At 44.0% G+C, this 48,549-nt stretch carries 43 protein-coding genes and 2 pseudogenes; 19 read left to right on the forward strand and 26 right to left on the reverse strand.

Annotated elements, in window-relative coordinates:
* Positions 1-76 precede the first annotated feature (76 nt).
* A pseudogene (locus tag QUB10_RS23110) lies at positions 77-181 on the reverse strand (Uma2 family endonuclease); the annotation flags it as partial.
* A gap of 442 nt (positions 182-623) precedes the next feature.
* Between QUB10_RS23110 and QUB10_RS23115 the strand changes: the two are divergent.
* Both QUB10_RS23115 and QUB10_RS23120 read left to right on the forward strand, forming a co-directional pair.
* Positions 624-848, forward strand: coding sequence for a hypothetical protein (locus QUB10_RS23115; RefSeq protein ID WP_333205606.1), 225 nt, complete (start codon positions 624-626; stop codon positions 846-848).
* Positions 848-1,129, forward strand: coding sequence for a type II toxin-antitoxin system mRNA interferase toxin, RelE/StbE family (locus QUB10_RS23120; RefSeq protein WP_333205607.1), 282 nt, complete (start codon positions 848-850; stop codon positions 1,127-1,129). The genes QUB10_RS23115 and QUB10_RS23120 overlap by 1 nt, the downstream gene beginning before the upstream one ends.
* 37 nt (positions 1,130-1,166) lie before the next feature.
* Here QUB10_RS23120 and QUB10_RS23125 read toward each other — a convergent pair whose 3' ends face one another.
* Positions 1,167-2,036 (reverse strand): Uma2 family endonuclease, encoded by an 870-nt coding sequence (locus QUB10_RS23125; RefSeq protein ID WP_333205608.1) that lies wholly within the window; start codon positions 2,034-2,036, stop codon positions 1,167-1,169.
* A 257-nt stretch (positions 2,037-2,293) separates the two neighbouring features.
* Positions 2,294-3,205 carry a tetratricopeptide repeat protein gene (locus QUB10_RS23130; RefSeq protein WP_333205609.1) on the reverse strand — a complete coding sequence of 304 codons (912 nt, stop codon included), beginning with the start codon at positions 3,203-3,205 and terminating at the stop codon, positions 2,294-2,296.
* Positions 3,206-3,786: 581 nt separating this feature from the next.
* Between QUB10_RS23130 and QUB10_RS23135 the strand changes: the two genes are divergently transcribed.
* Positions 3,787-5,034: a hypothetical protein gene (locus tag QUB10_RS23135; protein ID WP_333205610.1), complete on the forward strand. Its 1,248-nt coding sequence runs from the start codon at positions 3,787-3,789 to the stop codon at positions 5,032-5,034.
* A gap of 85 nt (positions 5,035-5,119) precedes the next feature.
* On the opposite strand, the gene QUB10_RS23140 is transcribed toward QUB10_RS23135, so the two are convergent.
* Positions 5,120-6,295 carry a homocysteine biosynthesis protein gene (locus QUB10_RS23140; RefSeq protein WP_333205611.1) on the reverse strand — a complete coding sequence of 392 codons (1,176 nt, stop codon included), beginning with the start codon at positions 6,293-6,295 and terminating at the stop codon, positions 5,120-5,122.
* A gap of 307 nt (positions 6,296-6,602) precedes the next feature.
* On the opposite strand from QUB10_RS23140, the gene QUB10_RS23145 reads away from it, so the two are divergent.
* The gene (locus tag QUB10_RS23145) at positions 6,603-7,253 is read left to right on the forward strand and encodes a Uma2 family endonuclease (protein WP_333205612.1); all 651 of its coding nucleotides are present in this window, start codon (positions 6,603-6,605) and stop codon (positions 7,251-7,253) included.
* A 97-nt stretch (positions 7,254-7,350) separates the two neighbouring features.
* On the opposite strand, the gene QUB10_RS23150 is transcribed toward QUB10_RS23145, so the two are convergent.
* The 3 genes from QUB10_RS23150 to QUB10_RS23160 all read right to left on the reverse strand — a co-directional run bounded on the left by QUB10_RS23150 (position 7,351) and on the right by QUB10_RS23160 (position 9,617).
* Positions 7,351-8,523 carry an AI-2E family transporter gene (locus QUB10_RS23150; protein ID WP_333205613.1) on the reverse strand — a complete coding sequence of 391 codons (1,173 nt, stop codon included), beginning with the start codon at positions 8,521-8,523 and terminating at the stop codon, positions 7,351-7,353.
* 179 nt (positions 8,524-8,702) lie between these two features.
* Entirely contained in the window at positions 8,703-9,320 is a 618-nt protein-coding gene (locus QUB10_RS23155) for a Uma2 family endonuclease (protein ID WP_333205614.1), read from the reverse strand.
* A gap of 108 nt (positions 9,321-9,428) precedes the next feature.
* Positions 9,429-9,617: a hypothetical protein gene (locus QUB10_RS23160; protein WP_332984302.1), complete on the reverse strand. Its 189-nt coding sequence runs from the start codon at positions 9,615-9,617 to the stop codon at positions 9,429-9,431.
* A 144-nt stretch (positions 9,618-9,761) separates the two neighbouring features.
* Between QUB10_RS23160 and QUB10_RS23165 the strand changes: the two genes are divergently transcribed.
* Positions 9,762-10,340 (forward strand): Uma2 family endonuclease, encoded by a 579-nt coding sequence (locus tag QUB10_RS23165; RefSeq protein ID WP_333205615.1) that lies wholly within the window; start codon positions 9,762-9,764, stop codon positions 10,338-10,340.
* Between the two features lie 11 nt (positions 10,341-10,351).
* Here QUB10_RS23165 and QUB10_RS23170 read toward each other — a convergent pair whose 3' ends face one another.
* Positions 10,352-10,561 (reverse strand): hypothetical protein, encoded by a 210-nt coding sequence (locus tag QUB10_RS23170; protein ID WP_333108208.1) that lies wholly within the window; start codon positions 10,559-10,561, stop codon positions 10,352-10,354.
* A gap of 187 nt (positions 10,562-10,748) precedes the next feature.
* On the opposite strand from QUB10_RS23170, the gene QUB10_RS23175 reads away from it, so the two are divergent.
* The 5 genes from QUB10_RS23175 to QUB10_RS23195 all read left to right on the forward strand — a co-directional run bounded on the left by QUB10_RS23175 (position 10,749) and on the right by QUB10_RS23195 (position 16,592).
* The gene (locus QUB10_RS23175) at positions 10,749-11,354 is read left to right on the forward strand and encodes a Uma2 family endonuclease (protein WP_333205616.1); all 606 of its coding nucleotides are present in this window, start codon (positions 10,749-10,751) and stop codon (positions 11,352-11,354) included.
* Between the two features lie 235 nt (positions 11,355-11,589).
* Positions 11,590-12,174 (forward strand): Uma2 family endonuclease, encoded by a 585-nt coding sequence (locus QUB10_RS23180; RefSeq protein ID WP_333205617.1) that lies wholly within the window; start codon positions 11,590-11,592, stop codon positions 12,172-12,174.
* A gap of 106 nt (positions 12,175-12,280) precedes the next feature.
* Positions 12,281-13,600 carry a methyltransferase domain-containing protein gene (locus QUB10_RS23185; protein WP_333205618.1) on the forward strand — a complete coding sequence of 440 codons (1,320 nt, stop codon included), beginning with the start codon at positions 12,281-12,283 and terminating at the stop codon, positions 13,598-13,600.
* A 114-nt stretch (positions 13,601-13,714) separates the two neighbouring features.
* Entirely contained in the window at positions 13,715-14,236 is a 522-nt protein-coding gene (locus QUB10_RS23190; protein WP_333205619.1) for a type IV pilin-like G/H family protein, read from the forward strand.
* Positions 14,237-14,354: 118 nt separating this feature from the next.
* The gene (locus tag QUB10_RS23195; RefSeq protein ID WP_333205620.1) at positions 14,355-16,592 is read left to right on the forward strand and encodes an O-linked N-acetylglucosamine transferase family protein; all 2,238 of its coding nucleotides are present in this window, start codon (positions 14,355-14,357) and stop codon (positions 16,590-16,592) included.
* A 4-nt stretch (positions 16,593-16,596) separates the two neighbouring features.
* Here the strand turns inward: QUB10_RS23195 and QUB10_RS23200 are convergent, their stop codons facing one another.
* The 8 genes from QUB10_RS23200 to QUB10_RS23235 all read right to left on the reverse strand — a co-directional run bounded on the left by QUB10_RS23200 (position 16,597) and on the right by QUB10_RS23235 (position 32,840).
* Positions 16,597-19,737: a tetratricopeptide repeat protein gene (locus QUB10_RS23200; protein WP_333205621.1), complete on the reverse strand. Its 3,141-nt coding sequence runs from the start codon at positions 19,735-19,737 to the stop codon at positions 16,597-16,599.
* A 39-nt stretch (positions 19,738-19,776) separates the two neighbouring features.
* Entirely contained in the window at positions 19,777-21,372 is a 1,596-nt protein-coding gene (locus tag QUB10_RS23205) for a hypothetical protein (protein ID WP_333205622.1), read from the reverse strand.
* 42 nt (positions 21,373-21,414) lie between these two features.
* Complete coding sequence (locus QUB10_RS23210) at positions 21,415-26,094, reverse strand: O-linked N-acetylglucosamine transferase family protein (RefSeq protein WP_333205623.1); 4,680 nt, start codon at positions 26,092-26,094, stop codon at positions 21,415-21,417.
* Between the two features lie 108 nt (positions 26,095-26,202).
* The gene (locus QUB10_RS23215; protein ID WP_333205624.1) at positions 26,203-28,578 is read right to left on the reverse strand and encodes an FkbM family methyltransferase; all 2,376 of its coding nucleotides are present in this window, start codon (positions 28,576-28,578) and stop codon (positions 26,203-26,205) included.
* Positions 28,579-28,677: 99 nt separating this feature from the next.
* Positions 28,678-29,094: a tetratricopeptide repeat protein gene (locus QUB10_RS23220; protein WP_333205625.1), complete on the reverse strand. Its 417-nt coding sequence runs from the start codon at positions 29,092-29,094 to the stop codon at positions 28,678-28,680.
* 479 nt (positions 29,095-29,573) lie between these two features.
* Positions 29,574-30,329: a Uma2 family endonuclease gene (locus QUB10_RS23225; protein ID WP_333205626.1), complete on the reverse strand. Its 756-nt coding sequence runs from the start codon at positions 30,327-30,329 to the stop codon at positions 29,574-29,576.
* 144 nt (positions 30,330-30,473) lie between these two features.
* Entirely contained in the window at positions 30,474-31,964 is a 1,491-nt protein-coding gene (locus QUB10_RS23230) for an MlaD family protein (RefSeq protein WP_333205627.1), read from the reverse strand.
* Positions 31,965-32,057: 93 nt separating this feature from the next.
* Positions 32,058-32,840, reverse strand: coding sequence for an ATP-binding cassette domain-containing protein (locus QUB10_RS23235; protein WP_333056232.1), 783 nt, complete (start codon positions 32,838-32,840; stop codon positions 32,058-32,060).
* 164 nt (positions 32,841-33,004) lie between these two features.
* Here QUB10_RS23235 and QUB10_RS23240 point away from each other — a divergent pair, with 164 nt between their 5' ends.
* Positions 33,005-34,405 carry a gluconeogenesis factor YvcK family protein gene (locus QUB10_RS23240; protein ID WP_333205628.1) on the forward strand — a complete coding sequence of 467 codons (1,401 nt, stop codon included), beginning with the start codon at positions 33,005-33,007 and terminating at the stop codon, positions 34,403-34,405.
* Positions 34,406-34,553: 148 nt separating this feature from the next.
* Positions 34,554-35,003, forward strand: coding sequence for a tRNA (adenosine(37)-N6)-threonylcarbamoyltransferase complex ATPase subunit type 1 TsaE (tsaE, locus tag QUB10_RS23245; protein ID WP_333143572.1), 450 nt, complete (start codon positions 34,554-34,556; stop codon positions 35,001-35,003).
* Positions 35,004-35,083: 80 nt separating this feature from the next.
* Here the strand turns inward: tsaE and QUB10_RS23250 are convergent, their stop codons facing one another.
* The 3 genes from QUB10_RS23250 to QUB10_RS23260 are packed head-to-tail and all read right to left on the reverse strand — an operon-like array spanning position 35,084 to position 37,135.
* Positions 35,084-35,422: a DUF5615 family PIN-like protein gene (locus QUB10_RS23250; protein WP_333143573.1), complete on the reverse strand. Its 339-nt coding sequence runs from the start codon at positions 35,420-35,422 to the stop codon at positions 35,084-35,086.
* 3 nt (positions 35,423-35,425) lie between these two features.
* Positions 35,426-35,752 (reverse strand): DUF433 domain-containing protein, encoded by a 327-nt coding sequence (locus QUB10_RS23255; protein ID WP_333143574.1) that lies wholly within the window; start codon positions 35,750-35,752, stop codon positions 35,426-35,428.
* A 60-nt stretch (positions 35,753-35,812) separates the two neighbouring features.
* On the reverse strand, positions 35,813-37,135 hold the full coding sequence (locus QUB10_RS23260; RefSeq protein ID WP_333143575.1) for a dihydroorotase: 1,323 nt from the start codon (positions 37,133-37,135) through the stop codon (positions 35,813-35,815).
* Positions 37,136-37,224: 89 nt separating this feature from the next.
* Here QUB10_RS23260 and lepB point away from each other — a divergent pair, with 89 nt between their 5' ends.
* Positions 37,225-37,833 (forward strand): signal peptidase I, encoded by a 609-nt coding sequence (lepB, locus tag QUB10_RS23265; protein WP_333143576.1) that lies wholly within the window; start codon positions 37,225-37,227, stop codon positions 37,831-37,833.
* Between the two features lie 104 nt (positions 37,834-37,937).
* Here lepB and QUB10_RS23270 read toward each other — a convergent pair whose 3' ends face one another.
* The 6 genes and pseudogenes from QUB10_RS23270 to QUB10_RS23290 all read right to left on the reverse strand — a co-directional run bounded on the left by QUB10_RS23270 (position 37,938) and on the right by QUB10_RS23290 (position 43,290).
* A complete protein-coding gene (locus QUB10_RS23270; RefSeq protein ID WP_333143577.1) occupies positions 37,938-39,461 on the reverse strand; it encodes a peptide ligase PGM1-related protein in 1,524 nt (507 codons plus the stop codon).
* A 402-nt stretch (positions 39,462-39,863) separates the two neighbouring features.
* On the reverse strand, positions 39,864-41,480 hold the full coding sequence (locus QUB10_RS23275) for a glycosyltransferase family 39 protein (RefSeq protein ID WP_333205629.1): 1,617 nt from the start codon (positions 41,478-41,480) through the stop codon (positions 39,864-39,866).
* Between the two features lie 153 nt (positions 41,481-41,633).
* Entirely contained in the window at positions 41,634-41,837 is a 204-nt protein-coding gene (locus tag QUB10_RS23280; protein ID WP_333205637.1) for a zinc ribbon domain-containing protein, read from the reverse strand.
* A 15-nt stretch (positions 41,838-41,852) separates the two neighbouring features.
* A complete protein-coding gene (locus QUB10_RS23285; protein ID WP_333205630.1) occupies positions 41,853-42,617 on the reverse strand; it encodes a transposase in 765 nt (254 codons plus the stop codon).
* Positions 42,618-42,689: 72 nt separating this feature from the next.
* Positions 42,690-42,737 (reverse strand): annotated as a pseudogene (locus QUB10_RS34295) (hypothetical protein); the annotation flags it as partial.
* On the reverse strand, positions 42,715-43,290 hold the full coding sequence (locus tag QUB10_RS23290) for an IS607 family transposase (RefSeq protein WP_333205631.1): 576 nt from the start codon (positions 43,288-43,290) through the stop codon (positions 42,715-42,717). The pseudogene QUB10_RS34295 and the gene QUB10_RS23290, both read right to left, overlap by 23 nt.
* Positions 43,291-43,535: 245 nt before the next feature.
* Between QUB10_RS23290 and recA the strand changes: the two genes are divergently transcribed.
* The 3 genes from recA (at position 43,536) to QUB10_RS23305 (ending at position 45,453) form a co-directional block, all read left to right on the forward strand.
* Positions 43,536-44,678 carry a recombinase RecA gene (gene recA / locus QUB10_RS23295; RefSeq protein WP_333205632.1) on the forward strand — a complete coding sequence of 381 codons (1,143 nt, stop codon included), beginning with the start codon at positions 43,536-43,538 and terminating at the stop codon, positions 44,676-44,678.
* Between the two features lie 261 nt (positions 44,679-44,939).
* Positions 44,940-45,194, forward strand: coding sequence for a type II toxin-antitoxin system Phd/YefM family antitoxin (locus QUB10_RS23300; protein WP_242720579.1), 255 nt, complete (start codon positions 44,940-44,942; stop codon positions 45,192-45,194).
* Complete coding sequence (locus QUB10_RS23305) at positions 45,187-45,453, forward strand: Txe/YoeB family addiction module toxin (RefSeq protein WP_333205633.1); 267 nt, start codon at positions 45,187-45,189, stop codon at positions 45,451-45,453. The genes QUB10_RS23300 and QUB10_RS23305 overlap by 8 nt, the downstream gene beginning before the upstream one ends.
* Before the next feature lie 775 nt (positions 45,454-46,228).
* On the opposite strand, the gene QUB10_RS23310 is transcribed toward QUB10_RS23305, so the two are convergent.
* Positions 46,229-46,948, reverse strand: coding sequence for a hypothetical protein (locus QUB10_RS23310; RefSeq protein WP_333205634.1), 720 nt, complete (start codon positions 46,946-46,948; stop codon positions 46,229-46,231).
* A gap of 617 nt (positions 46,949-47,565) precedes the next feature.
* Here QUB10_RS23310 and QUB10_RS23315 point away from each other — a divergent pair.
* Genes QUB10_RS23315 through QUB10_RS23325 form a run of 3 tightly spaced genes read left to right on the forward strand, consistent with a single transcriptional unit; the run spans position 47,566 to position 48,293 of the window.
* On the forward strand, positions 47,566-47,775 hold the full coding sequence (locus QUB10_RS23315; RefSeq protein WP_333205635.1) for a hypothetical protein: 210 nt from the start codon (positions 47,566-47,568) through the stop codon (positions 47,773-47,775).
* A gap of 3 nt (positions 47,776-47,778) precedes the next feature.
* Positions 47,779-48,039, forward strand: coding sequence for a hypothetical protein (locus QUB10_RS23320; protein WP_333205636.1), 261 nt, complete (start codon positions 47,779-47,781; stop codon positions 48,037-48,039).
* A gap of 29 nt (positions 48,040-48,068) precedes the next feature.
* Positions 48,069-48,293: a response regulator transcription factor gene (locus QUB10_RS23325; protein WP_083888111.1), complete on the forward strand. Its 225-nt coding sequence runs from the start codon at positions 48,069-48,071 to the stop codon at positions 48,291-48,293.
* The last annotated feature ends 256 nt before the right edge of the window (positions 48,294-48,549 follow it).

A 48,549-nucleotide genomic window follows, 5' to 3' on the forward strand; every position in this document is an offset into this window, starting at 1 on the left:
GCCCGTCCAAAAAGGACGGGCGGGACGCCCATCCCACAATAACAATTAAAATTGTAAGTTATTTAATTCGCGATCCTCAGCCGTGATAATTCTGGGTAACTTCCTCCACAGATAAACTTAACGCCTCCGCCACTTGTTCGACACTCAAACCCATTCCCAACAATCGGGGAATAGCATCCCTTATTGGGCAGTTCGCACCTTACTAATTGACAACTACAGGTTCGCCAAGCAGAGATATGCTCAACCATATTTTGCTAGCTGTCAAAGCCGAACGTTTTTCAAACAGTCCTGGACGCACTCGGACAAAAGAAACCGGGTTTTTTACCTTGGGTGCGGGCTGCAACGCGTCTTTTTGTAAAAAAACCCGGTTTCTGGGCCCCATGCGTCCAGGACTATCAGAAATAAAAATTGCAACCAATACCAGAGGTAAGCAAAAGCACCTCCTTGGGACGGATATCCGCCGCCATTCGATTATTCTTATCAACACGATGGACAACCTATCTGGTGGTCAGAAGAGTAAACACAATCTACTGAGTTTGCTGTTTATTCTACTCTGGGAGATGACTGCAAACTTGGCAGTGTTATACTGCTTTTATCGGGTATCATACAGTTAAATATAATATATGACTAAAACAACACAGACATCTCAATTTCAGCAAGCTCTTGAAGCTGTAGAAGTTTTATCATTAGAAGATCAAGCCCTGCTTCTAGATATTCTTCAGAATCGTCTGCGACAACAGCGACGAAATGAATTACTCAAGGAAGTGGCAGAAGTTCGTCAAGAGTATGCTGAGGGCAATGTTAAATTTGGGTCGGTAGCCGATTTTATGGCGGAGTTGGATGATTGATGAAAATTGGTTGGACTCCCAAATCTATTCGTACTTTCAAAAAGTTAGTTCGTAAAAATCCTCAGCTTCGCCTTTTAATTGAAGCTACGCTTGAACTTTTGTCTGAAGACTGCTTTAACCCCAGCTTGCGAACTCACAAACTGACAGGAGATTTATCGGGTATCTGGTCGTGTTCAATAGATTATGATTATCGGATTTTATTTGAGTTTGTGACCAATCTAGAAGATGAGGAGGAAGCTATTTTATTGCTCAAAATGGGTTCTCATGATGAAGTCTATTAAGATCGATCGCCCTTTTCCGCAATTCTCTCTCACTATCTCACTCTCCAGCATTCTCCGTCACTTCTTCGACGGATAAACTTAACGCCTCCGCCACTTGTTCGGCACTCAAACCCATTCCCAACAACCGGGGAATTGCATCCCTTCTTGCCTGAAATTCAGCTTGTCGTGCCTGTTCTGCACTCTCGGCCCTTTCCCGCTGTTGTTCCCCTCGCAATCTCTCCAATTGGGCCCTTTCATCGCCAATCAACAGCAAATTACCTTCCTCGTCCCACCAGCGCAACCAAAGCATGGTTTGATTTTGATAACTGCCTTGCCAAAGTCCCAATTCTACGCCTAAAGGTGCAATTGGAAAATGACCGCGCTGATTTAGTTCTAACAGTTGATAATACCCGTCAATCAACCGATAAACTTCTAATCTGCCATTATTAACTTGGTAGATGCCGTAATAGGGAATTCGCATCACCCGCTCGTAAACCCAAAACTTTCCAGGTTTAGTGACTACCCCTTCATCGGTGCGAGATAAAGGAGTAAGATCGCGCTCTTCATCCCCGTTCCCGCTGGCAAATTCCAAAGCAATTAATGGTGCTATGTGTTCCCGCCACAGCACGTAGGAACGCCGAATTTGACCGTCTAAATTAGGAGGTACATTGGGAACATAAAACCAATCAGGAGCTTCTGCACCTTTTTCTGCCGGCTCGGTTTCTCGCCAGTAAATGCCGCAGTCTTGACCGATCGCATATTGTCCGTCAGGATGCCGCTCCTGCAAAATTTGCCCGATCGAATCAGTTAAAATTAAACTCTGCGGATGCTCCTGAAAATTTTTCACAAAAGTACCGTCTGACTCTGGTAATTGAGTGTGGTCTGGAAAAGCAGGAGGTAGAACAACGCGGTCAACGCTTTGGGTCATAATTCCCTCCGAGGTCTTACCTAATTGGTAATTAGTAATTGGTAATCGGTAACAGGACGCTGGGCCCGAGGGCTTAGAAACCCGGTTTCGACCTGTATCTGTCGTCGTTCAACCAAGATTTATCTTAGAAACCGGATTTCTTTTCGTAAGTCCTGCGTAATTAGGAATAAAGCGAGTAGTTTTGAGTTTAAAGTATTAAGTTTTTAACTTAATACTTTTTCACTGACAAGTCAAAACTCTTTTACTTAAAACTTTCCTTAAGGTTTCGGTAGCGCACCTTCAGGACTAGGAGAAGCAGCCGGTTCTGGACTAGGAGAAGCAGCCGCAGGATTCGGCGAAGGAGTGCCACTAGCTAACTGATTAATTTGGTCTTTATAGTTAGGAGGAGCTAACTCAGTAGCTCGATCGAACAGCGTTTTTGCCTCATCTGTTTTGCCCTGTTCCTTCAGCACGATCGCCTTTCCTAAAGTCGGGCGAAAATCTTTCGGATTAGCCTTAGCAGATTCGTCGTAAATCGCGATCGCCTCCTCGTAGCGCTTCTGCACAGCATAAACCTGTCCCAAAATCAACTGCACTGAAGTTACATCCACACTTTCCGGTTTCGCCAGATTTGCAGCCGGAGCTGCCTTGAGCGTATCTTGCAGCAGTCCGATCGCAGCTTCGGGCCGCTGCTGCACCAGCAGCAAATTCACCAACCCCTGCAAAGCCTTAATTTCCCCTGGCTTAGACGCTAAAATTGACCTGTAAGCCTGAGCAGCCCCTTCGCGATCGCCCGTGCGTTCCTTAGCCTGAGCCAGCAAAATCCCGTATTCAGTAGTCTCTGGATTCAGCGAAGCCAACTTTTCCAAAGGAGCGATCGCATCCTTAATGTCGCCCACTCCTTGTCCGATCAACTCCAGTCGCACCTGCAACAATCCCCGCAAAGCCGTTACGTTGTCAGGTTCCCGCTGCAAAACCAATTCGTATCCCCTAGCCTGAGCTTGCAGCAACTCTGATTGCTTCTCCCCAGACTGCGCCGTCTGAGTAGGCGTTGGAGTTGACTGACTTTGCGCTTGGCTGGCCTTGAGAATACTGTCCAAAATTGGCACAAGGGAAAATCCCAAAAAAGCGATGAGCGACAGCACCACCACCACAGTAATCAACCCACGACGCTTGTTTGCTTTTTCCATAATTCAACTATCCCAGCTTAAATCTACTATTTTCTAAGAATTCAGGCATTGCCGGGGGCATCTGCCATTTAGCTCGATCGGTGCAACCATAAAAGTTTTTAACTTCAAAGTCCCAACGGACAAAGCAGCCTTTTACTTGCAGCTAATATGGTAACAGACCCACAACTCCATGCTAGCTAAACAATTTTGGACACTGGGACCCGCGGTCCCAAGGACTGCGGTGTCTGTCCAATTTAGTCTGGTCAAGCTAAAAATTACCAAAAATATGGCGGATCAGCCCGTTAGGTAATTGGATTAAGTAAAATAGGCAAGCTGAATATCCTAAATGCTATTAGCCAGCAACTCCAGCTCAGCGCGATCGCAGCATCGATCGATCAGCAACTCCCAAAGTCCTTGCTCGCAAGGATTTTAGCAGCCAGCGAACCGATCGGCACTCGTAGCGTTGAAAGTTGGCGTTGACGGGTCACAACCAGACCTCCGGGCGCAAGCCCGCCTGTCAGGTGCTAGTAGTTTTTAAAGCAGTTTCTTCAGTTTATTCCTAATTTCCCTTAAGGGATGTGTCTCCGCTGCAAGGAGTTTTTATGAACCCCTCTCCCAACCGGTCTTCCAAATCGTCCAAATCTACTTCAAATCGCAAGGCTCAGCCCAGCGAACTGGCCGTCAATCCGCCTAAAGATACAGATTCTATTCCTGAGACACCAGACGAAAGTTCGGTGCCTTCGGCGTTGGCTGCGCCTGTTGACCAAAATCAACCGGCAACACCAACAGACGCCCCAGCGTCCAAGGATAGGCTGCAACGACCACGCTACAGTTCTGCCCCCGACAAGGACAAAACAAAGCCACAAGACCAGCCCAGCAATGCTCCTGCACCCCCGGCGCCGGCAGCGTCTTCGACACCTGTCAGCGATACTCCAGCCCTAGCAGTCGCACCGCCGGCAAACCCCGAGCCTGCCGCTAACGAAAGTCAGGCCGCTGAGGACATACCATCCGTCATGCGCCAACATCCCATTCCCCCCCCCAGCGAACCCAGACAGTACCGAGCTGTTGGTTTGGTGCGGGGCCGCTACACGCCATCAGAAGAGCAATTCACCCGGGGTATGCTGATAGCTGCCGACGGAACTGCCATCGACGCAGTTTTGCTGGGTAGAGTCATGAGTTTAGTCAAAAATCACCTGGAGCTGGAACAAGAACACCTGTGGGTGGTCTATCCCCGCACCAGGCAAGAAGACGGCAACTTGCACGCCCAGATTATGGGGGTTTGGGAGCCGGAAACGCTCAAGAAATCTCCCGAACCGTCCTCTGATGAGGAAAATCATGAAGCAGCGGAGATTGAGGCTAGCGGCGAAGCATCGACCGCATCTTTGCCTCCCTCGGAACCTGATGTTGAAGATGGCTATTTTTCGATTAGAGGTGAGGTGATTTATCAATCCCAAGACCAAGAAAAGTATGTCATCGTCAAAATCAAGCAAGCTCCCCGCAAGAATGACGACAAGATGAAGTTTTTTAAGTTGAAACTCAAGGGAGATTTAGCTACAAAGGCGATCGGGTTTTTTTGGGATTTCCACGTCAAATTGAAAGCTGACAGTCTGATGATTGAGCAGGCTAATAATATTGGTGCTCTGCCGATTAAAAAGCGGAAATTCCCCCCTGGCAGCAAGCCGCCCGGTGGCTTCAAAGGAGGAGGGAAGCGTCCGTTTACTCCTAAGCCGAAGGGTGACGGTGCTCCTGTAGGGCGTCCTACCATCAAGTCCGCAGCCGCAGCACCACCGCCTGTCCCGAAGGAACCTCTTCCTAAGCCGGTTAAGAAGCCTAAGCCGATCGAGGAATGAACCAATTTTAGATTTTAGATTTTAGATTTTAGATTAGTGTGTCCAACACTAATTTACAACCGCTAAATCGCCAATCTAAAATCCTTTATTCGAGCCTCACTTGGGCGCCCCACAAATCTTGGGGGAGAAATACTCTGTCGGTGGGTAGGGGAGCAACTGGGGCCGTGAGGGTAAATTGACCCGCTTCAATTTGCTGCTTCAATTCCAATGCTACTTGCCGGGAGAGAAACATACTCGCAAGGGGGGCGGCCCGCACAGGTTTGCCCTCGATGAGAATGCGGCCAGTCTTTAATTGAGCATAGCTGACTAAACCGAATGTGGGACGAACGCGCCGGGGGATAGAGAAATCTACCACCGGCGCTACTATTTTTTTGTCGGATACTGCACAGTGGGCGACGACTGTTTCGTTTAAGACGGGAAAGGGGATGCCGACTCCCAGCATCAGGGATGGGCCGTAGTTTTTGAAGTAGCAGCCGCGCACCCATTTGGAGTTCATCTGTTTGGCGTCGCCGATGAGTGCGAGGGTGGCGGCTGGGCCGATGGGGGTGCGGTTGGGCTGGCGTTTTTGCAGCGGGAAGTGCTGGGTTCCTTCCCAGGTGATGTAGCCCTGAGCGCCTCCTAGGAAGATGCGGGTGCCGATGCCAATGATTTGGAGGTCGGGGTCGTTTAGCAGGGGAGACATGGCTCCAAGGCTCGAGTAGACGGCGTTGCCGAGGTTTGGTTGCAGGGGGCCGAGGTAGGTGAACAGCGGGCGATCGCCTCCATTGACTCCAACAATAAAGTTTTGATATGCGTTGCGGGGATTGAATAAATAAAACTGGTTGATTGTATCGCGGGTAATCGTGGTTTCAAATGAGGCGCGGGGGTAGCAGTCTGTTACTTGTCCCAAGGCTCGCAACTGCACGGGTTTGCCGGCTATTAAGTCTTCGATGACGTGTCCGCCGCCCCGTTCGCGGGATTCTTCGCCGTCTTCGGCGACTTGGGTGGCTCCCAGGTACAGGTCTACTGCCCCGAAGCCGGAGTAGGCTAAAACGCCGTCTAGCCAGCACTGGCGGATTTTTATCGGCGGGTCGGTATGGCCGAGGTTGATGATTGCACCGGAGGATTCCATCGGCTCGAAGGTGCCGGTGGTAATCACATCGACTTCTTTGGCTGCTTGGGTAATGCTGGTTTCTTGAACTCTTGTTTTGAGTTCTTCGATTGTCCAGACTGTGGCTTTGCCCTGGCTGATTTTATCGTTGATTTCGTCGATCGATCTCATATATTTTAGATTTTAGATTTTGGATTTTAGATTTTGAATTGATTGATTTTGGAGTGATTTTGATTTGGGATTGATTTTGGATTGATGGAATGTCGATCGAGCTGGTTGTTTGAGATAAAAGCAATATATTATAACTGAGATTTTGCACCATTCTCAATAAGCCTTTTATGAACAGGCAAGATGCCTGTTTCACAAGAAAATTCACTCTTCGTGGAACAGGCATCTTGCCTGTTCTTGATAATGATGCAAGATGTAAATTATAACGGATACAATAACAATATCATAAATCAAATAAAGGGCGATCGCCATGACTCAAGCGATATTAAAACCAGTCACCTTCGATAAATTTATTGAGTGGTATCCTGAAAATTCGGTAAACCGTTACGAACTGCACAATGGAGCTATTGTTGAGATGCCTAAAGCAACCGGAGAACATTCAGAAGTAGCCGGCTTCCTCTGCCTGAAGCTAGGGATTGAAATCGAGAGGCTAGGGTTGCCCTACTTCGTTCCCAAAGAATGCGTTGTCAAAGCTGATAATGAGCTATCTGGTTACGAACCGGATGCGATCGTTTTGGACAGGCAGGGGGCGGACAGCGAACCGAGATGGAAAAAGGAATCTATCATTACAATGGGGAGTTCAGTCCGGCTAATTGTCGAAGTTGTCAGTACCAATTGGCGGGATGATTACGGCTACAAATTGGTTGACTACGAAGCTTTGGGCATTTCTGAATACTGGATTGCGGACTATTTGGGACTTGGCGGGCGACGCTATATTGGCAATCCGAAACAACCTACTTTTTCTGTTCACCATTTGGTTGACGGTGAGTATCAAGTCTGTCAGTTTAGAGGGAACGAGCGGGTTGTGTCACCCACATTTGGGCATTTAAATTTGACTGTTCAACAGATTTTTAGCGCCGGCAGAGATACGGTAGAAAATGCGAGGCTTGAAGATAGTTAGTTGAGGGTGATCGTACCACAAATTTCCTAAGTTTGTAGTGAATACTTCTGTCCTATAACTGGGAATGAATAAGAACTGAAGTCGTTACAAACCTTAACTATTGATTTTCAGGAGCGTCCTTTTCTACATGATCTGGGATGTCGGGCTTGTTTTCTGGCAACTTTTCGGATCGGCTTTCGGCGACTTCTATAGATTCATATTCTTCATGAATAGCAGAATCGATTGCTGCTAAGGTTTTAGGGCTGGCAGTCCACTGGTTTAGAATATCTTTAATTAGGGCTTCCCTAATCCAAACTTGAGCGACAACGGTGAGGGGGAGGGCTAGAAGTAAGCCTAAAAATCCAAAGAAGGTGGCGAAGAATACTTGAGCTATTAAGGTAACAGCCGGCAGTAGCGATACTTGCTGCGCCATAACGTAAGGGGTGAGGAGGTTGCTTTCAAATTGTTGAATTAGAAAGTAGAGGATGAGTACAAAACCGGCTTTTAAGGGAGAGTCTAAAAGTGCGATCGTCACTGGGGGAATGACGCTCAAACCTGGTCCGATATTGGGTATTAAGTTCAGCAAACCAGCTAAAACACCGTGGGCTAGAGCTAGGGGAACTTGCAATACTGACAAACCAATTAAACTCAGGAAAGTGATGACGCTCATGCTAATTAAAGCACCGATTACCCATCGACCGAGGGCTATTTCGCATTCATCTAATATCCCCTCGATTCGCCGTCGATAAAAAGAGGGGAAAAGTTGGATAAATGCTTTGCGGTAAGAGAGAGGTTCTGCTAATGTCATCAATGTCAAAACTATGACTAGCAAAAAGCTGAGAATAACACCTAATGTGTTACCTACAAAGGCTCCTGCACCGCCGACGAGTTGATTGAATAGAGGTTGCAGTTGTTGGATAATATCGTTAATATCAAGATTCGGCAGTCGCTGACCCATTTGTCCAGAAAAGCGAGATTCAATCTGATCGATCCACTCATTTAATTTTGCTATTCCTTGAGGGGCTCTTTGGGTAAGTTGTTGAAACTGTTGGGCAAATGGTGGTACAATGATTAGGAATAATCCTACAAAGATGAGGACTAGGAAACTAACTGATAAGAGTACGGCGATCGATCTTTTGAGTCCGAATTTTTGCAAGTAGCGTGCTAGTCTGTTTAAGGCTGTGGCTAAGACGACGGCGGCAAACAGCAGCAGTAGGGCCTGCCTGATTTGCCACAGGATGTAACAAGATGCGATGAGGGCTAATAAGCCCATCCACTGTCCTAGCTTCATTAGATTTTAGATTTTAGATTTTAGATTTTAGATTGAGGAATAGGGTATTGGGAATTGCAGCTTGGTAATTGCTCTGCAGCCCGGAAGCGATAAATCGCATCTCTATAAGATACCTTAGATGCGGGCGATCGCATCTTTAATCAGATACCCCTACTCGGACATTAGCATAAGCAGCCTCCTCAATTCCCTTTTGCGAACACCTGCTGCGCTGTCAGCTTCAATTCTGGGAAAGTTGGGGACTCAATACCCTCGCCGCCTCTGAACAGTTTGACTTGGTATTCCCCGTCAATTAGTTGGTAAACCGAAAAAGTGGGTTGTTTGGGGTTGCCAATAAACCGTCTGCCGCCCAATCCTAGATAGTCTATAATCCAATATTCTTGAATACCCATTGACTCATAAGCCTCAAGCTTTAGGGCATAATCATCACCCCAATTAGTGCTAGTTACCTCGACGATTAGGGGGACTGATGAACCCATTGTGATAATTGATGATTTTTCCCACCGAGGCTCGTTTCCAATAGTTTGTTCGTTAAGTACAATAATATCTGGTTCATATCCAGATTCCTCGCGCATGGGTTTGATGACGCATTCTTTGGGGATGAAGTAGGGCAAATTGAGACGCTCAATCTCTATTCCGACTTTCAGTGCGGTAAAACCGGCCACTTTAGAATGTTTACCGGTTGCTTTTGGCCTCTCAACAATTTCTCCATTGTGTAGTTCGTAGCGGTGTTCTGAATTTTCAGGATACCAGTCAATGAATTCATCGAATGTTACTAATTCAGGTATGATTTGAATCATGGTGAGTGCCTCAACTTTGGTTGCGATAGCTGTACGGGGAATTAAGATTTTGGCAAAAACATAGTCTTTATACCTAGTGTAGATCGATCGCACTTTTGGATTGCGTTTCTACTGCTGCTGTTGGCGCGATCGCCAGCCGAGGATAGCAGCTAGGATGATACTGGGGGTAAAGACGGCGATTAGGGCGTTGAGATCCGTAGAGGGTATGGATAAGCTAGGCCCTGCATATTTGATGGCCAGGGAAAGGGCGGCGGAAAGGGTGAATACTTTGAGGATGGGGCTGATGTTGGTGTTCATGGAGCTGGTAGTGGGTTGTATAATTAGGCATTGAGATTATTATCGCAAGTATTGTGTTGCGGCTGCGATCGCGCCTTAGAGTTTTTAACAGGAAAGAGGCGATGAATGTTGTTTTAAACCCAGAACTTGATTGAGGTTCGCATGATGACACAGACACTTTTACAGCCACTAGACCAACGGTTCATTCATTCCGGGATTAGCTGGCAACAGTTCAAGCTAATTGAACAGGGGTTTTCTGACTCCCCTGGCATCAGGTTGTTTTATTACAAAGGAGAGGTAGAAATCTTGGCAGTTTCCGAAGACCACGAAGCGATAAGTCGCACCCTCACTATTCTTTTGGCTCTCTACTTTGACATCAAAGATATTGAATTTAAACCTACAGGAAGCCTTACTCTAGAAACAGAAGGCGAAGCTTCAGCACAACCTGACGAATCATATCTTATTGGTAGGTCAACTGGAACTCCTCCCGATTTATCTGTAGAGGTTATATTCACTAGCGGTACTGTCAAAAAATTGCAGCGCTATCGAGTATTGGGAGTTTCTGAAGTCTGGTTCTGGGAGGATGGTGTATTGGCTATGTATCGCTTGGGTTCTGAGGGTTATGAAAAAATTTATTCAAGTGTGGTTTTGCCAGATTTAGATATTAACTTACTGTGTCGCTGCTTGCTGATGGCTTCGAGTGTGGAAGCGATGAGGGAGTTTAGGAGGGGAATTTCTGGTTAGGGCGATCGCACCTATTTTTTTATGCTTAACTTAATTTGAGTAGGTTGGCGCGATCGCCAGCCGAGGATAGCAGCTAGGATGATACTGGGGGTAAAGACGGCGATTAGGGCGTTGAGGTCGGTAGAGGGTATGGATAAGCTAGGCCCTGCATATTTGATCGCCAGGGAAAGGGCGGCGGAAAGGGTGAATACTTTGAGGATGGGGCTGATGTTGGTGTTCATGGAGCTGGTAGTGGGTTGTATAATTAGGCATTGAGATTATTATCGCAAGTTTGTGCTAAGCCCGGAAGTAATAGAAGATTAGGAGAGGGGCCCGATTGAGAGCAAAGTACCAAACCTTTGTTTTTTTGCCAGGGCGCCGATTTTAACTAAACTTACAATTAAATTACATCCCGTTAAAACACGATCTATGACCTACACCACAGCCAAATTACTTAGCTTTGAGGAGTTTATCGCCCAATATGGGGATAATACACGCTATGAACTAATTGACGGAGAACTCAGAGACATGGAACCTACTGGCCCTCACGAAGCTGTTGCCGGGAGTATTGCGGGTAAAATTTATGTCGAAATCTTTCGGGATAACTTCAACTGGTTGGTGCCTAAAAATTGTCTAATCAAACCACTCTATGCTGAAGCTACAGCGCTGCGTCCTGACGTAGTTGTTTTAGATAAATCAGAACTCGGTCAAGAACCCCTTTGGCAAAAAGAACCAGTTATTTGTAACGGTAGTACAATGAAGCTTGTGGCTGAAGTGGTCAGCACTAATTGGCAAGATGATTATGCCAGAAAAGTGGAAGAATACGCTTTCTTGAATATCCCAGAATATTGGATTGTGGACTTTCGGGGCTTAGGTGGTTGGCAATTTATCGGCAACCCAAAGCAACCGACTTTTACAGTCTGCCAGTTAGTTAATGGTGCATACCAGCAGCAACAATATCGCTTGGGAGATACTATTTCTTCTCACCTGTTTCCCAATTTACAACTGAGACTAGACGACATTATGCCGACTTGAAAGTCTGGTAAGCTGTCGCCGCGAACTTAAATTGTATATTCGGGCGTTGCTCAAAGCCACCCAACAAGAGTTGGATTGTTTTTTGAAATATAATAATTTAAATGCAGAACAGCTTATCGAGCGATCGCACCTTGGGCAAAAAAGGCAATCTAAACTTATCACAGAAATAACGTTAACAGTATTTAATGCTTTATGAATGTTGTTTGAAACCCAGAACTTGATTGAGGTTCGCATGATGACACAGACACTCTTACAGCCAGTAGACCAACGGTTCATTCAGTCCGGGATTAGCTGGGAACAGTTCAAGCTAATTGAACAGGGGTTTTCTGACTCCCCAGGGACGAGGTTGTTTTATTACAAAGGAGAGGTAGAAATATTGGCAGTTTCCCCAGAACACGAATTTTTTAGTCGGACAATTTGTACGCTGCTGTCTATCTACTGCGCCGAAAATGAAATTGAGTTTTCACCTACGGGAAGTTTTACCCAAGAAAAGGAAGGGGTAGTGTCTGCACAAGCTGATGAATCTTACTTTATTGGCCGACGCATAACCCCAAATTCTCCCCCAGATTTATGTATCGAAGTTATCTTCACTAGCGGTAATGTCAAAAAATTGCAGCGCTATCGAGTATTGGGAGTTGCTGAAGTCTGGTTTTGGGAGGATGGTGTATTGGCTATGTATCGCTTGGGTTCTGAGGGTTATGAAAAAATTTATTCAAGTGTGGTTTTGCCAGATCTAGATATTAACTTGCTGTGTCGCTGCTTGCTGATGGCTTCGAGTGTGGAAGCGATGAGGGAGTTTAGGAGGGGAATTTCTGGTTAGGGCGGGGGTTTCAGACTATTATGGCAAGTATGTGTTGCGGCGGGGCGGGCGATCGGCTATTTTCTGAGATACTAAGGTAATTGGCCAGCGTTGAGTGTAATTGAAAATGGATCACCAAAATTTAGAGTTAATAGAAAATATTCGCCAGCAATTTAACAATACTCCTTATCCCAGAATCCCGCTGGAAGAATCTCCAAAAGACCAGAGTGAATTGCTCTACCTTCATAATCTTGTAACTGCTTATTACTTAAGAAATAGAATAGTTATTAATACAGAAGGTAAAGTTATCCTAGATGCGGGATGCGGCACCGGTTATAAATCCTTGGTTTTAGCTCTAGCCAATCCAGGAGCGAAAATAGTAGGCATCGATTTATCAGAACAATCGGTGAAACTAGCTGAGCAACGTTTACAGTATCATGGGGTTGCTAATGCAGAGTTTTATGCTTTGAAGATAGAACAATTACCAAGTTTAGGGTTACAGTTTGACTATATCAATGCTGACGAAGTTCTGTATATCTTGCCCGACCCTGTTGCGGGATTGCAAGCGATGAAATCTGTTCTGGCGACAGATGGCATCATCCGCACAAACCTTCATAGTTTACATAGTAGAGCCGGAGTATTTCGCGCTCAAGCTGCTTTCAAAACAATGGGATTAATGAATGGATGTCCCGGAGAATTGGAGGTGGAAATAGTCCGGGAAACAATGGAAGCATTACAAGATGGAGTAGCGCTTAAGGCATTTACCTGGAACTCTGATCGCGTGAAGGATGAGGGATGGATTATGGTTAACTATTTATTCGTGGGTGATAAAGGTTGTACCATTCCTGAAGTGTTTGCAATGTTGAGAGGTGCTGATTTAGAGTTTATCAGTATGGTGGCTTGGCGTCGGTGGGAGTTGATGGATTTGTTCAAAGATCCAGATGATTTGCCTCCGTTTTTGGCGATGAGTCTCCCAGAAACTTCTTTGGAAGAGCGACTGCATTTATTTGACTTGTTACATCCCGTGCACCGTTTATTTGATTTCTGGTGCGGCAATCCCGATCGAACTCAGGCTTTTGTGCCCGTTGCGGAATGGACCCAGGCTCAATGGCGGGAAGCACGGGTACACCTGCACCCTCAACTGAGGACTTCCCAGATTAGGGAAGACTTGAGTAATTGCATTGACAGCCAGACGCCGTTTGAGATTAGCCGTTATATTATTGTGCCAACCCTAGCGCCGGTGGCGATCGAGAGTAAAATGGCGGCTTGTTTGCTACCTCTTTGGCATGGGCCGCAGTCTGTGGTGTCCCTAGTAGAACAGTGGCTCCAAATCGGCTCGCAGATCAGTGTTAACCTAGAGTGTGTTAGTGATGAGACTGCCTTTGAGGAAGTCAAGGAACTGTTGATTATGCTGGAAGTCTTTCTGTATGTGCTTTTGGAGCCTTAGAGCCAGAAGTTGAAAAAAAAAATAGTTGGGGGTGATATTAAAGCGCGGATAACTGGGTAAGTTACATATAAGAGTTAGAAATCAAGCATCCCACCCCTCACGGAGAAAAGACTTATGAAGACTGAATTTAAAGCCAAGTTCCTGCAACACATCAACAAAAGAAGACAGGATCAAGGTTTCACCCTGATTGAACTGCTGGTTGTTATTATCATTATCGGTATTCTTTCGGCTATTGCTTTGCCATCCTTCCTCAGCCAAGCAAACAAAGCCAAGCAGACAGAAGGCAAGCAGTACGCTAGTTCAATTAACAAAGCTCAACAAGCTTACTACGCAGAGACTAACGCTTTTACCAACCAAATGACTTCGTTAGGAATTGGTCTGAAAAGTTCAACCAATAACTATACCTACACCCTGAGTCTCATTACCACAACTGGAGCTAATGTTTCTGCAGATCCAACAAAAGATGGTGCTCTTAAAGCATATGCCGGAACTGTAGGATTAGTACCATCAGGAGATGCAAAAGGTACACAGTCCGTTCTTTGTGAGAGTACGAGTGCTGGCGTTTCGGCTACTGCTGGTACTGCTAATGGAACTACTGTTGAATGCGGCAGTGGTATGACAGCAGTTACCAAGTAATCCCTCGGCACACAACTTCTTGGTTGTTGAGAATAATCAAAAAGCGGGTAGTGCCCTGTGTACTGTCCGCTTTGCATTATATAAGTCTTACAGATAACACCTTATAGAGGTTTTCCCTATGGTTGATCGAGATTTATCGGCTGTTGCTCCTGATTGGCAACATCAAGCTGATGAGTATTTGCTAAGTGGAAATTATGCTTCGGCAGTGAATCTGTACGAACAGGCTATTTATACATCTCCAGATATTAAATCCTACTACTGGCACTTAGGATTAATATTACTATTGAATGGACAAGAGGAGCAGGCCCAGACAACTTGGCTGTTAGCAATAGCTGAGGGGGAACCTGAAGAAATTGAGGAGTGGACAGAGGAACTGATTGAGGTTCTGGAAACTGAAGCTGAGCGACAACGGCTGCAAGTGGCAGATTATAGGCTGGCTTTGGTAATCCGGCAGCACATACGCGAAATTAATCCTACCAATATTAACAACTTGTTGCATTTGATAGGAATCTCCAATCTGTTGAAGACATATACAGGAGATGAACTGAGCGATTTAGGCGTGATTGACCTGCTCGAGTCAGAATCCGCGCTCTCAGTAGATTGTGAGCTGTTGATGCAAGTATGGAAAATTATTTTAGAAGAGGCTCCTTTCCACCCGTCATCTTTGGATTTCACAGCATCTTGTCTGCCCTATGTCCAAGACCCTCTACATTTTATAGATTATTTGATAGAGTTTGTTTATAAAATTTCCTACTCTGCAAAGCGATTTACTCTGGGAACACGTTTCACTGAATTAGGCTTGCGTTTGGTTCCCAATCATACTGAGTTACTGCGGACTTTATCTAGTCTTTATCAAGATATTTATGAGTATGATAAGGGAATAGAAACGGCTAAATTGTGCTATTCTATGATGACCAATTTAGCCGATAAAGTTTATGCCAATCATTTAATAATGCGCGGTTTTATGAGCGCTGGTGGCTATTGGCAGAATTTTTGTTCAATTATTGAAAGGCATAAATCTCTGCTATCATCTTTGATAGAAGAGCAGCCACAATATCTGGATTCAACTGCGACAATTCGTTTGTTGAGTGCTGGCTTTTTCTTCCCATATTTTCAGGACGATCCTCTAGAGAATAGCAAAATTCGTGCTCAAATTGGTCAGATTTGTCAGTTAAATGTAGAAAATTATGCTAAGGAGCAAGTGGGGCGATTTCGACAGCGACCAAAATCTGCCCTCAAACATGAGTCTCCTACTAGGCGTTTAAAGATAGGCTATCTTTCCTATTGCCTTCGCAATCATTCTGTCGGTTCACTAGCCAAATGGTTATTTCAATACTATGACCGCGATCGCTTTGAAATTAATCTTTATTTACTGGGTTCAGAATACACCCGCGACCCCTTGCAAGAATGGTATATTAGTCAAGTTGATAAAGCTTATAAATTAGGACTAGATAGCGGAGGAACGGCTGAGCAGATTTACGCAGATGAAATTGATATTTTAATAGATCTCGATAGCCTAACTCTGAACAATACTTGCGAAATAATGGCAATGAAATCGGCACCTATTCAAGTGACTTGGCTGGGTTGGGATGCTTCGGGAATACCAGCAGTTGATTACTTTATTGCTGATCCTTATGTTTTACCTGAATCTGCTCAGGAATACTACACAGAAAAAATCTGGCGTTTGCCTCAAACTTACATAGCTGTGGATGGTTTTGAGGTAGGTGTGCCAACCCTGCGTCGCGAGCATTTAGATATCCCTACCGATTCTGTTATATATCTTACGGCCCAGAGAGGATATAAGTACAATCCTGATACAGTACGACTGCAAATGCAAATTATTAAAGCCATACCGAATAGCTACTTTATAGTTAAAGGCTTGACAGATCAAGAAGCACTGCAAAAATTTTTTATCGAAACTGCGACCTCAGAGGGTGTAGATGCCGATCGCCTGCGGTTTTTATCACTGGTTGCTTCAGAAGCAGAACACCGAGCTAACCTGGGTATTGCTGATGTAGTTTTGGATACTTACCCTTATAACGGAGCTACAACAACAATGGAAACACTGTGGATGGGTGTTCCTATAGTAACCCGTGTAGGACAGCAGTTTTCTAGTCGCAACAGTTACACGATGATGATGAATGCAGGTGTGACCGAGGGAATTGCTTGGACTGATGATGAATATGTAGAGTGGGGAATTCGCTTGGGTAAAGATGCTGCTTTACGACAACAAATTTCCTGGAAACTGAGACAGTCGCGACAAACAGCACCCCTGTGGAATGGCAAGCGGTTTACAAGAGAGATGGAGAAAGCTTACGAGGAAATGTGGCAGAAGTATCTTGAGAGTAATCATTAAATAATTAACTATTGTTTATTTCCTCGTTGCTGAATTGATATTCACTCACAGCGCGCTGGTAAAATTTTTCTAGTTCTTCTACACAAGCTTTATCATCATAGAGATAGGGATGGCGATGTATCATTTGTTGAACTATACTATTTCTCCAGTTAGGTTCAAGCCCTAGTTTCACGGCAATTTCTATATATTCAGCTTCGGTGTTCGCAATAGTTTCTGTTACCCCTAGCATTTTGAGAATTCCGTAAGAGTGGCGTCCGCGCATAAACTCACCAGGACAAGTGACGATAGGTAAGTGACAGGCGATTGCCTCTAAAGTTGTATTTCCTCCAGACCAGCTTAATGTATCTAAAAAAATGTCAGAAACTAAGTTAAGCTGCCAATAACTCAGTATATCTTGACGCGGTAAAATTATACAATAGTTCTCGCTGTTCAAATTGTAGTTAGCAAAAGTCTGTTGCAGACGTTCCCGAAATTTATCAGTAATGTGGGTACTTTCATGACCTAAAAATGCAAACTGAGCATGGGGAACCTGTAGAGCAATTTCAGCAAAAATATAGTCGTATTGTGGCAGATATTTATACAGAGATTGACAAGATAAATACACTATTGCCTCATCTAGCAAGTGAAAGTCAGCACGAGTTTTTGTCAGTTCGGGGAGAGTAGGTTTGGCATAAGATACACCAATTTTAGGCAAGTTAATCAATTTCTCTGAGTAATGTTCTTCAGCACGAGCTGGTTCCATTAGCTCGCTAGATAAGAAGTAATCTATTGTTGGAAGACCTGTAGTAATAGGATGCAGCCAACTTGTACACTGAATTGGTGCTAGTCGCAGACCAGCTAATTGCGTTATTGTAGGGTGCATACCAATGTCTATGAAAATCAAAATGTGCAATTCATCAGCAATAATTTGTTCGGAGATAGTTTCTAGATGACCAGGAATTTGGTGAAAAACATCACTGTATAGTTTGAATTTTTGAGTAAATTTATCTATTTTGCCATTAATGTAATAGCAATAAACTTCAAACTGCTGACGATTGCAATTACGCAGCCAGCCAAGGGAAAGTTTTCCAACAGTGTGGGCTCGCATACAATCAGAAACATAGCCAACCCGAATTTTTCTATTTGGGTTGAGGTTGGGCATTGGTTTAGGCACTACCCAATCCGGATAGTTAACAGCCATAATTCGGTGAACAAGCTGTCCATACTGTTTGAGTAAATCTAAGTCATTTTTCCCTTGATATTGCAAGTAAAAGTTGGGACGTTTACTAATACCTATAAGAGCATTTTTTCTAGCTTCAAGAGTGTCGAGAGAAGTTTGATTAATTAAATCTTCTAGTCCTTGAGTAAAGCGTTGTCGGTAAAAGTGAATTTCTTCTTGGCGATCGTATATAATTGGCAGAATGAGTTGCTCTTCACGTTTCAAAAACAAGTGTTCGGGAAATCTTTTTGAAGCTTCGCTGGCAAGGGAAATGGCTTCCTGAGTTTGTCCAGCTTCTTGCAATGTTGAGATCCAGTTAAAGTAAGTATTGGGATCGCCTGGATATTGACTAACACTCTTTTGGTAAACTTTTATAGCTTCTTCATATTGATTGAGAGACTTGTAACAGTCAGCCAAGGATAGATAAAAATGTACATCTCCAGCTTGAATCTCTAGAGACTTTTGAAACTGACTAATTGCTTCTTCATATTTACCCTGGCGGTAAAAAGTATAACCAAAGTAGGAATAAGCTTGAGCTTTGTCATTTTTAGCTTCAAATGCTATTCCCAGATTATGGAGAATATCTGGGTCACGAGGTTTAAGATTGAGGGCTGTTTCATACGCTGCAATCGCTTCATCAATTTGCTGTCTTGACATCAGAATGTTACCCAAATTCAGGTAGCCACCAAAATGATTTGGGTTAGTCAATATTACCTGCTGATACACGGATTCTGCTTGTTGAACGTCACCAAGTTCCAAAAATATATTGCCTAAATTATTATAAGCTTGAATATATTGGGGATCGAGTTTTATAGTCTCTTGATAAGCTCGAATAGCTTGGGAGCTATCGCCAATGTTTTCTAATACCACCCCCAAATTGTAATGCCTGATAGCTTTTAACGGATCTATCTCTATAGACTTTAACATGAATAAGAGCGCATCTTGATATTGCTCTTTCATATAATAAAGAGTACCTAAATGGAGCCAAGCATCTGCATTGTTTGCATCCCATCGCAAAACTTCTTGATATTTCTTTTCGGCTTGGCTAAGACTTTGATTTAATAAGTCTAAATAAATAATTTCATCTTTTTGTTTTTCTGCTTTACTATTTTTATCTGGTATTATTGTACCCGAACAGTGCAACTCTACTGCTTCATTATGTAGAGTATTTATATTTTTTTGTCGCTCTTCGTTGTTAATATCGTAAATGGATTTAATAACAGATTGGTGGCGTCTCACCTGTAAACTTTCCCAATCATACTTAGGAGCTACAGCCCCATCATTCCCAACAACAAATATCTGCAAACCATTCCACAACTTACAAAGGTCTTTATTGGTTGTCATATCTAGCAATAAATGACAAGGCGACGAATTAGTAGATATAAAATCCCAATTTGCTTGCTCAACTGCTCCCCAGTTACTATTACTTACAACAATTAGTGCTTGCTCCGCCAAGAAAGGTTTTACCAGTAGCAATCCCATTAAAGACGATCTATAGTCATGAGCGGCATCATAGAAATATACACCAATTTTTTCTTCGGAGTCAATTTCTTTGAGTTCACCAAAAAATTCTTCAAATTCTTGATTACAGAAAAAGACTTGCTCTGATAAATTGAAGGTTGATAAATTTTCGGTCAATTTCTCAAGGCTATCTCCAAAAGTATCAAATTCAGAGAAGTTATCCACTGCATATGCCATCTGTTCTGGGTGTTCCAGAAGTGCAGCAATTAAACTTGCTCCTTGGAAGCAGCCAACTTCGCAATAAACTTCATTTGGCTCCAGGCATTCCACAGCAAAATTGAGCAATTGCATAACGTTTGCCGTTGTCATACCTGTAACTTGGTCCAAAATTTTATGAAAACGGTCAGCCGATTTTGGAAATGCTAAACCTTGTTCCCAGTTTTCATATAAGCTAGGGAGTTGCTCGAAAAATCTTTGATAATCCATATTTTCAACCTTTCAACAGGAACTTCTTGATTCAACAATTCAATACTTCATGCTTCTCACATTATCTATCGTATACGAGGAGAGGTTACCTGCTTCTAAGAATGCGATCGCCTCTGTATCCTCATGCTCTAACATGATTCTCCCCTGAAGGCGCGACATCAAAGCTTGCCACTCAATTTCGCTCAACTGTCCAACCAGTGAAATTTCTGGCCCCTCGGAAACATCTAAATCTTCTTCCATTAAAAGGTTCATGGCAACACTAGATAAAGCAAGGTTGGCATCTTCATCAGAAACGTTACTGTAGTGTACGACGAGAGTTATGTTAACTTTGCATGGGTGAGTGGTGAGCGCCCTCATTACTCGTTCCAATTCTACACAAAGAGACTCTTCGGAGTGCAACCAATCGGGGAAAATAATTAGGTTAATCTCTCTCAATTTGATCGAGAGCGACAAGGCTTCTGACTCGCCTTCCTTTTCCTGGCATTTCTCCAGTTGGGGAGTGTAACAACCGAGCATTTCGAGAAAGCGCAAAGCTGTAGGAAGGGGAGCGTAATTTTCAATTGCCCACTGGCGGCCTTCCCCAGAGATTTTCTCTAAAATTCCTGGGTCATCAGCAATGCGATCGACAGTATCTTGCATATTGTCTAGATCGATTCCTATATAGTGTCGCCAGTTTTCAGGCATTACTGGCAATTGAACTCCATACTTATCGAAATCTACGTGGAACGTTACACACCCAGCCGCCAATGACTCCCAAAACCGCCAACTGTCCCACCATTCTACGATTGGTTCTCCTGTAAGATGGTTAGAGGTAACAGCACCCCCAAAGCACGCACAAGCCGTAGATTCCTTCAAATGGTTGTAGTAGCTTGGATAGTGGCGTTGACCTGTTTGCTTCCACTGTAAGTAATGGTAACTGTCTGAAGGAGACTTATCAAAATCCTCAGTGGTATTATCCGGCGGCAAAATATGTTGAATCAACGGCAAAAATTGTTCGCCAGCAATCTGCCTTAGAGGATTATCTACTGTCATGACTCCACTGTCAATCCATAAATAACCCTCGCGAATTTTCAGGAGAGATTTGTTGTATTTCAATTGCCGATGATCGTTGCGAAAGTTAACAATTAAACGTCTTTTCCTGTTCTCAACTTTATCATTTTTTAGAGTCTCTCTAAGGATGCGGTTAGAAAGTCCAAAAACCCACGTTAAACAGTTTGAAGGATATATAGATTTGCTGTTGCAGTGAGTTCTAAATCTGAAAGCGAAATTTTCTAAATGTGGATTCCAGAGGGTAAAGCCATCCATGTCATCTAGCAAGACAGTAATGTATTTCTGCTCTGAGTGAAATAGATTGTCAGGAAAAGATTTCACGTTGATCATCCATCGGAAGTCCAAAATTACTATTGAGCAATCGTGATGAGTCACAGTTGGGTCATAACAAAATAAATATTCTTCTGTATCGGGGTCAATCTTCCAATGATTGATGTTTGAATAAAATGGTATCCCCAGCTCTTTAAAGCCTTCCGCTAGACATATACTGACAGGTGAATATACGCCTTCACAGCAATAGAAAAATATGGGTTTATCTAAAATGGGTGTGAGAGAGGGTTGGGCTTTTAACATATCAGTGTTCATAGTAGGTATGCAATTTTTACTAACTAAACCTTTGGCTTAAGACTACATATTAGTAAAACTTTCTAATAGATAGGAGGGAATTTTTTCCAACCCTGTCGGTCTACTCACCTCTGTATTCTCTTGCTTCAATACGATTTTCCCCTGAAGGTGGGACATCAAAGCTTGCCATTGAATTTTGCTCAACGGTCCAACCAGTGAAATTTCTGGTCCATCGGAAACATCTAAATCTTCTTCCATTAAAAGGTTCATGGCAACGCTCGACAAAATAAGATTGGCATCATCATCAGAAACATTGCTACTGTCTACCAGTAAAGTCATCTTACTTTTGTCTGGGTGAGTGGCGATCGCTCTAATGACACTTACTAATTCTTGTAAGAGTAATTCTTCAGGCTGACCCCAATCAGGGAAAATAATCAGGTTGAGCGCGCTCAACCTTAAGTTTTCTTTAAGAATATTTCCCTGATATTTTGCAAAAATCTCTTGAAACACTAACCCTATCCTGGCAGAGTAAGAACGGCTATCCAGAAATCTAGGGGTATTCTGCATTTTTTGGTTGAGCAGGTTACTTTTCTGGAACCGCAATTCTGGATTAGTTCCTAGAGCAACTGCCAACTTGACATAAGCTTCTTCGCTATCCACTATTAAATCAAACATTTCCAGTTCTCGCAGCAATGATGCTCCCATATTAGAACGCGCATAATGTCCTGACATCACCACTGTCGGCAAACCAACCTCTAGTGGATCGATTAGCGATGTCATTCCGGCATAAGGATACGAATCTAAATATATATCTGCAACTTTTAAGCGTTCCTTTACATCAGCCCGGTTAGGCACTGCGTCAAGAAGGATTAACCTATCTTTCCCTACACCGTGCCTTGCCAGTGTAGCCAATATACGTTGCTCAAAAGCTGTTACTGGATAGATAGGAGCCCAGTTGGGATTAAAAGGATATAGTACCAGCACAGAATTGGGTACGCTAGCTAGTATTTTAGCCCAAGTCTCTTCAACTTCTGGGATAATTTTATAAAAATTAGCGCCTGAAATATAGATAACAGCACTCTGAGGAATATTTAAGATTTCTCTATTGACATTTATAGTTGTTAAGAGCTGTTCTTCAGTCGCAAAGTCAAAACATTGAGCAGGAACATCTAAAGTAACTAGGGTTTCACTGTAATGCTGCTGAGGGTTACTTCCAGCTTCAGTCAGTTTACTAGAAATGTAGTAATCTACATGACGCATCCCTGTGCTGACAGGGGAATTCATGCCAACTACTTGCACTCGTGCCAGCCTATGAACAGCTAGCTCAGCAATTCGATTAGTTTGTGCTGTTACATTAGTAGCAATAAAAAGAATATCTAGATCGCCGTCACGGATAGTTTGTACTTGGCTCTCCAAATCTTGCGGAAGTCGAACCGCAGTATCAGCACAACCTAGACAATAGCGTTCAAACCGATGACCCGTAGCATTGACAAAATAGATAATAATTTCAAACAAATCCCTATTCAAGGATTTGTAGACTGGTAATGTAGCAAATATTTCTGCTTGGGGGTTAAAATTAGTAGCCAGAATTCCTAACCTGATCTTACTTGTGTCTTGCAGCTTTTCAGGGAAACTATAATCGAGCTGATGCCCTTTACTTCTTAAAGTCTGTTCTATAATTGTTGCTCGCTTTACATATATCTCCTTCAAGTTTGCTTTTGTAAAGTAAAGGACCAAGTTCGCCGAATAGGTGAAAGCTATAGCCACCTCTCGCCACACTTCAACATCAAGTTGAGCAAAGATGTTGGTATGTAGCTCATCTACCCATTGCTGTATATGTTGGTAGTATTTCTCTACTTCCCCAACCTCCTGAAATAAAGGGGGGTTTTTAAATAGTAAGCTGATGTATTCATTAAGGAATGGCTCAGGGATTTGGGAGAGACTTGATGGCAAAGATAACTGATAAGCAGGCTGGTCTCGCATTGCCACCAATAGCTTTTTGATAGATTCTTGCCGGTTATCTCCTTCAGACTTATTCCCCTTTTCATCTTTTAGGGAAATTGCTATCTTCATTAAAACCGAAGAAACTATTTTAGCCATCTTTGACCAAGAAAACTTTTTAGCTTGTTCTAACCCCCCCCTAATCAATGAGTTCCGAACCTTGGGTTTTTGTACCTCGCAAAGTGTCTGGGCAAATCCTTCAACATCCTTATCATTTACATATAAAGCTGCTTCTCCAGCCACTTCGGGGATAGAAGCATTAGGACAGGTAATGACTGGGCAACCGCAAGCCATCGCCTCCAGCACTGGTAATCCAAACCCTTCATACTGTGAGGGATAAACCAGTGCCATAGCACCAGAATAAGCCACTCTAAGTTCTTCATCATTAAGGTTTAGCTTATGAACTACCGTCCCGGCCGTGTAAGCTCTAAACTCTAATTCTAATAAAACACTACTTCCTGTACAAATAACCTCAAATCCTTGCTTACTGCTAAGTTGAGCAAAGGCTTGAAAAAACAATTCAGTATTTTTATAGTCCGAACCACCCCCGACTGAAATGAAGTATGGTTTTGAAATGCCATACTTATTTTTAAAATTACTAATCTCTTCTTTACTAGCTGGCGAAAAAGAGCTTTTGACTCCACAGTGAGCTACACTTACTGATCCTAAAGCTATATTAGGGAAAATTTTTACTAAATCTTGGGCAGTGTTTTCCGAGATGGCAATATAGGCGGAGGCATGGCGGATACCGTGATGCTTTTCCCTCCACATTGGCTCATTCAAATTAGCCTGTAAAACTTCTGGTATCATGTCATAAGCCATGAATACGGAAGGGGTTGATAGGGGAGTCGTATAGTAGGTGGATATAAATAAATCAGCGCCCTCTTCATCACAGACTTGCTGTAGCATTTGGCGATCGGCGTCGGCTGTCCCGTAGTTATAAGCTGGGATAGTAAGGTATCGAATCCCCACAATTTTGGGAGCGGTTCCAGCCCTGTCCAGAATGATAATATGTTGAGAAAAACAATTTTTTGACCATTCTTCTAGCAAAGAGTTCCAGACACGAGCTATTCCTGTTCTGTAAAGTTGGAAAAAAACGCCATCAATCAGAATCCTGGGAGATTGTGTTTGAGTTGTTAAAGTTCTACTTTGTAATCCATCGGGTTCTACAAATCGCCACCGGGTGCCGTTAGATTCTTTTTGGGCGATCGGGACTACACCGCAGGACTCGGCAGTATCAACGGTTGTTCCATCCTGCACCCAGCCTAAATACTGGCGTAATAGAGCTGGAAATTTAGTCTGCTGCTGCAAAGCTGTCCATTGCGAGAGAGCATTGGTATAGCCATAATATTGTTCTTTAAATCTCAATTGTTCTGGTATCACATAAGCAAAGTGCTGGAAAACTAATCCCAGGTTTTCTGTTTCTTCGTGTCGAAAAGCATTGAACTCTGCCACATTTCTCAACTCACCATCTGGTAAAGGTTCCGCTAAAATGGGGGGTTCATGACGTACCCAGACGTGACCAGGCTTGAACCTCCAAGTTCGCAACCATTCTTGTGCTGGGTTCTGAGCATAACAATTGCGAGTGCTAATAACCAGATTCTCTCCGACAAAATACCAACACCAATAAAAAGCAGCGGTTTTTTCAGGATTATTGATGAACATATATCGGGCAGTACACAATTGCTCAACAGTCCACAATTCATCCACATCCACTTGCCACAGCAAACACTCCTCGCGAATATTAGGTAGTGGTGCATTAACCATTTCACGTTTGCCTTCCCAGAAAATACCCTCTGGTTTACGATAAACAGTGACATTTTCTGGATATAACTGTGCCAGTTCGTCTAGGTATTCTGCTGTGCCGTCATTGCTGCGTCCCTGGGAGTGGATTTCGTCGGTAATACGTCCGCCATTTCCCAAAGACCACGCTGTATCATGCTTCAAGTCCGCTACACCCTCGACTATATGCCAATGCCATTTATAGGGGAGTTGTTTGAATACTTCTATGTGATACTCGATGAATGGTTCACCATTAAGGACAATAGTAAAGAAGTGAATCGGTAATTCGGGTGATGAAGTAGGGGAGAAAGCAGTAGAAATTTTTTGACCGCAGGCGAGAGTGGACGAATACTCATGATTGAGCAAGCGATGTTTGGCAATATTGTGCCATACACGTTCCGAACCAGGCCAAGTAGGTACAACGTCGTGAAACGCTATCCATCCCCCATCTTTGACAAGGGGGAGTGACTGATCATAGTCTTTCAAAACGTCTAAAAATTGATGAGAACCATCAATAAAAATAAAATCAATAGCTTTGTCTCCTGTTAATCCTTCCCACTGGCTTAATATTTCATGCGAATAACCCCGCAATGGTACTACATATTGAGATAATCCATTTTTTTCTATATTTTCTTGCCATATATCAAAAAAGTTTCTGTCCGCAAAGTCCGTATCATTTCCGTCCCATGTATCTATGCAATAAATTTTTCGATTAGTGCCTATGCAGGCATAGGACATGGCAACGGTGGAACGTCCTTTGTACGATCCTATTTCAACGATTACAGCATCATTGGGGAGGGACTTTACTTTATTGAAAAGGTACTCTTCTTGCCCTGGAACCATGAAACCTTCAATGGCTTCAACAGCAGACTGAATGGCTGTATAGCTGACTGGTTGAACAGTAACTTTTTTGAACATAGCGTAGGGATTTATATCCGAGTTTGAAATATTATTTTCCATTGTTTACAGCCTGTCTTTACCTTGTTTGGTGGATTAGCGTTTCCTTAGATTAGGCATCTGACCACTTAAAACTTTAAATTGTTTTCATTAAACGCCTAATTACTAAAATTATATGTAGCAGGTAAATTGTCCTTCATATTTAGAAAAAAAGTTAGTGATATAAATCAAGGCTTCTTGAGGAGATAAATTGTGAACTTGCTCTAGATCAGTATTCCACGGAAATTTATTTTTCCGGTCGGGTTTATCGAGATACCCCCTTCTGTAGGCTTCCTCTGGTGTAAGTGAAGTTACTGGACTGATTTCTTGAGGAATCAAGAAAGCATTATTATAATGTAACTCTACGATAGCATAGTTATACTGTTGGCACAGAATATTTAACTGTGAAATACTTTGACCAAAAAAGTGATCGTTATTCCAAACATAATTGGGGCTATAGTTAACAGTAAACTTTAGAGGTGGTGGGATCTTTTCATTTATTTCTACGGTAATCAACAAAGGTCTAAATGAACTAAGTATTTTGTCTAATACAAAATAATCATAACCATCTATATCAAGATTGAGAAAACTAAAGTTTTCTGGGACTTGATGTGTTTTCATAAGAGAAACTACGTTTTCAGGTGTGACCATGCACTTACTTAAGTTTACTTTTTCAAATTCAGTATACTTAAGTGCTAATTTTGTAAATAGTTGGCTATCATATTCTACTGCTAACCCACTCCATCCTTGCTTGTATAAAAAATAAGTGTTTGACATAGTTATCCCATCACTAGCAGCTATATCGACACAGTATTTGTGTTCTATATTTAATTGGTTTAAATATTTATCAATAAGAGTTTCTTCCTCTAAATATGAATATTTCTGAGTGGGAGCGTCTACATTTTGGGTATCTGGGATTTTAGGGTTCGCTAGCATCAATACCTTAACAAATGCTTGAGAATCGGAGGCATAACGCTGACAAGCTGTTGCAAATTCCAGGGTAGATTGTTCGTAGGGTACACAATCTAAAATGCTTTGAAGAACTTGTAATAGTAAATCGGAATTAACGGGGTACAACTCCGAGCGCAACAACTCAACAATTCCCAAGGATATTAGGTCTTGATTTGTAAAACTCTTCATATTAATAGAAAGAGCGACAATCTTTAACAAATTATTTAGGTCGGTTGGATCTATTTCCCGGATGTGTTGCCGGAGTAGGCGAGCAACAGCATAGTCGGTGACTCTTTCTCGGCGCTGTGCTTCTGTTTGTATAACTCCTATTAGTTCAGATGTGCATTCTTCCATTTGTTCGGCATTGTCATCAAGTATACCTGTGAACCAGACTGTTAGAGCTTCGGCTTCTTGGTCTTGCAAAAGCAGCATCAACCCCAAATGCCAATAGTGGGATTTAATGTTTGGTTCAGCTTCTATAGCTTGCTCATAAATACTCGCTGCTTGAGAATAGTCTCCTAAAAACAAGCATGAATTACCTTTTTGTTGCCAATTACTTTGATCGTTTAACACACACTTGGCACTGTAACCGCTGCTGTAATTTCTAATTTTAGCAATAATAGGCAATGAACTTAGTCCCACCTTAACTAGATCGGGAATTTCCGCTAAGCTCTCTATAATATTGTCAGCCAAGTTATATCTTATATCGTCGCCATATTGCAGGGTCAAATACGCTAGAAGTTCCAGAGCATAGTCAGGAAAGTTCATAACATCAGCGATACAAGCTAATTTTAGTATTTTCTCAGGTGTCTTTAATTCTGTATTCAAGTCTTGCCGAATCAGATCCCGAAAATAAAAAGCATCAGACCAGACTAAGGCTCCATAGTGGTCCGGTGACACTACAGGCATTCGGCGACTGTCACGATGTATATTACATAAATCAAAAAGTGTAAATCCTTGTTCTCTCAGGTACACATCTACATCCCCAAACAAAGGTTGACCCTTGTATATTTCTGTAAACTCTACTTCTGTTACAATCGCTAGAGTGCTACTTTTTAAAATACTAGAAGCTCCTTTTAAAACCAGAAGCTCTGCCCCCTGAACGTCTAGTTGTATAAAATCAATCTCGTTAACTGCTTCTGATTGGCAAAAAGAATCTAAAGTTGTTATCTCAACTTCCACAGTAGAAACTAGCTCAATTAGCTGAGAATTTCCGACAAACCGCTCAATATAGAAATCGCTGGGAGGATATAGTGAACTGCAACCTGGGTGTTTAGTAAGATAAATTGTGGATGTTCCTACAGAATTTCCCAGGGCTAGTGGAATATGTTTTTCAGTCCAATTTATTTTTCGAGCTTCTATAGTGGCGTTAGCCTCATGACAAGCAGCTTCATCAGCATCGAATCCATAGATAGTAAGATTAGGTGCAAAAATATCCCACCCCTGACTCCCATAGTCATCTTTGTCTGCGATCTTACGAGAGCCAACGAGGCATACTGTTACGTGAATATTATCTAAATGTCCGCTTTTCTTTAGGCTCGGAACGAAAATTGCCATGCTATAACCTTGAGATAAAATAAAATGATAATTAACGATGATATGGGTAGATATTGCGATGGTAGGGGAGATTGCAGAGAAGCCAATGGAGAAGATACATCAGAACTCCCCCCCTTTCCGCGACTTCTTCCCCTTCGCCTGCCCCAACAATACCTTATAATCCGATCGCCTGGGATTTAGCTTCACCAACTTCTCCAAAGGCTCGATCGCCCCCACCTTATTATTCATCTGCAACCGCACATTTGCCAATCCCTCCAGAGCCGTCTGATTCTGCGGTTCCCGCTGCAAAACCGTCTCATATCCCCGTTCCTGCGCCGCCAGCAAAGATTCCTGAGAAACAGCAGCAGTCGCCTGTTTTTGTTGGTGCTGGCTGCTCAAAGCGCTGCCGAACAGACTCACCATACCAAAAATTGCGGAACCACCAAAGCCAACCATTGATACTAACGCAAAAATCTGCTTAATTCGATCGCCCTTATTAACTGGACGAGGGCTAGATTTTTTCTGTGTACTTTCCATTGCTAACTCTTGGCCTCGCTGTTTTCCAGGCACTCGCACTCGCACCTATCTCTAGATTGCCCAAGTTCGATCGCAAAACGATCGCCCTTCGCCATTTAAAATTTGGAACCAATTATAGCCGTTCACAAAATCTCATATTTGTCAAGGACATTTAGGTGAGAATAACACGCGGGCGATCGAGATCGATGAAGGGCGATCGCACCCTTACTTTTTAGCCGTTACTCTCTGGCATTTCGCCAAACCGAGCTCGGTAACGCGGTAGCAAAGATGTGAGTTCAGGAGTACGCTGGCGTTCCGCTTCTAGTGCTGAGGCTAATTCATCAGAAAGCCGATCTAATTTTTCTTCTAATGTTGTTGCAGTCCTGCAGATCGCTCCTTAATTGTGGTTATTTTTAATCTCAAACGCCCTTGCTGACTCGATTGTGCAATCAAAATGGGATTGGATTAAGGGCCGAAAGGTTGATCGACCTTTCACACCTTCAAATACCATCAGGATCCATGCCTTGGCTTCTCAAGTATGCCATTAGTCGATCGGCCCTCTGGCGTTCCTCTTCGGCGCGCTGGCGTTCCTGTTCCACCCGTTCGGCACCCCACAGCAGCAAATTGCCATTCTCATCCCACCAGCGCAACCAATAACCCGTTCTCTGAGATTTTTCACCTTCCCAAACCCCTAGAAATAAACCCATTGATTCTATCCAGAATCGCTGATTAGCATCCGGTTCTTGCAATTCATATTCTCCCGATGTCGAGAGTCTGTACACTTCCAATACTCCTGATTTCGGTTCAAAAACTACATAAATTGGTACTTGCAAAATTCGCTCATAAAACCGCCATTTCCCGTAAGGATATGTGGGTTTATTTGAATATTCACTGCCGTCAGTATCCGATAAAAATTCCATTACTACTGCGGGGACTTCTCCCTCAGCATTAGGCGTATAACTGCGACGAACTTCTCCTGGTTCTGCTGGCAATACCGAGGGAACGTACACCCAATCTGGTGCTTTTACTACTGTTTTGTCATTGACTTTGGCACACAGTCCAAAATTGGAAGCTATTAGCATTGAAGCTAGGATAAATCCTGCGAGATCCAAGGCTTCTCGGAGGGCCGCGGCTAAAAGTGGTTGGTCGATGTTTTCCACAGGCTCGTCGGGTAATTTAAAGTCGTCGGGCAATTTTTCCCAAGTTATAGTATACTTGGTTTTGGTTGCGCCCGGTTTCGATAATGTTTGCGTCATGGGTTTTCCTGGTTGCGATAGAAAGAGTTTTTTCTTAATAGGATTTGGACAATAACTTTAATGCCGGCTGCGAAAGCCGCACCTTAGTAACTAAAGCAACTCGCGAATCTTGCAATAATTGCGGTTATTCAATGATACCCTGTTTTAAGGAGTATTTTCGGGAGCCACTGGTTCTGCTGATCTTGCAGTTTGAGAAGGTATAACAGGCAATTTTGGCTGTTTTTGCAAGCTGGGAAATCCCGGCTCTACTGATTGATTTCTGGCAGTTTTGCTCGCATTTACTTTCTCAGAAAGGGGAGCTAATGTTTGAGTCACTTTAACTTGCTGTCGCAGTTGTTCTGTCGAACCCAATAAGCCTCCCAATCCGTTTAACAACCTACGAATGTTGTTGCGGAAAGCCGGATCTCCTGTCAAATCATCCACGTCGGAAGTAATTTTCTGCACGTTTTGAAATGTAGCTCGTGCAGAATCTAGAGTTTGCTGCAATAATAGCAAAGTGGCGGGATTGTTTACCTGGCTGGATAAATCTCGCAAACTACCAGAAGCTTGGGCAGCATTGGCTGATAAAACTTCTAAATTGTTCAGCAATTGTCCTTGGTTGATGCGATTAATTGTCGGACTCAAACTGCTGACAGCTACCCGCAGTTCCTGACTGCTTTGATTGATGTTATTCAGAGTTGAGACTAAACTGGCGCGGTTGGTTGCTACTAAAGAATTGAGTTGGTTGGCTGTTAATGTAACTTGATTGGCTGCTTGAGTTACTGAATTAGCAGAAGTTATTACAGCGGCAGATACGGCTTTTGTGGAAGTGTCCGCCGTAGCTGCTACTTTAGAAACATCAGCGGCGGCGGCTGATATTTCCGTCTTGATCGATTGATTTAAGGTGCTTGCTTCTCCCTTTAATGATTGATTTAAACTGCTGGCTTCCCCCTTTAAGGATTGATTTAAACTTGCTATTTCGGTTTTGACAGATTGATTTAAGCTCCCAATGTCTCCCCTTACAGATTGATTTAAATTTTTTATTTCCGCTTGGGCAGTTTTAGTTAAAGTCGATAAATCTTGAGTGAGTTTAGCTGCACCTTTAGCTGTGTTGGCTGTATTCTCGGTCAGAGATTTAAGATTGTTAAACAGGGCGGGGTCAGTGTAGAAATTAGCTAGGCGGACTGTGGATTTAATTAGTTCGTCGATAGTGACTCCAGCTTGACCTTTTAATCGCGAATTTTGGCAGATAATCTCCGGGGGACAGTTGGCACTAACGGGATTGGCGGTAAGTAATGATTCTGGCAAAATCGAGTTGGGGGTAATGTCGATCGACGATTCGCCAATTAAACCCGATTTATTCGCTTCGATCGTAACATCCCTGGGAATCACTAAAGTGCCGGGGGCAATCTCCAGCGTCACGTCTACGCCGTTGGAACCCGGTTGGAGGGCGGTAATTTTACCGACTGCAACCCCACGATACCTGATGGGCGTGCCTATTTGCATTCCTTGGGCGCTGGCAAATTCTACGGCGAATTTGTAGCTGCGGTTCCCTAGCTGCACGCCCCGCAGCCAGAGCACTAAGCCGCCAAATAAACCGATTCCTACTAAAATTAAGAACCCGACAGAACCTTCTCTTACAGTTCGCGATCGCATATTACCTCCTTAGTCATTGGTCATTGGTTATTAGTCATTCATCATCGGTCATTTCAATCTAAAATCTAAAATCTAAAATCTAAAATTGGCTGACTATCCAAGCGCTTGAATTGGCCCAGTAACACTGCCGCTAAAAAATTGTCTGATCAGTAAATTATCTGTCGATGCAATGTCATTGACAGTTCCCTCCCACTGCACTTTGCCTCGATACAGAAACACGATACGATCGGCAGTGCGGCGGATGGTACTGTCTTGGTGAGTGACGATCGCATAAGTGCTGCAAACACCTTGGGCCGCCTGCAAGTCGCGGATTAAATCTTCAATTACCGTCGAAGCGATCGGATCTAAACCCGCCGTCGGTTCGTCGTACAGCAAAACCTCTGGATTATCCCTGTCATTATCAGGATTCGCCATGATAGCGCGGGCAAAACTTACCCGCTTCCTCATTCCCCCAGACAACTGCGCCGGATAGCGTTCGCCAATTCGCGGCAAACCCACCATCTCCAACTTTTCCTCCACCAATTCCCGAATGCGGCGGCGCGGCAGCTTAGAATGCTGGTAAAGTAAAAAACCGACATTCTCCTCCACCGTCAGCGAATCAAACAAAGCCGCTTGCTGAAACACCATCCCAATTCCGATCGGATCTGCCACGTCGTCCACCCATCCCACCCTGCGCTGTCCCTGAACAAAAACCTCACCGGCATCCGGGGCCAACAAACCCGCAATTATCCGCAGAATCGTAGATTTCCCCGTCCCGGAAGGGCCAATAATTGCCAGGGCCTCTCCCCGATAAATCCTCAGATCGACTCGATCGAGGATCTGGTTCTGGCCGAAGGACTTACTTACCCCCTTGAGTTCGATTAGTGGCTCAGCCATAGGATGTTATCAATAAGTTATCAGTCATCAGTCATCAGTCTACCTAATGACTCATGACTCATGACTAATCACTAATTACTTAAATTGACTGCCAGAATCAAAACTCTCTTGTATTGTAAATTTGTCAGATCGAGCTGTTCCAATACCCTTAAGACTAATTAACCATGTCAATTAGTTCACTTCCTAAAGCCCTCCGTGTCTTGGCTAAAGCCAAGCAGGTTTTTGCCCAATCCAGAAATCCTTACCCCCCTTCTTTGCGGAACGGGCGAGTTCACCAGTGGTTTAAGTGGTTAGCCCCCGGACTGTTAGTGAAACGGTGGCTGCTGATTAGTGCCAGCGGCGTGGTACTTGCCACTTTGGGTTTAGCGATTTGGACTGGGATGACTCCCATTTTCTTCTTATTGCAATTATTGAGAAATTTTTTGGCGTGGATTGCGGAAGTTATTCCCAATTACGTGTCGGGCCCGATCATCATTGCTGGCGGGATTTTATTAATTCTGTGGGGACAAACTCGCAGTTTGAACTCTATTACCCAAGTGCTGATGCCCGAAGGCAACGAGGAACTGGTCGATCGACTCCTCAACCACCGTCGCTTGCACCGCGGCCCAAAAATTGTGGCAATAGGGGGCGGTACGGGCCTTTCTAACTTGCTCAGGGGATTGAAGGATTACAGCGCCAAAATCACTGCTATTGTCACGGTGGCGGATGATGGGGGGTCTTCCGGGCGACTGCGGCGGGAAATTGGGGTATTGCCGCCGGGAGACATTCGCAATTGTTTGGCTGCTTTGGCAGATGAGGAAAAGTTATTGACTGAGTTATTTCAATATCGTTTCCGGGCTGGTGACGGTTTGGTGGGTCACAGTTTTGGGAATTTGTTTTTGACGGCGATGAGCGATATTGCTGGAGATTTGGAACAGGCGATCGCCGCGAGTTCTAAAGTTTTAGCAGTGAGGGGAGAAGTGCTGCCGGCTACTCTGAGCGACGTTTCTTTGTGGGCAGAACTGGCTGACGGCCGCAGGATTGAGGGGGAGTCCAGTATTACAAAAGCTAACGGCCAAATCATCAAAATTGGCTGCACTCCTGCTAATCCTCCGGCGTTGCCCAAGGTAGCCCAAGCACTTCGGGAAGCGGATTTTATCATTATTGGGCCGGGGAGTCTTTATACGAGTGTCATTCCGAATTTGTTGGTGCCGGAAATTGCTGATGCGATCGCCAACAGCGAAGTTCCGCGCATTTATGTTTGCAATATTATGACTCAGCCGGGGGAAACTGACGGATACAGTGTTGCAGACCACATTCGGGCGATCGACCGCGCTTGCGGCAGGCCGCTGTTCGATGCTGTAGTAGTTCAAGGAAAAGTCCCTTCTGCAAAGGCTTTGATTCGCTATTCTCAGGAGGATTCTTATCCGGTTGTACTCGATCGAGAAGCCGTAACGCAATTGGGGCGGCGAATTGTCATCGCAAATGTCATGGATGAAGATAAAAATACGGGTTTAATTCGCCACAATTCGCAAAGGTTGGCGGGGATGTTGCTGCGTTGGTACGGCCGCGCGCAAAACATTTAAGCTGCTGACAGTTGACAGTTGACAGTTGACAGTTGACAGTTGACAGTTGACTGTTCACTCATGTTATTGGCTATTGGTTATTGGCCGATCCAAACGAGTAACAAATAACAAATAACAAATGACTAATAACAGATAACAAATAACTAAAATGATACTTTCTCTTCCAGATGCTGAAGCTACGCGCAAGTTTGGTTTTGCGTTAGGTCGATCGCTCCCCCCCGGCACTGTAATCTTATTACAAGGAGATTTAGGTGCAGGCAAAACTACCTTGGTTCAAGGTATCGCTGAAGGTTTAGGAATCTCCGACTCGATCGAAAGTCCTACTTTTACGCTGATTAACGAGTATTTTGGAGGACGAATTCCGCTGTATCATCTAGATTTGTATCGACTAGAACCCCAAGAAGCCGAGGCTTTGCACTTAGAAAGTTATTGGGACGGATTAGAAAGGGATTTGGGAATTGTGGCGATCGAATGGGCGGAAAGATTGCAGTACAAACCAGAAAATTATTTGCAAATTTCTTTGAGTTATCTAGATAACGGGCGGCAAATTGAAGTAATTGGTAATGGCGAGTTATTGGATGGGCAATGGGAAAAGTGAGACAGGGCGATCGAATTTAGATGTTGCACCATTCTCACTCAGCCTGTTAAGAGAGAATGGTGTAACATCTCAGCGCGTACTTACTGCGGACGGTTGACACGAATCAATTTGCCTCTCAAACTTTCTTCACCAGCAATAGCATCATTGATGCGTGTTGCCAACATTTCTACATTCCGATTTTTGGTACAAACAATAATACCAGAGTGGTCTGGCTGTCGGTTGTGCAGCCCGATAAAATCAAACCGATTTAATGTCAAAACAGCTCTATCTTTGCTTATAGCAAATGCTAGCACCTCTGGATCTGGAATCCCAAGTCCTGCTTTTCCTGCTTCCTGAACAGTCAGGATATTGTGACCAAAAGCGCGCAGCAATTGCACAACGGGCAAAGGAAATTGTTCGTCTGCATACAAATTCAGCATGACTCAGGCTTCCTCATTCTTGCAGATTGCTTCTTCGATTTCCTCCAGATGTGCATCAGCATAAGTCCAAACATTGACTAGATCTGCCGCGCGGAGATGGGGATAAAATTGTAGAAGTTCAGCATCGCTTGAACCTTCACGGCGAAAACTTTCAAGCAGCCAAACTGGGATGCGAGTTTTGGCAATGCAAGCATCGCCGCCACACACGTCGGGAGTTTTGGTAATTCCTGGCCAGCTATTGTTTAAACTTTGGGTTAAAAGCCGTATGGCTTCAGCTTTCTCAGTCGGAGTTAAGGCCAGGAGTTGTGTTTCTAGTTCTTCGAGAAGCATGGGTAAAATCGCCTTTGCGAGCGGGAATACCCAATTATAACATTTGAGTTAAATTCATGCTTACTCAGCGTCAAATGTCAAGGCTTCTCCCCTCACATTTGTATCCAATTTACCATTTTCAAAAACAACTTTTCCTCCAACAACAGTCACAACTGGCCATCCAGTCAAATTCCATCCTTCAAAGGAACTCCAGCCGCACTTACTCGCCATCTCTGCGCCGACTACCGGGCGGTATTTCTCCAAATCAACTAAGACTAAATCTGCATCAAAACCCGGTGCAATTTGCCCTTTTTTCGGAATCTTATAAGCCTTAGCAACTGCCGCCGACATCCAATTAGCAACTTGTGCCACTGTACATCTTCCCTCTACTGCTTGGGTCAGCATCAAAGGCAAAGAAGTTTCGACACCGGGCATTCCAGACGGCGTATTCGGATAATCTTGAGCTTTTTCTGCTAATGTATGTGGCGCATGGTCGGTGGCGATAAAATCAATTACGCCGTCTAGTAAAGCTTGCCAAAGTATTTCGTTATCGCGGGGCTCGCGCAAAGGCGGATTCATCTGAGCTAAACTGCCAATTTTTTGATAGGCGCTGGTATTTAACAACAAATGCTGCGGCGTTACTTCTGCCGTTACCCAACTCGGTTTTTCCTGGCGCAAAAACTCAGCTTCTTCTCCTGTCGATAGGTGCAGAATATGCAGTCGGCGCTGATATTTATTAGAAAGTTTTACTGCTAGTTGAGTTGCCAATAAAGCTGCTTGATTGTCTTGAATTTGCGAGTGAACTGCAATATCGGTAATACCAGCAAATTCTTGACGACGCTGGTTGATTCTAGCTTGGTCTTCTGCGTGTACCGCAATTAGTCGATCGCCCTTCGCAAAAATTACCTCTAAATTTGCTGCATCATCCATCAATAAGTCCCCGTGCATCGAACCCATAAACACCTTAATTCCCGGAGTCGGATTGGCATCCAACAAATCGGGTAAAATCTCAGGAGTAGCCCCAATAAAAAAGCCGTAATTGACCAAACACTTCTCGGCAGCGCGACTTAGTTTATCATCTAAGGCAGCTTGGGTTGTGGTCAGAGGTCGCGTATTCGGCATTTCCAGAAACGATGTCACGCCGCCTTTAGCGCAAGCACAGCTAGCGGTAAATAAGTCTTCCTTGTGTTCTAAACCCGGTTCCCGGAAGTGTACCTGGGGATCAATTACTCCGGGCAACAGAGTTAAGCCTTTCGCATCTATTTCTCGATCGCCAGATTCGACAATTTCCGCAGCAACTTGGACAATTTTGCGATCGCAGATTTGCACATCTCCTACCAAAAACTCACCGTTGGGCAAAAGAATGCGAGCGCGACGGATTAACAAACTTGATTGGGTAGTCATAAGATATCCTTAATTCAGTAAACAGCGTGCTAGCATGGAAGCATTATTAAGTTTATAATTCGTATCCAGCTCAGTCACTACAATACCCTATGACTCGTCTAGACAAGTCAGCCGACGAAAAACCTCCGCAAGACACCGAAAATCCTTGGATCGAAGGAATTAAGACGATCGGCTTAGCAGCATTTTTAGCCTTTGGTATCCGCACCCTGGTTGCCGAAGCACGCTACATTCCGACCGGCTCGATGCTCCCAACCTTGCAAATTAACGATCGATTAATCATAGATAAGGTAAGCTATCGATTCCAAGAGCCCCAGCGAGGAGATATTATCGTATTTATGCCTCCTGACCAGGCTAGTTTGTGCACGGGACAGCCACCACCGATCAAAGATGCCTATATCAAGCGAGTGATCGGACTGCCGGGGGACAGTGTGGAAGTCAGAGAGGGAAAAGTTTTTATTAACAAGCAGCCGCTACAGGAAAAATATATTGAAGAAATTCCGCAGTATCCCTACGGGCCTGTAGTTGTAGCTCAAAATTCTTACTTGGTGCTCGGCGACAACCGCAACGCAAGCTGTGACAGTCATTACTGGGGCTTTGTACCCAAGCAAAATATCATCGGTAGGGCAATTGTGCGTTTTTGGCCACTCAACCGCACAGGGTCGATCGACCCCACGCCCCTTTATCCCGCTAAAAATTAGCTACAACCCGCAACCCGCAGATTAAAATCTGCGGTTGTCAGTTTAAAGTACCAATTACTTATTAGCCATTTTCCACGACCAAATAATTAATGGTTAAATGAGATTTAGTATGAGGTTTCGCGATCGAGAACTTTCACAACTTTGTTATACCTCTCCTCAGCTTCTTGCTGCGAATTGCCGATACTCGTCACTCCCAATTTGCCAAACTCCGACAAACAACCCATTAAATGAAACACACTGCCCGTCTCAGTACCGCTGTCAAAGTGCAGTTGATTGTCAGCAATAATATCCATCAAATCGTTCGGTAATAATCCCCGATAGCGCTCTTTTTTCAAATTGTCCGAAGCGACATAATATTTCGGACGGCCCTGCTGGCTGTAAAATAATCCGGTAGTACGATCGTACCGACCGTTTGTTAACAGCTTCAAAGCCATAAACGGATGAGTTGTGCCTCCTTTACGTAAGTTAATTTCTATTGCTTGAAGCTCCCATTTCCCATCGGATTGCTTTACAGCGAGAAAATCTACTCCAAATCTCTCTAAAGCCCCTTTTTTAGCTAAGTTTTGCCCTACTTTCCATCCCAATTCCTGCAACGCTATTCGATAAGATTCGTCGGCAGGAAATCGGCAACCTAAGAAAATTTGACCGTCTGGGCCTCCTAAAATTTGGTCGTGGGTTGAGAGAATTTCTACTTCGCCGCTGGGGACAATTCTGCCTTGAACGCTGGGCGAGAACTTTTCTTCTCCTTCGATAAATGCTTCGGCAATTGCCCCTAATTCGGGAATGCGGCTGCTAAAATTTTCCCAGGTTTCGCCCGTTGCTTGAAAGCGCAAATTATGGAAGCTATCGCCAATTGCCTTCGCTCTTTCTGTAGGCGCTTTACCTGCGAGGGACTTCAGATCTAAAATTGCATTCCCTTCCCCCGAAAAACCTTCATTTAACTTAATTACGATCCGCTGCAAATGTGGCTGCCGTTCCCACAACGCGCCCGCAGCTTCCGCTAAATCTTCCGCATTAAAAACCAACTCAGAACCGTCAGGATAAGGCACGCCACATTCTTTAAAAATTTGCCGGCTGCCGCTTTTTGTTCCCCAGTATAACAGATCGGGATCGCTGGCCCACAAAGGAATCCCCAATTTAACAGATAACTCGCGTTCTAAGGGCGTGGAGTTATAACAAACCATATAAGATTTTGTCGGCCGCACTGCTTGACGAATGCGCTCCATCAAGCGGGGACGGTCTAAAATTTTCTGGGTGAGGGATTTGGCGGAAGCATCGTAAGCACTGAACAGCAAAAGCCGATCGCGCGCGTGAGAAAATGGAATTCCCGGCAGCAATTGCAGGTAATAATCCACAATCATCGGGTGCAATGGCTCCGAGGTAATGTAAATTAAGCGCGTGCGGGGATTTCGCAGGCGAATCAATGAAAATAAATGCCGCTCTTCGTAGTGGTAAACACCCTCAACTTTCTGCATTTCTTGCTGATCTAAGCTGACAGAAGGAATGATAATAATGTCACAATCTCCGCCGTCGAATTCTTCGACTGCTCGCCAACGTTCGCGTAATTCTGTCTGAAGATTGCGAAACTTCTGGGCGGATTCGGAAGATGAATTATTTAACTCTTGCATTGCTTTTTATCCTAAGTATTCAAATAATTATTGCTGATGATGTCGGGTGTGTCAGCCCAGATAAGTACGGACACTGCACCGTGTCCTTCTTCGTGTCAATAAACACGTTAAACCCAGTCAGAGACTCCGGTTTGACTATTAAGCCTAGATCCCCCCTAGCCCCCCTTAAGAAGGGGGGAACCGGAAATGGCTCAAAGTCAACCCCTACTCCCCTTCTTAAGGGGGATTTAGGGGGATCTATACTTAGCGTAAAAACGAGATTTCTCAGGGCTTTCAGCTTTAAGTTGACACTCCTTGAGCAATGCCCTATCCCTACAGCGTCGGAGACGGCACGGTGCGGTATCCCTACAAATGCTCGCGTACAATCTATCTGTATCACTATCACTACTTTTGGGAATTGGTTTAAGAAGCTCGCCGCGCTCGAAAAAGTCTGGCATACTGCAAAATTGGCTCTAAGCGGCGTTGATTTTGCTTGAGTGCCGAGATCAATTTTTCCGAAGGGCGGAATACCAGAGGAGCCGAATATTTGTTCAGCATCTCCATATCTGGCGACTGGCTCATCAGCATCAGCCGCACGTCTTTGTCGAGCAAATAACTCAGAGACAGCAAATCTCCCATGTTCGTAAAATCGTTGCCGCGATCGCTAATTACAATTGTATCTTTAATCGATCGGTTAGCTATCGCCTCTTTGTTAATAATTTTCGCAACTTCAGCATTAAAATAGCTCAAGTCTTTGCTCCACCAAGTATCAGAAAAAGCGCTGACCGTACAGGATGCTACACTTGCTGTAAATACCAGGGCTAAAATGACTTGCCAAAACCGCTGCTGAGTTTTCACGTTACTTGCGAGCAAGTAAGCAACTGCTAGCTGCACTCCCGGAAAGCAGGAAATCAGATAGCGGCTGACGGCCGAACGTTTGCCGCCTAGGATTAGATCCGGTAACGCCAAGATCAAAAAAGGTACAAAAATTGATGTTAAAATAAACAGCCAAGTTGAACTGCTAGTGCGGCGGCAGATTTGGTAAATGGCAGCAGCAATTAACAGCAAAAATGGCAATCTCAGCAAATAAGTCCAGATATTATCAAAGCCTAAGTCGAAGTCAAAAAATAATGCTGTAAAGCTGAGCGTCCATAATTTAACAAGATACAGCCAACCCGGAGATACTCGCGTCCAATCTGTCGTAGCTGATGCTCGTCCCAGGTTGGTTGCCAGCACGTAAATCCACGGAAGATACAATATTAAAGCGGCTGTTACTGCTAAAAAGAATTGGGAATTAGTTACATGACCTCGCAATTTAGTTTTTTTGATAAACAACCAGTAATAAATTATAAAAACTCCGTGTCCGATGAGTGTTAAACTGAAGAAAGGGTGAGTGTAGAAACCAAGGGCGATCGCCAGCGAGTAAAATACCCAATTTTGCCAACCCCGCAACCGCACTGCTCTCAGCAGCAGCCAACTGCTGCCAATAACTGTGGCTGTTAGCAAACTATACTGCCTTGCTGTCTGAGCAAACAATATGTCAAAGGGCGATAAAGCCAAAAGTGCTGTTGCTAATAACGCCACCAAATTCGAGGCGAAAAGTTCCTGAGCTAAAGCGTACATCAAAGGCAGCGACAGCAAACTCAATAGTGCTGGCAAACTGCGCCATGCTGTTAGAGAACTCCCAAATTGCTGCATCCACCAACGAGCCATGAGAAAGTATAAAGGCGGATGCTGCGGGTCTTCTAGTGCTAAAGAACGAATTGTGTCTGCTTCTGTACTTCCCGGTTTAATCCGCTGATATTTTTGTAATTCTGGTGCGGGAAAAATCCGGTTTTGAAATAGTTCGTCGTCGATTTCTTGGCGTGTGAAACCAGCGGCGCGGATTGATGTGTAAGCTTCGTCGTGCCAGTACAGTTTGCGATCGATCTCAAAAAACCGAAATCCGATACCAAGTAAAATGCCGATCGCTAATAAGTTCCTCAGCCAGCGGGAATTTTTGGTATTAACAGATGTGTCTTGATGTGTTGTAGATCCCATGCTTGTCCTAATTGTGGCGATTCCCTCCCGGATAGCTACGCTTCACGGAATTTGGAACTGTAGCCCATCTTAAACCTCACTCAAGGAGCGATCGATACCTACTACATCCCTCAACAGACAATAATTCTACCGATACTTTTTTGCTAACAAATGCTAACAAATGTATAAATTAAGAGAATCTCTTAATAAAGGTGTATCAACCAATGCCCGAAGGAAAATCCCACGAGCACCATTTAGATCCCGATCCATTTTCAACCCAGTGGCTTGAGACTTAATAGTTTTAGCACCACCTAGATTTTGGACAATTTCGCCCGTCCATGAAACAGTCTTTGACGTATACGCTTCGCTGCAATCAATTACAAGTTTTGAATTTTACCAAGCTTTCCACTTCAGGAAAGTTTTAAAGTCGTAATGACTTAGGGTTAACATTTGTCTCACCGTTTTGTTTCTTAATTTACGGCGGGACTTAGACACCATTTGAGAAGTCTCGAATGTGGGCAACAGAATCACATCAAAATTATCAACTAAGAATTTAGCTGTTTTATGATGTAACTCTTTGACCAAATTCTTGATTTGGCAGCGAAGCCTACTAGCTGCTTTCTTGAATCTTCTTTTCTGCTGACTAGAAGCGCCCGAAATCTTTGATACCAATTTGTCCAGCCGGAAACATAATTTCTGAATGTACAAATTAGAATCATTTCCTAGCCAACCATAGGAATCTTCGGAGAAAAATGTCATGAACGTGCGGACACCGGGATCTAAGGCAACCAGCCGACCTTGTTTATCGGTCTTAACTTGTTGCACTTCTTCAGAAAATATTAGGTAATATTCGCCATAAGCCAGCGTCAGTCGGCCATCACTAAAAATTGCAGGCAAGGATTCTTTGAGCTGACATTTGCCTAAAATTGAGTGATAGACACCGCAGTCTTTAATAGCCGATTTCGGCACATAAATAGACTGCTTAGTGTCTTGTTTGCTCCGAAATTTGCTCTGACGGATTTGACCGTTTTTACTAAATCCCTTTTGAGCTGCTTTAACTGCCAAATAAGCATCTTTGATGGCAATTGATTTGATTTGGAAAGGTACAGGCTTTGCCCATTCTGGCAAACTGTTTAGTATTCCGGTTTTGATTGTCATCCAATTCGCTTTTGTTCCTGGCTCTTGCAGGTATTTGATAGTCGTGTTGTAAACAAAACGACTTACACCAAACCACTGCTTGATTAGCGCTTTTTGTTCAGGATTTAGGAATAGCCGGATCTTCCTTGATTTTCTTGCTGTAACTTCGCAGGGAGTGCATTCTGCAACTGAAGACGTGAAGGATGGCAAGAAGATCGCTTGTGAGTTCGGTTTCAGGGCTGTAAACAGTTCGGTCAAGAACCACGATTTTTCCACCGTTTTGTTCTGCCATGAACTCGAATAGCTCAAACCCGAATCGGCACAATCTGTCGCGACAGGCAACAACAACCGTGAGCTGTTCGCCGCGCATAAATCTGACCAATAAGGCTTGCAGTCCTTTCCTTTTGAAATTGATTCCTGAGCCGATGTCTTGGATGATGTCGGCGTCTGGGTACTGCTGCTGCATAAATTCAACTTGTCTTGCGAGCTCGTCTCGCTGTTTGGTTGAACTAACTCGGCAGTAGCAAACAATGGTAGTTCTAGTTGCACCGCGCTGGTAGGACTCGACATCGTAGAGTCTTTGCCCTGCCTCGTTTTTGATGCTTTTAATCTTCCCTTCGTCTGCATATTTTCTTAAGGTGTGTGGATGCAAACCCAGAAATTTGACTGCTTTTCTGAGTGGTACGTATGCCATGTAGCAGATAGTAGCATATATAAATGAAAATAAGCAAATTATTTACGGTGCATCAACCCTCTGCCGGATGCGGAATACTTTATATATCAGAGCGTTCAAAAAGCTGGCTCAGGCTGAACCACCCCCAAAATCAAGAATCTTCCACCAGATCCTCCCAGAACCTCCAGACCCTAAAAATAACTGCTAACATACGTGTTGTACAGTTAATCAACAAGCTCCGCAAGGGGTCTACCCGCGTACCGCAAATGGCAAAAAAAGAAGCGTCTATAAAAACTTCCACTGAAAACTCAGAAAAGCAAAAAGCTCTAACTTCCGTACTCTCCCAAATCGAGCGCAGCTTTGGCAAAGGGGCGATCGTCCGATTGGGAGACTCCACTCGCATGAGGGTAGAAACCATTCCCACCGGAGCCCTGACACTGGACATTGCTTTGGGCGGCGGTTTGCCAAAAGGCCGAGTCATTGAAATTTACGGCCCGGAAAGTTCCGGTAAAACCACTCTCGCCCTCCACGCGATCGCCGAAGTCCAAAAATCCGGCGGTATCGCAGCCTTCGTCGATGCCGAACACGCCCTCGATCCCACCTACGCCTCAGCTTTAGGCGTCGATATTGAAAATCTCTTAGTTTCCCAGCCGGATACCGGCGAAATGGCCCTAGAAATAGTCGATCAACTCGTCCGTTCCGTCGCCGTCGATATCGTAGTAATTGACTCCGTAGCCGCCCTCGTCCCCCGCGCCGAAATCGAAGGCGACATGGGCGACTCCCACATGGGTTTGCAAGCCCGCTTGATGAGTCAAGCTTTACGGAAAATCACCGGCAACATCGGCAAATCTGGCTGTACCGTCATCTTCCTCAACCAATTGCGGCAGAAAATCGGCATAACTTACGGCAACCCGGAAACAACAACCGGCGGCAACGCACTCAAATTCTACGCCAGCGTGCGGCTCGACATTCGGCGCATTCAAAGCTTGAAAAAAGGTACAGAAGAATACGGCAACCGCACGAAAGTTAAAGTTGCTAAAAATAAAGTTGCTCCGCCTTTCCGTATTGCCGAATTTGACATTGTATTTGGCAAAGGCATTTCTACTTTAGGCTGTCTGACTGACTTGGCCGACGAAATGGGAGTAATTCTGAAAAAAGGTTCTTGGTATAGCTACAACGGAGAGAACATAGCTCAAGGACGAGACAAAGTGATCCAGCACATGGAAAAAAACATCGATTTCAAAAATGAAATTGAGGAGCTAGTTAAAAAGAAACTTGAGACTGGTGCTCTGGTTTCTGCTAATTCTGTCGCTCCTATTGAGGTAGATGATGATGATGTAGATGATGTAGATGATGTAGATGATGTAGATGATGTAGATGATGTAGATGGTTTGGACGAAGAAATCTAAGTTTTTTAGTCCTCAATTATTACTCCTTTACTGGTTGTTTACTGGTTGTTTACTCGTTACCAGGCTGGAGCGAAACTAACACTCAACAGCTACCTAGAGCCTCGAATTTAATTTTCGCTCACGAGGCTCTTCCTCTAGGTATCAGTTCCCAGGCTCCAGCCATAGAACCAGTAAATTGACCCGACATGATATGAGTTCGGGATTGCCGAATATATTGCCGATTGCTATACTTGTACAGTAAGTAGTACAAGTGTCAAGTACATGAATATTGTTTCTTTTAGCGAAGCGAGAAATAACCTCAAGGCTGTTTTAGACAGAGTAGTGGAAGATACGGACTATACCATCATCACGAGACGGGATGCGGAGGATGCGGTGGTGATGTCGCTAGAGTTCTTTAATAGTTTGCTGGAAACAGTTCATTTACTCAAATCTCCCGCCAATGCTGCCCATTTGGAGCGTTCTATTGCTCAGTTTAAGCAGGGGAAAGTGGTAGAGCGAAATTTGTTGGATGACTAGAAAGTTAGCATGGACGGATGAGGCTTGGGGCGATTATTTATATTGGCAAGGGCAAGACAAGAAAACGTTAAAACGAATTAACAAGCTAATTGAGGCAACAATCCGATTGCCGTTTGAGGGGATCGGAAAGCCAGAACCACTGAGGGAGACTCTGGCTGGTTTTTGGTCGCGGCGAATTGATGATACGAATCGATTAGTTTATGCTGTGGATGACGAGTCTCTAACTATTATCTCTTGTCGATACCACTATTCTGATTGACATCCTCCTTAGCCTGCTTAGGAATGAGAATTAAATAACTTCCACAAGTTTGTGGTATGGGCGTCCCGCCCGTCTTTTTTGGACGGGCGGGACGCCCATCCCACAATAACAATTAAAATTGTAAGTTATTTAATTCGCGATCCTTATACCATTTTTCTAAAGATGTGCTATGGATGAAGTCTTAGCCCCCCCGCGGGAGGGGGGGTTGGGGGGGTAATATCTAGCGCTACTTTATGAAATTGGTATTAGCTATGGTGCGGCGTTTTTGTTTAACAGAAAAGTCGGCGATTCTTTGAGCAGTTTAATTTTAATTTAATGACGATAGCGAGTTTCTATTTAACGGGCGAGCAGAATTTTTGTCACCCTATGTAAGTTTTGCAGGATAAACAGGGATGAGAGGGTACTCCTTGGCAGGGCAATTGTTATGCAGTGAGCGATTGTTTAGTAGTGAAGCCACAAAATAACGCGGACTTTTTATTTAAATTGCATATTCGATGCGGGCGGAACGCCCAACCCCTACTCCCCACAAGAGTTTTATTGTTTTTTGACATACAATTTAAATCCACAACAGCTTATCCCAACAGAATTGTTTTCAAAATACTCTTTGTAAACTGGATTCATGTCTTTGGGTAAGCCGCGTGGCTCTGACAGCAGAACTGGGAGCATCTCATATTTGTAAAAATACTTCTTCTGGCTCCTTCCTTCTGCCTATTGCCTCAAAACTCCAATTTTGGGCTTGGCTGCTTTCATTGAGATGCTCCCCATTTACGAGCACTTATTGAGGCATAGAAACTGGCTGAAAGTATTGAGAATTAGCGCGCACATAACAGTTTTGTCTTGTCCGCAACCAGGGTTGACCGTTCGACATCGTAATCGCATTTACTCCCCTCAGCTCAGCAGCAATTGTATCTCTATCCGCGCGGTAAACTTGTTGAATTGCTCCGTTTGGCGTCTTGCGGCAGTTGAGTTGTCCATCTCGCGACGTGACTCGCCAAGCAGGCCAAGTTGCAGAACCCGCAGTTTCAGTCAACCAAGTATTAGAGTTGCTAGAAGTATAGTCGCCACTTACATTAGGACGCGGTAAAGCTTCGACTAAATTTACTTTAAATGTCTGGCCAATAGAAGGACAATTTTCTCCTGCTTTCACCTTCCAAGTAACTTCGGCTCCCAATTGGCTGCTTCTTCCAACTTGACGCCTGACAATGGCAATATCTCCAGAACAAACAATTTTTCGGCCAGGGCCGATGGCACTGTCTTTGAAAGTCCCATTGTTATAGTAAGAGCCTGCGGCTCCTTCGGAACGGGTAATTTGAATATTGCCCAAAAATTCCCGATTACCTACTTTCGTCAAGTAAAAACCTCTGCGATTGTTCCCTTTTTCTGACAAGTTTAAAGTAGTTTTACCGTTAGGATTAACATAAGTGGTAGCGCTAGCAGCAGCGCACCACATCAATGACACCACTCCTGTGGATAACAAAATGTAAAGCTTTTTCATAGCACCACCTTGTATGATATGGATCTCTACTTTATTTGTAGCTGTTGGTGAAGATATTTGACCAGTCGCTCAAATGAGTGTCACTCATTTGAGCGACATTCTAACGACATACGGGCAACCCCCCATGATTGCCACTACAAATTGGGCAACCACGGGGGATTGGCACTACTGCGTAATTCCTAAACATCAACTCTGCATAACTTCACCTTACTTCACCTTACTTCAACTCTCTTCACTTGTATGCACCTGCATCACGAGGCCTGCAAGCTTCAACTTCTGACTCATTGCAGGTTCCAATAATTAGCGGCAGAATAAATTTATATACGTAAGTAAGGGAGTTCCAATCACCGCTAAATACTGTGGATTTTACGGGTACTTCCCGGTGGGTCAAGTTGCGATTAGAAAAACTAGGGCGATTTTTACAGGTAGCAGATTTCAAATCTAAGAATGCTTGTAAAGAAATGTAAAAGCTCCTGATAGCCGATTGGTTTGACAGAAAGTACGATTTCTAAGCTGAGTCGGTAAAAAAAGTCGTCTTGATTCAGCGCAAAAATGAACTTGACCAACACAAATTAATTTGCTCGAAACTTAAATCATTGTTGAAGGGAGAATAAATTATGGCTGACGGTCAATTAGAAGTTATATTAAAGATTGCTCAAACAATTAATCCTCAAATTGAGAGCGATCGACATTTTGATATAGACTTGGCAAAATTGCGCCAACTGCCAGCAGGAACATTAGGGTGCTCAGTGGCGCGGTTTCTAGACGAACAAGGCTTTGAGCCGATCGCATCGGGAGACTGGATTCAGCGAAACCACGACGTTTAACCGGTGCTGACGGGTCTTTCAGCTTCAACAGAAGATGAATTTATACTTCAAGCGTTTACTCGCGCTCAAGTATTTCGTCCTTCTTGTGCGATTTTAGTGTTAGTTGGACTGATCGGCGGCCAATGCGCGATCGGACAAATTATCAAAGGCTTAAAACATGGAAAATTAGCCACTCGGTTAATTAATTGGGACGTTGCATCTGATTGGGAAACTCCTTTATCTGAAGTTCGAGAAGAACTCGGAATTCTACCCTTAATTGATTAGATTTTAACTCGTTACCTCATTGCAAAAGTATGCAAAGCACAAGTTACAAACCGGAAATTAGCCTGAGTCCACGGGAAAGAGCGATCGCGCAATTAGTAGCCCAAGGGCTGCCCAACAAATGTATTGCCAAAAATTTAAATATCAGTCACTGGACGGTTGCTACTTACGTGAGGCGGATTTTTATCAAACTCGGTGTTTGTTCCAGAACTGCGATGATTGCACTACTGATCCAAGAAAATTTGCTCTGGGACTGATCAATAAGTCAATACGCTTCAGTTAAGCCCGATCCCCACGGCGCCTAGGGCGGGCACTCTTGGCACCGCCCCTAGGTCGGGGGGAACAAGAACTTACTCACAGTCCCCTTTCTTAAGGGGGATGCTGCAAGGGATCTCGCCCGGAATAAACAGTTTTAACCCAAGCGTATTGATCAATAAGGAATGAGAATTAAATAACTTCCACTCTTGAAAGTGGGATGGGCGTCCCGCCCGTCCAAAAAGGACGGGCGGGACG

The sequence above is a fragment of the Microcoleus sp. B5-D4 genome (assembly GCF_036705145.1).
Taxonomy (GTDB): Bacteria; Cyanobacteriota; Cyanobacteriia; order Cyanobacteriales; family Microcoleaceae; genus Microcoleus.

Coding starts and splice junctions, on each gene's coding strand:
- QUB10_RS23115 (WP_333205606.1), top strand. CDS start 624: ATGACTAAAACAACACAGACATCTCAATTTCAGCAAGCTCTTGAAGCT.
- QUB10_RS23120 (WP_333205607.1), top strand. CDS start 848: ATGAAAATTGGTTGGACTCCCAAATCTATTCGTACTTTCAAAAAGTTA.
- QUB10_RS23125 (WP_333205608.1), bottom strand. CDS start 2,036: ATGACCCAAAGCGTTGACCGCGTTGTTCTACCTCCTGCTTTTCCAGAC.
- QUB10_RS23130 (WP_333205609.1), bottom strand. CDS start 3,205: ATGGAAAAAGCAAACAAGCGTCGTGGGTTGATTACTGTGGTGGTGGTG.
- QUB10_RS23135 (WP_333205610.1), top strand. CDS start 3,787: ATGAACCCCTCTCCCAACCGGTCTTCCAAATCGTCCAAATCTACTTCA.
- QUB10_RS23140 (WP_333205611.1), bottom strand. CDS start 6,295: ATGAGATCGATCGACGAAATCAACGATAAAATCAGCCAGGGCAAAGCC.
- QUB10_RS23145 (WP_333205612.1), top strand. CDS start 6,603: ATGACTCAAGCGATATTAAAACCAGTCACCTTCGATAAATTTATTGAG.
- QUB10_RS23150 (WP_333205613.1), bottom strand. CDS start 8,523: ATGAAGCTAGGACAGTGGATGGGCTTATTAGCCCTCATCGCATCTTGT.
- QUB10_RS23155 (WP_333205614.1), bottom strand. CDS start 9,320: ATGATTCAAATCATACCTGAATTAGTAACATTCGATGAATTCATTGAC.
- QUB10_RS23160 (WP_332984302.1), bottom strand. CDS start 9,617: ATGAACACCAACATCAGCCCCATCCTCAAAGTATTCACCCTTTCCGCC.
- QUB10_RS23165 (WP_333205615.1), top strand. CDS start 9,762: ATGACACAGACACTTTTACAGCCACTAGACCAACGGTTCATTCATTCC.
- QUB10_RS23170 (WP_333108208.1), bottom strand. CDS start 10,561: ATGAACACCAACATCAGCCCCATCCTCAAAGTATTCACCCTTTCCGCC.
- QUB10_RS23175 (WP_333205616.1), top strand. CDS start 10,749: ATGACCTACACCACAGCCAAATTACTTAGCTTTGAGGAGTTTATCGCC.
- QUB10_RS23180 (WP_333205617.1), top strand. CDS start 11,590: ATGACACAGACACTCTTACAGCCAGTAGACCAACGGTTCATTCAGTCC.
- QUB10_RS23185 (WP_333205618.1), top strand. CDS start 12,281: ATGGATCACCAAAATTTAGAGTTAATAGAAAATATTCGCCAGCAATTT.
- QUB10_RS23190 (WP_333205619.1), top strand. CDS start 13,715: ATGAAGACTGAATTTAAAGCCAAGTTCCTGCAACACATCAACAAAAGA.
- QUB10_RS23195 (WP_333205620.1), top strand. CDS start 14,355: ATGGTTGATCGAGATTTATCGGCTGTTGCTCCTGATTGGCAACATCAA.
- QUB10_RS23200 (WP_333205621.1), bottom strand. CDS start 19,737: ATGGATTATCAAAGATTTTTCGAGCAACTCCCTAGCTTATATGAAAAC.
- QUB10_RS23205 (WP_333205622.1), bottom strand. CDS start 21,372: ATGAACACTGATATGTTAAAAGCCCAACCCTCTCTCACACCCATTTTA.
- QUB10_RS23210 (WP_333205623.1), bottom strand. CDS start 26,094: ATGGAAAATAATATTTCAAACTCGGATATAAATCCCTACGCTATGTTC.
- QUB10_RS23215 (WP_333205624.1), bottom strand. CDS start 28,578: ATGGCAATTTTCGTTCCGAGCCTAAAGAAAAGCGGACATTTAGATAAT.
- QUB10_RS23220 (WP_333205625.1), bottom strand. CDS start 29,094: ATGGAAAGTACACAGAAAAAATCTAGCCCTCGTCCAGTTAATAAGGGC.
- QUB10_RS23225 (WP_333205626.1), bottom strand. CDS start 30,329: ATGACGCAAACATTATCGAAACCGGGCGCAACCAAAACCAAGTATACT.
- QUB10_RS23230 (WP_333205627.1), bottom strand. CDS start 31,964: ATGCGATCGCGAACTGTAAGAGAAGGTTCTGTCGGGTTCTTAATTTTA.
- QUB10_RS23235 (WP_333056232.1), bottom strand. CDS start 32,840: ATGGCTGAGCCACTAATCGAACTCAAGGGGGTAAGTAAGTCCTTCGGC.
- QUB10_RS23240 (WP_333205628.1), top strand. CDS start 33,005: ATGTCAATTAGTTCACTTCCTAAAGCCCTCCGTGTCTTGGCTAAAGCC.
- tsaE (WP_333143572.1), top strand. CDS start 34,554: ATGATACTTTCTCTTCCAGATGCTGAAGCTACGCGCAAGTTTGGTTTT.
- QUB10_RS23250 (WP_333143573.1), bottom strand. CDS start 35,422: ATGCTGAATTTGTATGCAGACGAACAATTTCCTTTGCCCGTTGTGCAA.
- QUB10_RS23255 (WP_333143574.1), bottom strand. CDS start 35,752: ATGCTTCTCGAAGAACTAGAAACACAACTCCTGGCCTTAACTCCGACT.
- QUB10_RS23260 (WP_333143575.1), bottom strand. CDS start 37,135: ATGACTACCCAATCAAGTTTGTTAATCCGTCGCGCTCGCATTCTTTTG.
- lepB (WP_333143576.1), top strand. CDS start 37,225: ATGACTCGTCTAGACAAGTCAGCCGACGAAAAACCTCCGCAAGACACC.
- QUB10_RS23270 (WP_333143577.1), bottom strand. CDS start 39,461: ATGCAAGAGTTAAATAATTCATCTTCCGAATCCGCCCAGAAGTTTCGC.
- QUB10_RS23275 (WP_333205629.1), bottom strand. CDS start 41,480: ATGGGATCTACAACACATCAAGACACATCTGTTAATACCAAAAATTCC.
- QUB10_RS23285 (WP_333205630.1), bottom strand. CDS start 42,617: ATGACAATCAAAACCGGAATACTAAACAGTTTGCCAGAATGGGCAAAG.
- QUB10_RS23290 (WP_333205631.1), bottom strand. CDS start 43,290: ATGGCATACGTACCACTCAGAAAAGCAGTCAAATTTCTGGGTTTGCAT.
- recA (WP_333205632.1), top strand. CDS start 43,536: ATGGCAAAAAAAGAAGCGTCTATAAAAACTTCCACTGAAAACTCAGAA.
- QUB10_RS23300 (WP_242720579.1), top strand. CDS start 44,940: ATGAATATTGTTTCTTTTAGCGAAGCGAGAAATAACCTCAAGGCTGTT.
- QUB10_RS23305 (WP_333205633.1), top strand. CDS start 45,187: ATGACTAGAAAGTTAGCATGGACGGATGAGGCTTGGGGCGATTATTTA.
- QUB10_RS23310 (WP_333205634.1), bottom strand. CDS start 46,948: ATGAAAAAGCTTTACATTTTGTTATCCACAGGAGTGGTGTCATTGATG.
- QUB10_RS23315 (WP_333205635.1), top strand. CDS start 47,566: ATGGCTGACGGTCAATTAGAAGTTATATTAAAGATTGCTCAAACAATT.
- QUB10_RS23325 (WP_083888111.1), top strand. CDS start 48,069: ATGCAAAGCACAAGTTACAAACCGGAAATTAGCCTGAGTCCACGGGAA.